Origin of the sequence: Dyella sp. (genome assembly GCF_036384435.1) — a bacterium.
In the GTDB taxonomy this organism is placed as follows: Bacteria; Pseudomonadota; Gammaproteobacteria; order Xanthomonadales; family Rhodanobacteraceae; genus GSA-30.
Genome location: NZ_DASVMI010000161.1, coordinates 1 through 42769, shown reverse-complemented (window position 1 = coordinate 42769; position 42769 = coordinate 1). Strand labels below are relative to the sequence as shown.

The 42769-nt window shown below is 61.4% G+C and carries 49 protein-coding genes; 14 read left to right on the top strand and 35 right to left on the bottom strand.

All coding sequences use genetic code 11. The features are described from left to right. The coding region (locus VF436_RS16755; protein ID WP_330905175.1) for an MFS transporter at positions 1–525 on the top strand (525 nt) is incomplete at its 5' end. Here VF436_RS16755 and VF436_RS16750 read toward each other — a convergent pair. From VF436_RS16750 to cls, 5 genes are all read right to left on the bottom strand, one after another. Beyond that, positions 501–2066, bottom strand: a complete 1566-nt coding sequence (locus VF436_RS16750; protein ID WP_330905174.1) for a PepSY-associated TM helix domain-containing protein — start codon at positions 2064–2066, stop codon at positions 501–503. The genes VF436_RS16755 and VF436_RS16750 overlap by 25 nt on opposite strands. Positions 2067–2070: 4 nt before the next feature. Continuing rightward, positions 2071–2322 carry a hypothetical protein gene (locus VF436_RS16745; protein WP_330905173.1) on the bottom strand — a complete coding sequence of 84 codons (252 nt, stop codon included), beginning with the start codon at positions 2320–2322 and terminating at the stop codon, positions 2071–2073. After that, complete coding sequence (locus VF436_RS16740) at positions 2319–2585, bottom strand: hypothetical protein (protein WP_330905172.1); 267 nt, start codon at positions 2583–2585, stop codon at positions 2319–2321. Before VF436_RS16740 ends, VF436_RS16745 begins: the two co-directional genes overlap by 4 nt. Before the next feature lie 109 nt (positions 2586–2694). Continuing rightward, positions 2695–3489, bottom strand: a complete 795-nt coding sequence (locus tag VF436_RS16735; protein WP_330905171.1) for a prolyl oligopeptidase family serine peptidase — start codon at positions 3487–3489, stop codon at positions 2695–2697. A 13-nt stretch (positions 3490–3502) separates the two neighbouring features. Next, positions 3503–4906, bottom strand: a complete 1404-nt coding sequence (gene cls / locus VF436_RS16730; protein ID WP_330905170.1) for a cardiolipin synthase — start codon at positions 4904–4906, stop codon at positions 3503–3505. 228 nt (positions 4907–5134) lie between these two features. Here cls and VF436_RS16725 point away from each other — a divergent pair, with 228 nt between their 5' ends. Then, a complete protein-coding gene (locus VF436_RS16725) occupies positions 5135–6151 on the top strand; it encodes a zinc-binding alcohol dehydrogenase family protein (RefSeq protein WP_330905169.1) in 1017 nt (338 codons plus the stop codon). Positions 6152–6293: 142 nt separating this feature from the next. On the opposite strand, the gene VF436_RS16720 is transcribed toward VF436_RS16725, so the two are convergent. Together VF436_RS16720 and VF436_RS16715 are read right to left on the bottom strand one after the other, a co-directional pair. Beyond that, positions 6294–7667, bottom strand: coding sequence for an FAD/NAD(P)-binding protein (locus VF436_RS16720; protein ID WP_330905168.1), 1374 nt, complete (start codon positions 7665–7667; stop codon positions 6294–6296). A gap of 36 nt (positions 7668–7703) precedes the next feature. Beyond that, positions 7704–8285, bottom strand: a complete 582-nt coding sequence (locus VF436_RS16715; RefSeq protein ID WP_330905167.1) for a cysteine dioxygenase family protein — start codon at positions 8283–8285, stop codon at positions 7704–7706. Positions 8286–8501: 216 nt separating this feature from the next. Here VF436_RS16715 and VF436_RS16710 point away from each other — a divergent pair, with 216 nt between their 5' ends. Beyond that, positions 8502–8801, top strand: a complete 300-nt coding sequence (locus tag VF436_RS16710) for a hypothetical protein (protein ID WP_330905166.1) — start codon at positions 8502–8504, stop codon at positions 8799–8801. 107 nt (positions 8802–8908) lie between these two features. Here the strand turns inward: VF436_RS16710 and VF436_RS16705 are convergent, their stop codons facing one another. The 3 genes from VF436_RS16705 to VF436_RS16695 form a co-directional block, all read right to left on the bottom strand. Beyond that, positions 8909–9571, bottom strand: a complete 663-nt coding sequence (locus VF436_RS16705) for a TonB family protein (protein ID WP_330905165.1) — start codon at positions 9569–9571, stop codon at positions 8909–8911. A gap of 278 nt (positions 9572–9849) precedes the next feature. Continuing rightward, positions 9850–10680, bottom strand: coding sequence for a universal stress protein (locus tag VF436_RS16700; RefSeq protein ID WP_330905164.1), 831 nt, complete (start codon positions 10678–10680; stop codon positions 9850–9852). A gap of 296 nt (positions 10681–10976) precedes the next feature. After that, positions 10977–11939, bottom strand: a complete 963-nt coding sequence (locus tag VF436_RS16695) for an SDR family NAD(P)-dependent oxidoreductase (RefSeq protein WP_330905163.1) — start codon at positions 11937–11939, stop codon at positions 10977–10979. A gap of 119 nt (positions 11940–12058) precedes the next feature. On the opposite strand from VF436_RS16695, the gene VF436_RS16690 reads away from it, so the two are divergent. The 3 genes from VF436_RS16690 to trhA all read left to right on the top strand — a co-directional run bounded on the left by VF436_RS16690 (position 12059) and on the right by trhA (position 14413). Then, positions 12059–12979 carry an AraC family transcriptional regulator gene (locus VF436_RS16690; protein WP_330905162.1) on the top strand — a complete coding sequence of 307 codons (921 nt, stop codon included), beginning with the start codon at positions 12059–12061 and terminating at the stop codon, positions 12977–12979. Positions 12980–13227: 248 nt separating this feature from the next. Beyond that, positions 13228–13671, top strand: a complete 444-nt coding sequence (locus tag VF436_RS16685) for a hypothetical protein (protein ID WP_330905161.1) — start codon at positions 13228–13230, stop codon at positions 13669–13671. 73 nt (positions 13672–13744) lie between these two features. After that, positions 13745–14413, top strand: coding sequence for a PAQR family membrane homeostasis protein TrhA (trhA, locus tag VF436_RS16680; protein ID WP_330905160.1), 669 nt, complete (start codon positions 13745–13747; stop codon positions 14411–14413). 21 nt (positions 14414–14434) lie between these two features. Here trhA and VF436_RS16675 read toward each other — a convergent pair whose 3' ends face one another. The 3 genes from VF436_RS16675 to VF436_RS16665 form a co-directional block, all read right to left on the bottom strand. Then, the gene (locus VF436_RS16675) at positions 14435–14995 is read right to left on the bottom strand and encodes a hypothetical protein (RefSeq protein ID WP_330905159.1); all 561 of its coding nucleotides are present in this window, start codon (positions 14993–14995) and stop codon (positions 14435–14437) included. A 217-nt stretch (positions 14996–15212) separates the two neighbouring features. After that, entirely contained in the window at positions 15213–16991 is a 1779-nt protein-coding gene (locus tag VF436_RS16670) for a DUF885 domain-containing protein (RefSeq protein ID WP_330905158.1), read from the bottom strand. 69 nt (positions 16992–17060) lie between these two features. Then, entirely contained in the window at positions 17061–17549 is a 489-nt protein-coding gene (locus VF436_RS16665) for a DUF456 domain-containing protein (RefSeq protein ID WP_330905176.1), read from the bottom strand. 114 nt (positions 17550–17663) lie between these two features. Here VF436_RS16665 and VF436_RS16660 point away from each other — a divergent pair, with 114 nt between their 5' ends. Then, entirely contained in the window at positions 17664–18311 is a 648-nt protein-coding gene (locus VF436_RS16660; protein ID WP_330905157.1) for a serine/threonine protein kinase, read from the top strand. Between the two features lie 266 nt (positions 18312–18577). On the opposite strand, the gene VF436_RS16655 is transcribed toward VF436_RS16660, so the two are convergent. Continuing rightward, on the bottom strand, positions 18578–19468 hold the full coding sequence (locus VF436_RS16655; protein WP_330905156.1) for a LysR family transcriptional regulator: 891 nt from the start codon (positions 19466–19468) through the stop codon (positions 18578–18580). Between the two features lie 105 nt (positions 19469–19573). On the opposite strand from VF436_RS16655, the gene VF436_RS16650 reads away from it, so the two are divergent. After that, positions 19574–20173, top strand: coding sequence for a short chain dehydrogenase (locus VF436_RS16650; RefSeq protein WP_330905155.1), 600 nt, complete (start codon positions 19574–19576; stop codon positions 20171–20173). A gap of 61 nt (positions 20174–20234) precedes the next feature. Here the strand turns inward: VF436_RS16650 and VF436_RS16645 are convergent, their stop codons facing one another. After that, positions 20235–21011 carry a ferredoxin--NADP reductase gene (locus VF436_RS16645; protein ID WP_330905154.1) on the bottom strand — a complete coding sequence of 259 codons (777 nt, stop codon included), beginning with the start codon at positions 21009–21011 and terminating at the stop codon, positions 20235–20237. A 339-nt stretch (positions 21012–21350) separates the two neighbouring features. Here VF436_RS16645 and VF436_RS16640 point away from each other — a divergent pair, with 339 nt between their 5' ends. After that, positions 21351–22547, top strand: a complete 1197-nt coding sequence (locus VF436_RS16640) for an MFS transporter (RefSeq protein ID WP_330905153.1) — start codon at positions 21351–21353, stop codon at positions 22545–22547. A 73-nt stretch (positions 22548–22620) separates the two neighbouring features. On the opposite strand, the gene VF436_RS16635 is transcribed toward VF436_RS16640, so the two are convergent. Beyond that, positions 22621–23187 carry a hypothetical protein gene (locus VF436_RS16635; RefSeq protein WP_330905152.1) on the bottom strand — a complete coding sequence of 189 codons (567 nt, stop codon included), beginning with the start codon at positions 23185–23187 and terminating at the stop codon, positions 22621–22623. A 375-nt stretch (positions 23188–23562) separates the two neighbouring features. On the opposite strand from VF436_RS16635, the gene VF436_RS16630 reads away from it, so the two are divergent. Both VF436_RS16630 and VF436_RS16625 read left to right on the top strand, forming a co-directional pair. Beyond that, on the top strand, positions 23563–24891 hold the full coding sequence (locus tag VF436_RS16630; protein ID WP_330905151.1) for a hypothetical protein: 1329 nt from the start codon (positions 23563–23565) through the stop codon (positions 24889–24891). Positions 24892–25057: 166 nt separating this feature from the next. After that, a complete protein-coding gene (locus VF436_RS16625) occupies positions 25058–25705 on the top strand; it encodes a TMEM175 family protein (RefSeq protein WP_330905150.1) in 648 nt (215 codons plus the stop codon). Here the strand turns inward: VF436_RS16625 and VF436_RS16620 are convergent, their stop codons facing one another. From VF436_RS16620 to VF436_RS16550, 15 genes are all read right to left on the bottom strand, one after another. After that, the gene (locus tag VF436_RS16620; RefSeq protein WP_330905149.1) at positions 25706–26275 is read right to left on the bottom strand and encodes a hypothetical protein; all 570 of its coding nucleotides are present in this window, start codon (positions 26273–26275) and stop codon (positions 25706–25708) included. Positions 26276–26289: 14 nt separating this feature from the next. Further along, a complete protein-coding gene (locus VF436_RS16615; RefSeq protein ID WP_330905148.1) occupies positions 26290–26676 on the bottom strand; it encodes a hypothetical protein in 387 nt (128 codons plus the stop codon). Then, the gene (locus VF436_RS16610) at positions 26673–27329 is read right to left on the bottom strand and encodes a sigma-70 family RNA polymerase sigma factor (RefSeq protein ID WP_330905147.1); all 657 of its coding nucleotides are present in this window, start codon (positions 27327–27329) and stop codon (positions 26673–26675) included. The genes VF436_RS16615 and VF436_RS16610 overlap by 4 nt, the downstream gene beginning before the upstream one ends. 53 nt (positions 27330–27382) lie before the next feature. After that, positions 27383–28210, bottom strand: coding sequence for an anti-sigma factor (locus tag VF436_RS16605; RefSeq protein WP_330905146.1), 828 nt, complete (start codon positions 28208–28210; stop codon positions 27383–27385). Continuing rightward, complete coding sequence (locus VF436_RS16600; protein WP_330905145.1) at positions 28207–28767, bottom strand: sigma-70 family RNA polymerase sigma factor; 561 nt, start codon at positions 28765–28767, stop codon at positions 28207–28209. Before VF436_RS16600 ends, VF436_RS16605 begins: the two co-directional genes overlap by 4 nt. A gap of 103 nt (positions 28768–28870) precedes the next feature. Then, positions 28871–29422, bottom strand: a complete 552-nt coding sequence (locus tag VF436_RS16595; RefSeq protein WP_330905144.1) for a lipocalin family protein — start codon at positions 29420–29422, stop codon at positions 28871–28873. A 160-nt stretch (positions 29423–29582) separates the two neighbouring features. After that, entirely contained in the window at positions 29583–30668 is a 1086-nt protein-coding gene (locus VF436_RS16590; protein ID WP_330905143.1) for an SAM-dependent methyltransferase, read from the bottom strand. After that, positions 30665–31462: a DUF1295 domain-containing protein gene (locus VF436_RS16585; protein ID WP_330905142.1), complete on the bottom strand. Its 798-nt coding sequence runs from the start codon at positions 31460–31462 to the stop codon at positions 30665–30667. The genes VF436_RS16590 and VF436_RS16585 overlap by 4 nt, the downstream gene beginning before the upstream one ends. Continuing rightward, positions 31459–32004 carry a DUF2878 domain-containing protein gene (locus tag VF436_RS16580; protein ID WP_330905141.1) on the bottom strand — a complete coding sequence of 182 codons (546 nt, stop codon included), beginning with the start codon at positions 32002–32004 and terminating at the stop codon, positions 31459–31461. Before VF436_RS16580 ends, VF436_RS16585 begins: the two co-directional genes overlap by 4 nt. Further along, the gene (locus VF436_RS16575) at positions 32001–33278 is read right to left on the bottom strand and encodes a cyclopropane-fatty-acyl-phospholipid synthase family protein (protein ID WP_330905140.1); all 1278 of its coding nucleotides are present in this window, start codon (positions 33276–33278) and stop codon (positions 32001–32003) included. Before VF436_RS16575 ends, VF436_RS16580 begins: the two co-directional genes overlap by 4 nt. Further along, positions 33275–34078 carry a DUF1365 domain-containing protein gene (locus VF436_RS16570; protein WP_330905139.1) on the bottom strand — a complete coding sequence of 268 codons (804 nt, stop codon included), beginning with the start codon at positions 34076–34078 and terminating at the stop codon, positions 33275–33277. The genes VF436_RS16575 and VF436_RS16570 overlap by 4 nt, the downstream gene beginning before the upstream one ends. Further along, complete coding sequence (locus tag VF436_RS16565) at positions 34075–35355, bottom strand: NAD(P)/FAD-dependent oxidoreductase (protein WP_330905138.1); 1281 nt, start codon at positions 35353–35355, stop codon at positions 34075–34077. The genes VF436_RS16570 and VF436_RS16565 overlap by 4 nt, the downstream gene beginning before the upstream one ends. Before the next feature lie 2 nt (positions 35356–35357). Continuing rightward, positions 35358–36317, bottom strand: coding sequence for an acyl-CoA desaturase (locus VF436_RS16560; RefSeq protein WP_330905137.1), 960 nt, complete (start codon positions 36315–36317; stop codon positions 35358–35360). A gap of 78 nt (positions 36318–36395) precedes the next feature. Continuing rightward, a complete protein-coding gene (locus VF436_RS16555; RefSeq protein ID WP_330905136.1) occupies positions 36396–37157 on the bottom strand; it encodes a hypothetical protein in 762 nt (253 codons plus the stop codon). Positions 37158–37327: 170 nt separating this feature from the next. Next, positions 37328–37555, bottom strand: a complete 228-nt coding sequence (locus VF436_RS16550; protein ID WP_330905135.1) for a hypothetical protein — start codon at positions 37553–37555, stop codon at positions 37328–37330. 270 nt (positions 37556–37825) lie between these two features. Here VF436_RS16550 and motA point away from each other — a divergent pair, with 270 nt between their 5' ends. Both motA and motB read left to right on the top strand, forming a co-directional pair. Continuing rightward, on the top strand, positions 37826–38680 hold the full coding sequence (motA, locus tag VF436_RS16545) for a flagellar motor stator protein MotA (RefSeq protein WP_330905134.1): 855 nt from the start codon (positions 37826–37828) through the stop codon (positions 38678–38680). Continuing rightward, a complete protein-coding gene (motB, locus tag VF436_RS16540) occupies positions 38680–39657 on the top strand; it encodes a flagellar motor protein MotB (protein ID WP_330905133.1) in 978 nt (325 codons plus the stop codon). Before motA ends, motB begins: the two co-directional genes overlap by 1 nt. Before the next feature lie 331 nt (positions 39658–39988). On the opposite strand, the gene VF436_RS16535 is transcribed toward motB, so the two are convergent. The 4 genes from VF436_RS16535 to VF436_RS16520 all read right to left on the bottom strand — a co-directional run bounded on the left by VF436_RS16535 (position 39989) and on the right by VF436_RS16520 (position 42053). Next, positions 39989–40387 carry a roadblock/LC7 domain-containing protein gene (locus VF436_RS16535; protein ID WP_330905132.1) on the bottom strand — a complete coding sequence of 133 codons (399 nt, stop codon included), beginning with the start codon at positions 40385–40387 and terminating at the stop codon, positions 39989–39991. A 7-nt stretch (positions 40388–40394) separates the two neighbouring features. Then, positions 40395–40955: a hypothetical protein gene (locus VF436_RS16530; protein ID WP_330905131.1), complete on the bottom strand. Its 561-nt coding sequence runs from the start codon at positions 40953–40955 to the stop codon at positions 40395–40397. Continuing rightward, positions 40948–41187, bottom strand: coding sequence for a hypothetical protein (locus tag VF436_RS16525; protein WP_330905130.1), 240 nt, complete (start codon positions 41185–41187; stop codon positions 40948–40950). The genes VF436_RS16530 and VF436_RS16525 overlap by 8 nt, the downstream gene beginning before the upstream one ends. A 461-nt stretch (positions 41188–41648) precedes the next feature. Further along, complete coding sequence (locus tag VF436_RS16520; protein ID WP_330905129.1) at positions 41649–42053, bottom strand: hypothetical protein; 405 nt, start codon at positions 42051–42053, stop codon at positions 41649–41651. Positions 42054–42324: 271 nt separating this feature from the next. On the opposite strand from VF436_RS16520, the gene VF436_RS16515 reads away from it, so the two are divergent. Further along, positions 42325–42702, top strand: coding sequence for a VOC family protein (locus VF436_RS16515; RefSeq protein ID WP_330905128.1), 378 nt, complete (start codon positions 42325–42327; stop codon positions 42700–42702). The last annotated feature ends 67 nt before the right edge of the window (positions 42703–42769 follow it).

Sequence of the window (42769 nt, the reverse complement as noted above, 5' to 3'; positions counted from 1 at the left end):
CTTGCGCTGGGGTCGGTCGGGTTCGGCGCGATCTCCACCTTCATCACGCTGTACTACGCCAGCATGCATTGGGCCAATGCCGCGCTCACGCTGAGTGTGTTTGGTGGTTGCTTCGTCGCCGTACGTCTATTGATGGGTAGCGCGATTTCGCGTTTTGGAGGTTATCGCGTGGCGATGACCTCGCTGTGCATCGAATGCGCGGGATTGATCGTGCTGGCGATCGCCGGAAACGTCGTCACCGCCATGTTGGGCGCAGCGCTCACAGGTATCGGCTTCTCGCTGATCTTTCCTGCCCTGGGCGTGGAGGCGGTCAGCCGGGTGAGCATGAACAATCGTGGAGCGGCGCTGGCGGCCTATTCGGTGTTCATCGATGTGGCGCTGGGCGTCACCGGTCCCCTAGGGGGCTGGGTGGCTTCGGGGGGACGCTATGGCGCGTTGTTCTGCATCGCCTCCGGCCTTTCCCTGGCGGCTGTGCTGCTTACTTGTTGGCTGTATTTCCGTTACGGCAAGCTCGTGCGCGGCTGAGTCGCCCACACGCTGGTTTGCTCGCCCTGGCGTGCGCGACGCCAGGATGCGCGTGCCAGCAGCAGGAACACCGCACCAAGCACCATGCCAGCCCCATCCACGCCAAAGACCGAGGCAGTCTGCGGCGACCAGGGTTGCATCCAGGCCCTGGCATTGCGCAGCAGATCGGTCAGCACCACGATGAGCGTGAGCATTCCGGTGGCGACCAGCAACTCCACCGTGGCTGATGCCACCGGACGCGCGCATGCATAGGCACATGCGGCCAGGAACAGGCCGAAACAGGCCACGTGCTGCGGCCACTGTGCGTCGATGCCCAGCATGGAAGCGAGCGCGGTGGCAGCAAATGCACCGGAAATAGCCAGGCATGAGCCGATGCAGATGCCCACCGTGGCGCGCGCCATGACACGTGTCTTCAGAGGCTGGTCGGCATGGCGTCGCTTGCGGCGTGCCTCGATCCACAGCAGATTGCCCGAATAGAACAGGAAAGCGCCGGCTAACCCAAGAAGGAAATACAGCCACTGCACCATCCGGCCGCCAAAATTGCCGAAGTGCACCGAATACATGGCCGAGAACACCAGGCTGTTGGCATCGCGTTGGGCGCCGGCCTGCGTCATCAGTGGCCGACCCGTGGCGCCATCGAGGGTGATATGGCCGAAGCTGCCCAGCGTTCGATCGGACAGGCCGCGGATCATCACGGTGGCATTGCGATCGCCATAGTTGGAGAAATACGCGTAGTCGGGTTCGAAGCCGGCCGCGCCTGCGGCAAGTGCCTCATGCCTGGCTCGGGCAACCAGTGCATCGAACGAGAGCATCGACGCGGGTTGATGCGCTGCCTCCACGACTGGGGCGGTACGCGTCGCATCGGCGAAGGCCGCCATCAGTTTGCCATCGAACGCTGTGGCGTCGAGCGCAGTGAGCAACAGGCTGGTCAGGCAGAATGCGGCACCGGTGATGGCGAACATCACATGGAATGGCAGGCTGAGCACGCCGATGGTTGTATGTGCATCCTGCCAGAGTCGCTTGAGGTTTTTGCCCACGCGCAGTGCGAACAGGTCCTTGACCAGTTGGGGTAGATGAAAAATGAAGCCCGAGGTGATCGCCAGGCCGTACAGCATGCTGACCACGCCCATGAAATACAGGCCGAACACGGGAATACCCAGGCTGTCGTGCAGGGCGTAGACGAAGTCGGCCAGGTCATCGGCGCGTCCATCGTCCACGGGCGCGGCCAGCTGGCTGGCGGTGGCATAGCGCATATGGCCGTTGGCGTTCCAGAACACGTAGCTGGATTGTCCGGGCGTATGCGGCAGAACGATACCGAAATCCTGTGCCTGCGGATGTTGCCGTATCAATGCATCGACCAGCGCTGAGGGCGATATCGCCGCATCGGCCGCGCTGCGCCAGGGCGGCATCTGCCAGGTGGCGATGTCGTCGTGGAACATGGTCAGCGCGCCAGCGTAGAAGGCGACGAACAGCGCGAAGCCGGCCATGACACCCGTCCAGGTGTGGACGGTCTGGAAGGCGCGCAGCGTGGAAGATTTCATCGCGTCACGCCCCGCCATGGCGCACGAGCCAAAGCGCGCCGATCGCCAGCAGGTTGGCTGCGCCCAGGCCGAGCCAGGCGCGCGAGCCGTTGCGGAAGAAGAAAGCGAGTGTCATGAACCCGATCCACAACGGGAAGAACGCCAGCAGCAGCGCGACCAAGGCGCCTTGTCCACCGGGCAGTGCGTGCAGCAGGGCGACGAGGGCGGCCGACAGCGTAAATCCCAGCAAGGTGCCGGCAAGCGAGCGCGCGATCACGAGGTAACCTTCGAAGCGCGTCGCCACCAGGCAAGGTAGGGCAGGCTGACCCAGGTCAGCATCAACGACGACAGTGCGGCGACCGTACCCACGCCGCCGCCATCGGCAACGATCCACGCAGCCAAGCCGCCCAGGCACAGCAGAGCGCCGACCCAGCGGGCGGTGGCCGGCCAGGATCTGGCCAGCCATGTCTGCTGGCGGCTGGCCAGGTAGATGGCGGTACCCCCGGCAATGCAGAGCAACAAGGCACAGGTTGTCATCACGCAAAGACGGTCCGGGCAGGCCGTGCGACGGGCTGCCGCGACGGTCGTTAGGGGTTACAAATGAGATTTATTATCATTTGTTGTGCCAGCAGGGTCAAACGATACTGGCTCACAGCTGCGGTTGCGTCTGCCGGTGCGAAAACATCCAGGGCCACAACTGCGGCAATGCATAGGCCGGAATCCAGGAGCCGTGATTGACGCCGGGAAACTCGGTGTAGCGGACCTCGTCGCCACGCTTGCTCAGTGCCTCGTGCATGCGCCGCGAGCCCTCAGGGGGCACTACGTTGTCCGCGCTGCCGTGGAAGATCCACACCGGCAGGCGCCCCACGCGATCGGCGGCCCAGCCATACGGGTTGCCATGCCCAGGCAGCCCCTCGACCTGCAATGGTGGCTCGTCGTCGTCCTTGAGCGGCTCGATGCCGCCGCAGATGATGGCTGCCGCCGCGAAGACACCTGGATAGTCGATAGCCAGTTGCCAGGCGCCGAAGCCTCCCATGGACAAGCCGGTGAGATAGAGGCGGTGGCGATCGCCATGGAATTCGCGCACGCTTTCACGCAAGGCCTGCATGGCCATGCGTTCGCTGTCGCCACTCCAGTACGTATGTTCGGGGGCCTGCGGTATCACCACGACGGCCGGAAAATCCGCGCCGTGGTCGCGTAACCACGGCGGCAATCCCTGGGTCAGCTGTTTTTGATTGTCCGAGCCACGTTCGCCGCTGCCATGCAGGAACAGCACCACGGGCCAAGGTTTGCCAGCCGACCAGCCGGCGGGAACGAACACCTGATACTTGTACACGTGGCCGGCGAGGCTGACTTCGCGTTCGACAAAATGCTGTGCCTGGGCATGCGCCGTCAGTGTCGGGGTCATCATGAGTGTGGCAAGCAGCATATAGCGGGAGAACATCGGGAAGGCCTCTTCAAAGCACGGGGTCGAACAGGCGTGCGACGTGCATGACAAGCCGCCGCAGGTAAGGTGCTCGATAGTAATCCTCGGGCACCACTTCGCGCGCCTGGGCAAAGTCGTGTTCGAGCATGGTCTGCACCTCATGGGCAAATGCACGATCGATGTTCAGCGCGCCGATCTCGAAGTTGAGCCGGAATGACCGATTGTCCAGGTTCATGCTGCCCACGGACACCGTGTCGTCGTCGATCAGGATAACTTTCTGGTGCACGAAGCCGGGCGCATGGCGAAACACGCGAACACCGGCGCGCACCGCGTCGTGCGCATACAACCCCGAAGCCTGGAATACCGCGTAATGGTCGGCCACCGAGGGAATCAGGATGCGCACGTCCACGCCCCGGAACACAGCCAGTCTCAGCGCCGCCATGACAGCCTGATCGGGAACAAAATACGGAGTGGTCAGCCAGACGCGCTGTTGTGCGGCGTGGATGGCGCTGACGAAGTAGAGTGAGCAGCTTTCCTGCGCATCCGCTGGCCCGGTTGCGGCGATGAGTGTCATGGCCGGGCCATCTGTAGCGACAGGTGCAGCCATCGGCGGAAGTTCGCCGGTGACCCAGTACCAGTCCTCGGCGAAGCTGCGCTGAAGCTCGGTCACCGCCGTGCCTTCGATTTGCAGGTGCGTATCGCGCCAGGGGGCCAGGGGCGGCTCCAGACCCATGTATTCGTCACCGACGTTCAGCCCGCCGGTAAAACCGATGCGCCCATCGACCACGACGATCTTGCGGTGGTTGCGGAAGTTCAACTGAAAGCGGTTGCTCTTGCGGCGGGTGGCAAAGGCATGGATGGCCACGCCGCCATCACGCAGCGCGTCGATGTAGCGTCCGGGCAGGGCATGACTGCCGATACCGTCGAACAGTACGTGCACCTTGACGCCTTGGGCTGCCTTGGACAGCAGCAATGCCTGCATGCGTCGACCGAGCTGGTCGTCGTGGAAAATGAAGAACTGCACCAATACGTAGTGCCGCGCCGAGTCGATCGCTTCGAAGATGGCGTCGAACGTGGCTTTTCCGTCGATGAGAAGGCGCAGGCGCTGGCCTGGCAGGAAACGCGTGCCAAGCATTCTCGCGATCGCTTCGTAGCGCTGCGTTTCCGGTTCGGCGCGGGTGTCCTGGTGGACAGCCGCGCCGGTGGCTTCGCGCAATTGCAGCCGGCTGGCGCGATGACGGCTGATATAGCCATGGAATTTGCTGCGGCCCAGGTACAGGTAGGGAATCAGGGTGATATAGGGCAGGAAGATCAGGCCCAATGCCCACGCGAATGCGCCTTGCGCGGTGCGGGTATTCATGACCGCGTTGACCGCCGCGATCAGGCCGGCCAGGTGGAAAAGCAACACGATCACGCCGATGATGCTACTAAGCATGTGCGCGCACCTGATGAACAAAGGCGCTGGCATCGGCTGCGAACCGCCACGTGACTGCCGCCGGCCCGGATGGGTTTCGTGCGGTACTCGTGCCTGGTGGTATTAGCATAAGCGGGGATGGGCTCATCGCGACTTCAAGGACAGGAGGCGCGTCTAGTTTGGTCAATTCACAGCCGGTGCGGCAAGCTGCATAGTGTGCCCTTCGCCAGCCCACCTCCAGGAGCCTTCATGAAAGCCGTGGCCTATCGTGCTTCGCTTCCGATCAGCGATGCCAGCAGCCTGATCGACGTTGATGTTCCCGATCCCACACCGGGGGCCCGCGATGTGCTGGTGCGGGTTGAGGCGATCTCGGTCAATCCGGTCGACACCAAGATTCGTCAGAGGGTCGATCCGCAGGGAGCCGACAAGATCCTGGGTTGGGATGCGGCGGGGATCGTCGTGGCGACGGGCGCCCAGGTCAGCCTGTTCAAGCCGGGAGACAGGGTCTATTACGCCGGTGCGATCGATCGTGCCGGCAGCAACGCCCAATTGCAGATCGTGGATGAACGCATCGTCGGGCGCATGCCCGCGACGCTGGATTTCCCACAAGCTGCCGCGATGCCGCTGACGACGGTCACGGCCTGGGAGTTGTTGTTCGATCGCCTTGGCATACCGCGTGACGGTACGCGCCCGGCAGGTACCGTGCTGGTGATCGGTGCGGCTGGTGGCGTGGGTTCGATGGCCGTGCAATTGCTACGCAAGCTGACGGCCGCCACGATCATAGGCACGGCGTCACGCACGCAGACGCGTGACTGGGTGCGTGACATGGGCGCGCATCACGTGGTCGATCATCGCGGCGACTTGGCTGCCCAGGTGAAAGCCATAACCCCGCAGGGCGTGGACTATGTGCTCAGCCTGACTCATTCCGAGCAGCATTACGCCGCCACGGTCGATGTACTCAAGCCGCAGGGAAAACTCGGCCTGATCGACGATCCGGCTACGCCGCTGGACATCGCGCGGCTCAAGCAGAAGAGCATCTCGCTGCACTGGGAGTTCATGTACACGCGCTCCTTGTTCCACACCGACGATATGCAATCCCAGCACCTGCTGCTGAACGAGGTGGCCGACCTCGTAGACGCAGGTGCGCTGCGTAGCACCCTGAGCGAACAAGGGGGCGCCATCAACGCCGCCAACCTGCGTAAGGCGCATGCGCAACTGGAAAGCCATGGCACGATGGGCAAGCTGGTGCTGGCGGGATGGGATTAGGGGGGAAGCTGCGCGTAGCAGCTCGCTGTAAAGAGAAAAGCAGCCGTGGGCTGTTTTTCTCTGCTCCCCTTTACAGGTCGCGCAGCGACCGGCTTTCCGCATGACAGCGAGCGTCAGCGAGCGACTTCAGGCGTATTCGAATTCACTCGGCCAGCAATCGCTCCGCGAGACTGCGCGCTTGCTGGCGGATTTCAGGGATTGCCGTGGTTTCCCAGAGCGTGCCACGCAACATGCTGCCGATGGCGAAAAAATGCGGCCACAGGCCATCCTTGTGATACACGCGACCATCGGGTTCGGCATGCAAGCCCATGCCGAACGGATCAGCGATCACATGGCCGTTGGTTTCCAATTGCCGGATCAGCCCGTGATCGGTGCGGCGGATATCGGTATTGAGGCCGACGGTCTGGATGACCAGGTCAGCCTGTAATGATTCGGCCAGGATCGGATCGTGGTACGGGACGATATCCAGTTGCAATTTGCCCTGCGCTAGGTGCACGGCCTGCATGTGCCCCTTGCAACGACGCAGACGGCCCTCGCGTTCGAACGTGTCGAGTGTCGATGCCACCTGCGGCGGCATGCGATGCCTGACGCGCTCCCATGCCCAGCGGACATGCCGCATGAAGCGCGCGCGTTCGGTGTGGGAAAGGGTTTGCCAAAGGTCGGGCAGATGCGGACGCAGGCCGTCGACAATGGTGCGCCAATCGCTGCTGCCTTCCACCGTTTCGCGTACCAGGCGCATCCACGTACGCATGTCCGGTGCATCGCGCATCGATTCAAACAGTTCGCCGCCGTCATCGAGTGGTGCGCTTGGGCTGGCGGCATGCGCTTCGGGCAGATGGCCATGACGCGACATGGCGATGAAGCGCGCATTCGGCCACTGCGCCCCTAGCTCCAGCATGACGTCGGCGGCAGTCAAACCCATGCCGACCACCACGACCGTACGCGGTGTATCGTCCGGCACGACATCGGCAAGAAACTTCCAGGGATCGACGATGTATTTTCCGCTGGCCAGCACAGCGTCATCAATGCCGCTCAGCGGCTGCGGTGGCAACGAACCGATGGCCAGGATGGCGGCGTCCGCATGGCGGCTTTCATCGCCCTGCATGACGGTGACGCCGGTCGGTTCGGGCACGATGCCGTCGACATCAAAAGGGATGATCTGTATATCGTGCCCGGCGACCTTGGCCTGCTCGAGCACGCGCATGACCTCGGCTTCGAGATAATCGCCGTACATCCGGCGTGGCAGGAAATCCGTACCCTTGATGCTGCTGTCGTTGCGTTGCGCGAAATCAAGGAAGCCGCGCGGCTTGCCGGTGAACAAGCTCATCGAAGCCGCGCGTACGTTGAGCAAGTGACGATCGGAGGCAGTGCCGTAGGCTACGCCACGCGCCAGTTTGCCGCCGGTCCCCGTATACCAGTCCACGCGCAAGGTATGCGCGGAGGGACGATCCAGCAGCTCGCTGATTACTGTGGCGGCAGCAGCACCGCCGCCGATAATGGCGACCCGTCGATACATGCAGTTCCTTGTAGATTCGCTCGAAGGAAGCGTGCGTCAAGCCAGCCGCGGGCCGGCGATCACCGCGCGTTGCGGACGAGCCTCCCAGCGATCGGCCTGTCCGGTACGCTCATAGGTGAAATACTCTGCCAGATTCCCGCCGTAGACGTGAAGCGTCAATGCGGTTTCATGTCGCGACAGATTGCGGCAGCGATGGGCGTGGGACTGGCCGCCTTCGAACCAGGAAGCATCACCTGGCCCCAACCAGTCGCGACCGGTGGCGCTCAGGTTTTCCGTCACTGGATCACGTGCGTAGGATTGCACTTCCAGTGCGCCATGCAGCGCCAGTTCCAGGCCCCACAGGCCCCCATGGTCGTGCACGGGCGTATGGTGGTTCGGCGCCCACGCCATGACCAAAATGCTGATACCGGGCTTGCTGCGTTCGGCCAGCAGCCAGCGCGTCAGTCCGGTCGGCTGCGGTTTGCGCAGGCGTGACAAGGCAGACACGGGCATCGGCCCATTACGATGGATCACCGCACCCAGCTCCCGCGCCATCGCAGGGAGGTCAGGTTGACTTCCGATGCTGTACGTCAAGGCGATTTCACGCAGCGCCTTGAGAGTATGTGAGTGCTTGCCCATGCCTGGAACCCTGCAGGAATGGACGAAGTGGAACATGCCGCCCGTTAAGGACGCGCTAACGCCAGAACCTGCGATCGGACCTATGACTTCTGCGCCATGCGTGGCTAAAACGTGTGGCCTAGGATGAATCCACGGACCGTTAAACCTTCACGCTCGGACCGGCATCAAACGGTGGCAAGGCTCCCTCATGAGCTCATGTTGCGAGGAGACAGACCCATGTTTGCTTTTGGCGTTATCGCGATGGTGGTTATTGCCTGCTGGCTGATGGCGGCGACGATCGGCCTGGTATTCAAATTCGTATTCACCCTGATCGGAGGCATGTTCAGCCTGATCGGCGCGCTTTTTGGCCTGGTGTTTGGATTGGTCGCGCTGGTGATTGCCGCGCCGCTGATGTTGCTGGCGCTGCTACCGGCCCTTGTTCCTACCTTGTGTGTGGTAGGGCTGGTCTGGCTGGTTGTGCGCGCAACGCGTTCGCCGCAACCAGGCCATGCGCCGCAGGCTCCCCCCCAGCACTGACCGGAACAACAGTCGGGGCATCCTTAGCCGTGGAGAGGCCCGGTCCCGCGCAAGCGGGCCGGGCTTTTTCCTTATCGACTGCGCAGTCCGCGCCTGCGCGTCTAAAGCTAGTTGAGGTTGAAGGTAACCGGTACGCGAGCCCACGCCTTGACGTGCTGACCACTGATCGTGGCGGGCTGGAATAACCACTTGGCCAGGACCTGGTCGCGCGCACTACGATCGAGCAGCGGCTGCCCGCTGGGCTTTTCGATCTCGACCTGGATCGGCTTGCCGTTTTCATCCACCAATACCCGTAGCAGCACGGTGCCGGACAACCTGCGTTGCAGGCCTTCGCGCGGATAGCTCAGCGGTGCGGTGCGATAAGCCAACGTGGCTTCGACGGGTTTGTCAGGTACCGAAGGTGTCGCCACTTCAATTTGCGGTTGGGCATTGACGACCTGTGGCGCTATGGTGCCTTCGTCGCTTAGCTGTTGCGGAACAACGGAAGGTGCGACGGGAGGTTTGGGCACTGTATGCGTGATGCGTGGCGTCACGACAGGCGCCTTGGGCATCATCACCAAGGCCGGCGGCGCAGGAGGCAATGGCTCGGTCTGGATCCAGCGGATCGTCGGGACCGGCGTGGGCTTGATGAGCTCGGCGATCTGCGGAGCGATAGGGCGTAGGACGAGAAGCAAACCGGCCAGGTTCAGCGCAATGGCCACGCTCAATGCGGCAATGCGTGTGCTGTCGGGATACGAACGATGTGCAACGGCCAACCCTGCGGACACCATAAAGCCACCTCCAGATGTAGGTAAGAGGAAAGCACGGCGCCGAACGAACGCGACCCGGGTTGATCACATGAGAAACGGGTCGTTGGGGAATTCGCCCGGTCGACGCCAGTCTGTGCTTCCAGGAGGATGGAACGCAAGAGGTTGGTTAGTGGGGTTAGGCTTCGGGGCCGGCTGCTGCGCAGCCAGCCTGTTAGGCCGCTCGCTGCGCGAGCTGTGAGGTGAATCAGCGAGGCGCTGGAGCTCTTCTTGCTCCTAACTCCTAACTCCTAACTCCTCACTCAATGCGCCACCAACATCGGCAGGTCGCTGTGCATGAACAGGTGGCGAGTGGTGCCGCCCAGGACCATTTCGGCCAGACGGGACCGGCTCCAGGCGCCCATCACGATAAGGTCGGCGTGGTGGGCGTGCGCTGCTTTCAGCAGCAGTGGGCCGGCGGCGTGGGCAGGGCCGGCGTCGAAGATGTCGATGCGGGCACGGATATCGCGCCGTTGCAGCCAGTCGGCGAGCCCGGGCGGAGGGAGCACCGCAATGGCGTCATCAGGCAACATGCTGCTGCCATCGAGCACGACGACTTCGGCCGCTTGTCGCAGTAATGGCGCGGCAGCGGCCAGTGCAATGGCCGACTCCCGGCTGCCGTTCCACGCCACCATAATTCGTGCGCCGACTTCGCCGACGGTGATGTTGTCCGGTACAACCAGAACTGGCCGACCGGTGCCGAACACGCTACGCGAAACCTTGCCAAAACCGACGGGGGCGTCGCTGCGCTGTTGGCTGCGCTCCATGACCAGCAGGTCGTAACCGGAGGCTGCCTGACACACCGTCTGCACGCTATCGCCTTGCGACACGCGCCATGTCCCCGTCAGGCTCTGGGCGGCCAGTGCCTGTTGCCATGCGCTGGCGTGTTCCTCGGCTTCGGCGCAACGACGACGCGTTTCTTCCAACTGCACGGGCACCGCTTCTGGGAGGCTGAAGGCGGCGGCTGGGAGATCGGCCACGTACAGGGCGTCCAGGCGTGCGCCAAGGCGGCGCGCCAGGGCCATGGCGGCGCGCGCGCCCACCGTGCCAGTGTCAAGGTGATCCATGTACAACAACAAGTCGATGCTGGGCATGGCATATCTCCGTGATGCTTTGATGCGGCCAGCTTAGCGCGATGCAACGGTTATGCGTTGTGCAGAGCATCCACACGGGCCTGCTCACGCATGGGGGGGCGAACCCGTGACGATCTCCCTGGCCGTCGGGTCGAGGCACCATTCGTCCGGCGCAGGGTGCGAACCCATGCGCGGCAAGCAGATGTCGTGAGGGATGAAACTCCATTTGTGGCAAAGGCTTAGTCGCGTGGATGAGCCAGTTCTTTGTGCCGCATGACGCGGTCGGGCGTGTCCACGCGACGCGCCGGAAGGGTGATTCATGCGGTCGCGAAGGCGTCGATTCCCGTCAGTCGAGCCGAGAGTGCCCAAAGACGTTCGGCCTGCCCGGGGTTCACGGCGTAAGGTTGAACTCCCGCGAACGATGGAAGATCTCCCTTGTTGAGCGCGGCGACGTCGCAATCCTCGCAATACAGGCCACCCATGCCATTCAATTGTGCCGAGGTGGCGGCCCAGAGCTGCGTCGCCGCACCTTGCTGCATGGTCTTGAACGTGGGGTCGACCGGGTTGCCTTCGACGTCGAGCCAGCCTGCGGCAATCATTTCATCGCGTGCCAGATGGCGTTGCAGCGGTGTGAAAATTTTCCCGGGATGCAGAGAAAAGGCACGAACGCCTTCTTGCCTTCCCAGTCGGTCAAGCTGTACGGCGAAAAGCGCATTGGCCGTTTTCGATTGTCCATAGGCTTGCCATTTGTCATAGCCCTGAGCGAAATGCACGTCATCCCAGCGTATGTCCGACAGATGGTGTCCGGCGGAAGACACCACGATGACTCGTGAGCCACCGCTGAGCGCAGGCCAGAGTAGATTGGCCAGCGCGTAGTGTCCGAGGTGGTTCGTCGCCCATTGCATTTCCCAGCCTTCGCGTGTGCGGGTTTCCGGACAGGCCATGACGCCCGCATTGCCGACCAGGATATCGATGTGCCTGCCCGTTGCCAGGAATCGTCGCGCGAAGTCGCGCACGCTGGCGAGGTCAGAAAGATCGAGTGGCTCAACCTCCACGCCAGGCATGTCGTTGACCTGTGCACGCGCTGTTTCCACAGAGCGTGCGGCGACAATCACCCGTGCGCCCGCATGGGCCAATGCTCGCGTTGTCTCCAGGCCCAGGCCGGAATGCCCCCCGGTCACGATGGCGACATGGTCACGTAACCCATGTCCGGCCATGATCTGTGCTGCGGTGGTGGTGGCGCCAAAGCCGGAATCAAGCGGCGACTGCTGGAAGGTCATGGTACATCCTTGGGAGAGACAGCTCGGATTAAAATCGATGGTCGGCATTGTCCGATCTGGTCTTTGCGCTGTGAATGCAGCAAAGTCCAGCCGTTCGTCGAGATCGTCCGAAAGGCCATATGGATCTGCTATCCGAAGTGCTTTCTCTGCTGGAGACGCAAGGCTCGGGGTTTGCCGGACTGAAGGCCGGCAGCGACTGGGCTATTGATTTTCCTGCGCCCGATGGAATCAAGTTCAATGCCATCGTTGAAGGAACATGTTGGCTGATTGTCGAAGGTGTGGAGCAGCCGATTCGGTTGGAGCAAGGCGACTGCTTCCTGTTGTCGCGTAAACGTACCTTCTCGCTTCGAAGCGATTTTTCACTGCCGGCTGTTCGCGCCGAGGAGGTATACCGGCATGCCGCGGGCGGGATAGCTCAATGCGGAACGGCCGACGCGTTTTTTCTGATTGGAGGGCGCTTTGCCTTTGGCGATGAATCGGGCCTTCTATTTGATGGCCTGCCGCCTGTGGCGGTCGTCCGGCACGGCTCGGATCAGGCGTCTGTATTGAGCTGGGCATTGCAACGCCTTGCCCATGAGCTTGCCAATCCCTCTCCCGGTCATACGATCGTGGTCGAACACTTGGGCCATATCATGCTGGTGCAGATGTTGCGTCTTTATCTTGCCCAGGCCGACAACGGTGCCCCAGGTTGGCTACCTGCCGTATTCGACGCGCGGGTTGGTGCGGCGATTCAGGCCATTCACACCAGTCCCTCGCGAGCCTGGACAGTTGAAGATCTAGCCAGAATCGCCGGTGTCTCCCGCTCGACGTTCGCATTGCGATTCAAGCAGAAGGCGGGAATGGCGCCGTTGGAGTATGTCTTGCGCTGGCGCATGCAGTTGGCTGCCCAGGCTCTCACGACAGGCAGCGCTACGATTTCCTCCATTGCACAGCAGTTGGGTTACGACTCCGATAGCGCATTCAGTCACGCGTTCAAGCGCGTGATGAAGTGTTCGCCCCGCGATTATCGAGAACGGCGCGCGACTCCCTTCACCTCGTAGGAGCCACTCAAACGCAGATGGGGGGCTCTTCAAGCAACCCATGCATGCTGGCGAAAGCCAAAAAAAACCCCGCACAGAGAGCGGGGTCGGAATAACCGAGCATCGGGGGGAAAGGGGGATGCCCGGCGCTATTAGTTTCCGCCGCGAGCCAGGTGATCCAACGTGCAAATTCCGTAAAAAACACGTTCACCCTAGCCCTGCGACAATGTGCCGCCGGCAAGGGCCGGACATCGCAAGGAATCACCATCATGAGCAAAACCGCATATAAGTGTGTCGCTGTCGCCGCGCTGGCGTTAGGGGGCCTGTTGGCGCTGCCAGCGCAGGCTGCCGACCTGAAGTGCAAGATGAATTTCAGCATGAAGGGCTGGTCGGCGATCTATCAGACCGCCAGCGGCTACGGCACGATCAGTTGCAGCAATGGCGCTCGCATGCGGGTCAAATTGAGCGTCAAGGGCGGCGGCCTGACCGTAGGCAAAAGCTCGATCGATCACGGCTACGGTGAATTCACCGGCGTGCATAGCATCAACGAAGTGCTTGGTGGCTATGCCAATGCCAATGCGCATGCCGGAGCGACCAAATCCGTGGGCGCGCAAGTGCTCACCAAGGGCTCCGTCTCGCTGGCGCTGAGCGGCAAGGGCCGTGGTTGGGACCTGGGTGTCGCCTTTGCCGGGTTCACCATCGAACGGATTTAACCGATATGATGAAAGACGGCCATGCCATGGAGCGGATGGCCGTCTTTCATGTTCATTTGTTCGGGAATTGCAGATGTCCGCTGTCACAACCGCCGCCGTTCCGCGCTATTCGTTTGGTGATGAGCTTGCCAGCAGCGTCATCCATGGCATCGGTATCGTGCTCAGTATTGCTGGCCTCGCCACGATGGTGGCTTTTGCGGCCATGTATGGCCAAGCCCGTGAGGTCGTGGCCAGTTCGGTCTTTGGAACCACGCTGATCCTGTTGTATACCGCCTCCACGCTGTATCACTCCATTCCCGGTGATGGCGCCAAGCGCGTGCTGCGCACGCTCGATCACATCGCCATTTTCCTGCTGATCGCTGGCACCTATACACCGTTTACGCTGGTTGCCCTGCCTGGCGCCTGGGGGTGGGGTCTGTTCGCCACCATCTGGAGCCTGGCACTGGCCGGTACCATGTTGGAGCTGGGTTTTCTGAAGCGTTATCGCAAGTTCGCGGTGTTGCTGTATGTCGCGATGGGCTGGGTCGGCATGGTGGCTTTCAAGCCTTTATTGGCCTCCTTGCAGACCGGTGGGCTTGCGCTACTGATTGGGGGTGGGCTGGCCTATACACTGGGTGTGCCTTTCTATCTGGCACGCAAGATGCCTTACCACCACACCGTCTGGCATGTGTTTGTATTGGCTGGCAGTGTGTTGCATTACCTGGCTGTGCTGTTGTACGTGCTCCCCAATCGCCCGGCCTGAACCGGGCGACGTGGGCTTCATCTAAAGGCGGGTAATCGTGATGGTCGTGTCATCCCATTGCACGGATGCGCTGTCACCCGTGGCGAAGCGACGTGATCCCTCCTGCTGGCGAGAGCCTGCCAATCGATAATCGGTGACTACTCCCTGGGCGGTGCGGTGCGTGGCCAACGTGAAGCGGATCGAGCCCACCGCGTCGCTGATTTCACCTTGGTCGCCGGTCAACACATCCACATGTTCCTGGGTGCCAGCAGGCATCTGACGCACCGTGATGCGGTAGAGCGCGCGAGCCTGAGGCTGCTGCGGGTCGTCGCGTACCAGCACGTCGGCGTATTGCGCCAAGCAGTCGCTGAAATAGATGCTTTCGAGTGGACAGGCTCTACCGGCCGCAGGTTCCCCGGTGGTGGCTTGGCCGCCACTTGCCTGGCACGGGTCATGTCCGGCCATATCGCGTGCCGATATGCATACAGGCGTCGGTGAGGCAGGAGAGACGGGAACCTGTTCGTCCGCACTGGAACGGCTGGGTAGTGACACGGTCACGGCGAACGCCATGACCAGGATGGGGATGGGGAGGAATTGACGCATGATGGAACTCCTTTGACACGGGCCAGGGAAATGCCAAACCACGCCCAACACTGGACGAAGCACCCCGCTGAACCCGTGTTATCGACCGTTCCCTATGCACTTGATACTCCGCGCCAATGCACGATCACTTTTTGCGAAGCGTGTCACGCCACGACGCTATGGCGAAAATAAAAACGGGGCCGAAGCCCCGTCTCTGTTCGTCGGTATGGATGGCTATCTATTTCTTGCCCTGAACGGATGGAATGAACTGGGTGCGCACCGCTTCTGCCAGTTGCGATGGAGGCAATAAGCCCTGGTTGATGACAAAGTCGTTGAAGTCCTTGCGGTTGAATTTCGGCCCTAGTGTCAGTTCCGTATCCAGGCGCAACTGCTGCAAGCGCATGTAGCCATAGAAATACGCGGTGGCCTGACCTGGACTGTTGAAGGTGTAGCGATCGAGCTCCTGGCGCGTCATGGCTTCGGACAGGCCTACATCATGGGCAAGGATGTCATGGGCACGTTCGCGTGTGATCAATCCCAGGTTGAGCATCGGGTCGAGATAGGCGCGCGCGGCGCGCAGCATGCGGGCCTGCACAGCCGCCAATTGGCCGGCCGGTGGTTCATAGGGAAGCATTTCCGCTTCGGAGTAGAGCGCCCAGCCTTCCACGTTCACGCTGTTGAACGCGAACAGACTGCGTGCCAGCGACACGCCGCGCTCGACCATGGCGGCAAACTGCAGTTCATGGCCAGGTCGCCCTTCATGAGCAGTGAGCGTCCAGGCGGCAGCCTTGAAGGTGAAGTCGTCGTACGCCTGGGTGTTGTCGCCATTTGCCGAGGGGTTGCCCATGGTCAGCACGAAGGTGCCCCGCTCGCCGTGATTGTTGATGAATGGCGGCGGATCCATATGCGGCGCCGGCACGGCGGCGGCCTCGGCCTCCGAGGCCACGCGCATCTGCATGTCACGCTGGGGCAAGGTGACGATGTTCTCGCGACGTATGATGTCCTGGATCTGGCCAATGACCTGGTGGTACCACGGTTCGACGTCATTCTTGCCGAGTTGGTCTTTCTTGAGCTCCTTGATCACGTCTTCGTAGCGATTGGACTTGAATCCTTCGGCTCGCGCGACTTCAGGTGCCAGCGTGCGCGCCCAACTGCGCAATTCGACGAACTCCAGTTGGGCGATGCGGATCAGATCCTGCGGCGGTATGTCGATGCCGACCTGACGCAGGTTGTAGGCATACAGCGGTTCGGGCAAGCGGAAGTCGGTGCGCGCATGAGGGAGCACCGTGCTGCGCACCCAGTTGTCGTAACCCTTGAGCTGTTTGTCCAGGGCATCGAGCGACGCCTTGGCTTCGGGTGTGCCATCGAGCTTGTATTTGGCGAAGAGCTGGCGGATGCCTTGGGCGTAGCGAGCGCTGTTGGCCAGTTTCTGCTCTACATCGCCCTTGTACGGGCCAAGTAGCGACTTGTCTTTCAAAGCATCGGTATATAGCGCCTTGGCCTGCTCGGCGATGGGCGTGCATCCGGTTGCCTTGCCGACGTAGCAGGCCAGGCGATCCACCGCCTTGGCGCGACGATCGGGCGGCACGTCATCTTTCAACAGCACGAACTCGCCGTTGAAAATCAGGCCGCCAATATCCTGGTAAGGCAGCATATATTTGTGATTGAGGTCGATCCCCTCGATCTGGTCGCCGGCGGCCTTGATCATGATCTGCAGATCCTGGCGCACGTTGGCGTCGCTCTCGGTCGACAGCATGCTTTCGAGCTTCGCCTTCGCCTCGACCATCGCCTGGCGGGAGCGGGCATCGATATGGGGGCCAAGATCAGCCACCTTGGCGTCATACCCTGGCATGCCGACCTGCGAGGCGAACTCTGGGCTGAAACGGGCCATGGCATCAAGCAGCACCTGCGCGTCGGCGTTGCTGCGTGCCACCCAGGCCTGAGTCGTGCCTTGTGCGTGTGCGGCGCCGAGGGATAGCAGGGATGCCGCGATCACGGTCGCGAGTCGTCTGGACATGGAGAACTCCTGATTAAGGGTGCCCGGAGCCTAAGCGGGGCTGCGGGACTTTGGCGCGTGCCGTTGGAACTAGTTCAACAGCCACGCGGAGGCGAACAGGCCAATCATGACCAGCGAGACCACCAGTTTCACCAGAGTGCCGAACAGCAGGCCGATCCAGGTACCAATGCCGACATGGGTCGAACCCAGGACGCTGGTCCCTGTCAGGAGCTCCCCCAACAAGGCACCGAGGAACGGTCCCAGCAGCAGCCCCGGAATGCCGAAGAACATGCCTGCGAACGTTCCAAGGGTGGCGCCCCAGATGGCTGTCTTGCTCGCCCCGACCCGCTTGGCGCCCAGTGCGGTAGCGACGAAATCCATAATGAAGCCGATCGAGCCCAATAGCGCGATGAAGCTCAGCCACCAGGCGTTGACGTGGTGATAGTGGTCAGTGCCCGCAGCCAGCCAAAGGCCAGCGAAAATCAAGGGAATGCCTGGGAGTGCAGGCAGGATGGTGCCTGCCAGGCCGATGACGACCAGCGCTGCCGCCAGCAGGTAGAGCGCGATGTCGAGGTAGATCAAGTCGGTATGCTTCCATGTCGATTGGCGCCTTGCGGCGGGTATGGGCGACAATATCCGCTGGCGCCTTAACGATGCGATTGTAGCCGGGCGCGTTGCAACGGGTTGTCCTGCGTGTCCGAAACTATCCTGCTCAAGGCCGACGAACTGGGGCGCATTGAAATCGCCGAGCGCGGTGGCGTGCGTGTGATCCGGCGCGATGTGGCCGCGGCACGCTGGTGGGCACGCGGTTTTGCCCGGCGCGCAGCGGCGCGTGAGGCGCGCGCATTGCGCAAACTCGCCGGTATCGATGGCGTGCCTGCACTGCTTGGCTGGGATGGTCAGGAGTTGCTGCGCGGTTATATCGGCGGCAAGCCGATGCAGCAGGCCCAGCCCAGGGATCGCGATTATTACCGTCGCGCCCTGCGCCTGCTCGCCGTCCTGCATCGTCGCGGCATCGTGCACAACGATCTGGCCAAGGAGCCCAACTGGCTGGTGCGCGAAGATGGGCGCCCCGCGCTGGTGGATTTCCAGATTGCCTGGACACGCGGCAAGCGCGGCGCGCTATTTCGCCTGCTCGCACGCGAAGATCTGCGCCATCTGCTCAAGCACAAACGCACGTATTGCCCGGAAGCATTGACCGCGCGCCAATGGGCCATGCTCAAGACACCCGCGCCACACTCGCGCCTGTGGCGCGCGACCGGCAAACGTCTCTACAAGCTGATTGCACGCAAGGTATTTGGCTATTGGGACAATGAGGGCAAGGGACGGGTGAGAGACTGATGTCGTAGTGAGGCGGCTTGTGGTTCGCAGTGATGGCGGGGCCTTGGCGATGGGTAGTGAGGGCGCGACAGCCGAACGCCCGCGCCAAGATTCCGTGTGACGGCACTTGCTCTGCTTTCCAGCTGTCGTCTTTGGCGTGGGCTTCAATCCGACGAAGCACGGGAGTCGTTCCGCCGAGCCTTGATTCTGATGGTCGATCTTCGCTCTCCGGCCACCCCTCTTCGACGTAATCCACCCTCCAAGAAGCGGCCTCACTATGCAACGCGCTACCCCGCCGGCGGAAAGCGTTGCACCAGGAACTCCACGATGCTGCGTAGTTTTGCTGTCGGCCTGCGATCGGGGGCGTATAGCAGATTCGTCGGCATGGGTCGGGAGCCCCAATCGGGGAGCACATGCACGAGCCGCCCGGCATGCAGGTCGTCGCCCAAGAGAATTTCCGGTTGCAGGATGATGCCGGCGTGGGCGAGTGCGGCGATGCGTAATGCCTCGCCGTGATTGCCGGCCAATCGCCCATGCACCGGCACTTCGATCTCGCCGGCCGGACCGGTCAGGCGCCAGCGGTCACGTGGCGTCCAGTTGCTGAGGCTGATGCATGCGTGCGACGCCAGATCTTGCGGGGTGCGCGGCGTGCCGTGGCGAGCCAGATAGGCTGGCGATGCGGCCAGCAACATGCGAAATGGCTGCATTGGGCGGGCGACCAGGGCGTCATCGGCGATATCGCCGACTCGCAGGGCCAGTTCGAAACCCTCCGACACCATGTCGTAAACCCGGTTGTCCAGTGACAGCTCGATCGCCACCTCCGGATGGCGATCAAGGTAGTCGACCAGGGCGGGTACCAGGGTACGGCTGCCAAAGGTGAGAGGTGCCGTCATGCGCAGGGTGCCACGCGGAGTGGCTTGCAGTTCCTGTGCGCTGGCATCGGCCAGTTCGATATCGGCCAAGACCTGTTTGCAGCGGTCGTAGTAAAGCCGGCCTACCTCGGTCAGTTGCTGGCGGCGCGTGGTGCGATGGAGCACGCGTGCCCCCAGGCGCTGCTCGATGCCGCGAATATGCTTGCCGACCATGGTGGCCGACACGCCGGCTTCTTCGGCCGCGGCAGCGAAACTGCCTGCCTCCACCACCCGCACGAACATGCCCATGGCCGCGAGTTTGTCCATGATTGCTAACCAAGAGGTTTTGAATAAAGCAATCGTAGGTGTATTTATCAACCCTTGGGAAGAGGCCACACTGCACGTCTTCCTTCAAACCGCGAGGTACAAGCCATGCGTATCCTGATTATTGGTGCCACCGGTACGATCGGTCGTGCGGTCACCGCTGTTTTCGCCGAGCGCCACGAGATCCTGCGTGCCGGGCGCCAATCTGGCGAGCTCACCGTGGATGCGAGAAACCCGGACAGCGTCAAGGCGATGTTCGAGCAGGCGGGCAAGGTCGATGCGGTGATCATGACGGCCGGCGGCGTGCACGTTGGCCCGCTGGGTGCGATGACTCCCGAGCAATTCCGGATCGGTCTCGACGACAAGCTGATGGGACAGGTCAATGTGGTGCTGATCGGCCAGCACTACGTCAATGACGGCGGTTCCTTCACCCTGACCAGCGGCATCGTGTCCGAGCAGCCGATTCGCCAGGGCGTGGGCATGATGGCCACCAATCGCGCGATCGAAGGCTTCGTCCAGTCTGCCGCGTCGGAACTCGGCCGTGACTTGCGCATCAACGTGGTCAGCCCCAGCGTGTTGACCGAGTCATGGGAAGGCTACGGCCCTTACTTCCCTGGCTTCGAGCCGGTTCCCGCAAGCCGCGTCGCGCTGGCGTATCAGCGCAGCGTGGAGGGTGGGGATAGCGGGCAGGTGTACAAGGTCTGGTGACACCTGCTGGTAAAGCCGGCCGCCAAGCGGGTCTGCCTGGGCGTCGGCTTTACCCGTGGACTTACTTTTCCACGAATGCCCGCTCGATCACATAGTCTCCCGGTTCGCGGGTGCGCGGAGAGGCCTGGAAGCCGCGGCCATCGAGCAGTGCGCAGATGTCGTCGAGCATGGCCGGGCTACCGCACAACATGACGCGGTCGGTATCCGGATTGAGCGGGGGCAAGCTGATGGTCTGGCTCATCAGGCCATCGGCGATGGCATCGGTAATGCGGCCACGGTTGCGGAACGGCTCGCGCGTGACCGTGGGGTAGTAGATCAGCTTCTCGCGAACCAGTTCGCCCAGGTATTCATGCTGCGGCAATTCGTTTTCCAGGTACTGCGCGTAGGCCAGGTCGTTGATATGGCGCACGCCATGGGCCAGCACGATCTTGTCGAAGCGCTCGTAGGTTTCCGGGTCGCGAATGATGCTCAGGAAGGGTGCCAGACCCGTGCCCGTGCCCAGCAGGTAAAGGTGCTTGCCCGGCTTGAGGTCGTTGAGCACGAGAGTGCCCGTGGGCTTGCGGCTGACGATGACCGGGTCGCCTGGCTGGAGGTGCTGCAGACGGGAGGTCAGCGGGCCGTTCGGCACCTTGATGCTGAAGAACTCCAGGTGTTCCTCGTAGTGCGCGCTGGCAATGGAATAGGCACGCATCAACGGCCGGCCATCCACTTCCAGGCCGATCATGACGAAATGGCCGCTGTCGAAGCGAAAGCCGGGATCGCGTGTCGTGCGGAAGCTGAAAAGAGTGTCGTTCCAGTGGTGCACGTCGATTACGTGCTCCGTCGCCAATGCCACCATGCCGAATACCGTTGGATAAATGCTTGAACGTGGGATGCTGCCAGGCAGGCAACCGGTTCAACCGGTCGCGAATGGCTCGTGTGGGGTTGCAGCAAGTACTGCGCCTGACGAGCGCTGCCTCAAGATCGCAGCGACATGCCGTGATTATGCCATCAACGCCTGTACCGCGCCCGTGCTGTGGCCTGGCTGCGGCAAAAGGCCCGTCGAGACTGTTTTATTGCGATGCAGCAATCGGGCCCTGATCGGAGTATCCTGGCGGCCTGCAAGGCAAGGACGCCGTGCTCGTCTCTCTCAGGTATTTCCAGGCGGCCTTTTGGGCTGCCATATCTTTGCGACCCCATGTCCACGTCCCGATCGTCCTCTTATCTTGCTTTGCTGGCCCTGGCGGTTGCCGCTTTTGGCATCGGCACCACCGAATTCGTCATCATGGGCCTGCTGCCCGAGGTGGCCGGGGACCTCGGTGTCACGCCGCAGGCCGCGGGCAGGCTGGTGTCTGGTTACGCGCTGGGCGTGGCCGGCGGTGCACCGGTGCTGGCGATATTGACAGCACGCTGGCCTCGTCGCCGTTCGCTGCTCAGCCTGATCGCGCTTTTCATCGTCGGCAATGCGCTGTGCGCGTTGGCCCCGGGATATGGGGCGCTCATGGGCGCACGCGTGGTCACGGCCTTTTGCCATGCCGCCTTTTTCGGCATCGGCGCGGTGGTGGCGGCTGATCTGGTGGAGCCGCGCAAGCGCGCCTTCGCAGTGGGCCTGATGTTTACCGGCCTGACCGTCGCCAATGTGCTGGGCGTGCCCCTTGGCACGGCCCTGGGTCAATGGACGGGGTGGCGTTCGACGTTCTGGGCAGTGACCGTGATTGGCGGGATGGCCTTGCTTGCGCTTCAGGTCTGGCTGCCGCGTCACCTGCCCCGACCGGTGCCGGGCAACCTGTGGCGCGAATTCCGCTCGCTGGTCGCGCCCCAGGTGCAACTGGCATTGCTGATCAGCACGCTGGCCTCGGTGGGCATGTTCACGGTGTTCACTTACATCGCCTACATCTTGCGTGAAGTCACCGGCTTTTCTGCCTCGCAGGAGAGCATGGTGCTGTTACTGTTTGGTGCGGGCATCACGGTAGGTGGTCTGGCCGGCGGCAAGTTGGCGGACTGGAAACTGATGCCCGGCATGGCCGGCCTGTTTGCGGCTGTGGCACTGATCATGGTCGCGTTTGCCTATACCAGCCATTACATGGTGCCCACCCTGGTGACGCTCTTCGTCTGGGGTGCGGTGTCGTTCGCTGTGGTGCCTGCCGCGCAGGTGCGTGTGCTAGACCAGGCGCGGGAAGCGAGCAACATCGCCTCCACCCTTAATCAGGGCGCTTTTAACCTCGGCAATGCGACCGGCGCGTGGCTTGGCGGCCTGGTGATCGGCGCAGGCCTGCCGCTCACCAATCTGCCATGGGTAGGAGCGAGCGTGGCGTTTGTGGGCTTTGCTGTGGTGCTGGCAGCCATGATGCTCGAACGCGGTACGGCTACCCCGATCGCCTGCGATACGGTGTAAGAGCGATTTCAATCGCGATGGAGCCTGCGGCTCTAAACCTCCAAGCGGCGACCTGAGTGGCCACTTGTTGCTCTTACCGCGTCAAGCGGGTGTCAGCCAGCATATTGCAGAACAACGCACCCTGTTCGATCGCGTCGTCGAGCGCGACATGGGTATGCGGATGCTTGTCGAACCAGTGCCTGGGCATGTTGCGCTTGGTGGAGTCGCGATAGCCGCTGCCCAACTTGGCCATGGCGTAGGTCTTGATGTCCAGCGCCGAATGCGAGAACGGGCTCTCGCCCGCAAAGCGCATCAGGTACCAGTAGACGAACAGGAAATCGTAGGCGGCCGGGTAACCCACGAAGACGGGGCGTGCCGGCAGGCTCTTGAGCCATGCGACATAGCGGGGCATGACCTCACTGGCCGGTTCGCAATCTGTACGACAGGCAGCCCAGGCCTGCGGTTGCTGCGCCCACCATGTCATGGTGTCGGGATGACCGGACGCGCCGTCGAGCGTGTGCAGGTTGGCCGAGAACGTGCCGATCAGGGTTTTGTCGGGCAGATAAGCGGCCGAGGCAAAACTGAGCATGGAATGCGGGCCGGGAATCGGGCCGTCGGCCTCGATGTCCGTGCTTATGTAGATCTCCCTGGCTTGAGCCATACGAGTGGAATGTTCCTTGATGGGCGTGGTGATGGGAGCGCTTCATGTAACGCAGATGACAGCGGCCTGGGTTGCATGGTCTTCGGTTGGCCTGCATTCCAGGAAGGTATACGGCCAGCTCACGGCCGGCTTGCCGACATAACCTTATGTCACTTCTTCATTATTTATCCCGGCGATGCACAGATTAATCTTTTCCGGGACTGCTGGCGATCACAGTTTTCACGTTGAAACGCTTGCACGGGATAGGCGGATTGTCACTTAAATGTCATGATTCGCCGCCACTATCACGCCAAGCTTTTGGCATGCTTTTCAAAAGCATGGGGCGCAAATTCCTGCGCCCATCAGGGTTATTCATTCTTTCAAGGGAAACAATTCATGCGTAAGTCGGCGATCACGGCAGCCCTGCTGCTGGCTATCGGTGCGGTGGGTAGCGCCCACGCCTACGACGACGGCGGTGTTGACGATATTTTCGTGCGTGGCCATATCGATGGCGAACTGCGCGCATACAACTTCGACCGTCTCTACGATACCAAGGGTACGCCCGATCAGCATGCATTCTCCGGTGCTGCGCTGGTGAACCTGCAGACCGGTTCGTTCTGGGGTGGCTTTGGCTTTGGTACGTCGTTCGTGACCGCCAACTCGTTTGGCACCCACTCCGATGCGGTGTCGCGCATCGATACGACGCTGGCCGGTCCGAACAATTCGATCGGCGCTTTCAGCCAGTTGTACGCGCAGTTCAAGAACCCGTATCTGGCGGTGCGCGGCGGTTACCAGTACCTGGATACGCCGTGGATGGGCAAGAACGATTCGCGCGTGATTCCTTCCTCATACAACGCGATCTCGTTCGACGTGACGCCGGTCAAGGGCTGGGATATCTACGCGATCCGCGCCTTTACCTGGAAGAGCCGCACGTCGACGGACATGTTCCACGACAACCTGTATTACCCATCGACCTATGACGGCGATTCGAGCTACGGCAATAACGGCTCGTTGCCGATCGGTGCACGCAAGTCCAATGGTACTTCTGCTCTTGGCACCTCGTATGTAAATGGCGGGCTGAAGGCCCAGGCGTGGTATTACAACTTCCTCGGCTTCGCGAAGATGACCTACCTCGATGGTGGTTATACGCTCAAGACCGATTCGCCGTTCAATCCGTTCCTGTCGGTGCAGTACCTGCACGAAACCAGCGGCAGCGACAATATTCTGGTCGAAACGCAGACCAAGCTGTTTGGCCTGGCCGGCAATCGCGTGGATGCGCAGTTGTGGGGTGCGGATATCGGCACCAGCATCTATGACGGCAAGATCGATTTCTCGTACAACAAGCTCAATGACGAGAAGGGCGCGGTAGGCGGCGGTGCGTTGATCTCTCCGTACACCACCAACTATGCAACCGATCCGCTGTATACCACCTCGATGATTCGCGGCCTGGTGGAAGAAGGCCCGGGCCATGCCTGGAAGGCGCGTGCCCAGTACAACTTCTTCGACAAGAAGCTTCAGTTGGTGGCCGCTTATGCCAAGTACACCACGGAGCTGCGCGGCACCAGCCACGATGTGTATGTCGACATCATCTACAACCTGGACCAGTGGGTGAAGGGCCTGACCGTCCGCGATCGCTGGGAGCGCTCGGTTGGTGGTGTGGCCAATCTCAATCCAGGTAACGACGGCTTCGTCTACAACCGCGTGATGCTTACCTATAAGTTCTGATCCGCGCGTCGATTCGGTCAAGACGAAAAGCCCCGGTCAAAAGCCGGGGCTTTTTTGCGCTGCACTGCCGCTTTTGCTTCGCCATCCGGATACGGCATGATGCAAGCGGGGAGGCGCGGGCGACCATGGCGCCGAATAAATGAAATCGCATGGGGATGCTCGGCGCATGAAGGCTCGTACGGACCAGCCGGTCGAAGATCGGCACCTGGCGCAACGCCATCTCGATCGCATGGTGATGCTGTCCGATGGTATTTTCGCCATCGCCATCACGTTGTCGGCGATCGAGTTGAAGCCGCAGATGGGCGACGGCAAGACGCTGTGGCAAGCATGGAGCGTCCCGCTGCTGGTCTATTTCATCAGCTTCTTCATCATCGGCCAGCTATGGCTGATGCACCGACGCATGCTGGCGCATCTGCGCGACATCGATAGCGTAGGTGCAGCCATCAACTTGTTGCTGCTAAGCCTGGTATCGCTGATGCCGGTGATCATACGGTTTGCTCTGACCGAGGGACGCGGCAATGAGTCGACCCAGGTTTATGCCCTGGGGCTGGCAGTTACCTACGCCTGGATGGGCGTGCTGTGGGGCTACCTGGCATTCATCGCCAAACTAGCGCCTGATGTAAGCCGTGGTTTGGCCTTGTCCTGGTTGTATCGAACCTTCTTCATCGTGCTCGCGTTCCTGGCGGTGATGTTCTACGCCAGCGGGCTTCGTGCGCTGGGGATGACCTGTCTGGGGGCAGGCTTGGTCCTGCGCATCATGAGCGCGCGGTCCGGGCGTGAGGAAAAGCCGGCCGCACAGGCGGCCGGCGAATGATCATCTGGCAAAATCGAGATTGACAGGCTCGCGGCGCGGCCCGGCTGCGCCGCCAGTGACCTGTACATCCTTGCTGACCGCTTCGAGCTTGAAATCGTCGGCCAGTACTTCGCCCTTGCCGATCAGATTGAAGCCAAAGGCGATCACGATGGCGTCCTGCGGTACATCCAGCACCACGTCGTAGTGCTTCCAGTCCGTCGTGCCGGTCACGGGCCGGTCGTCCATATTGTCGAAACTGAGGACTTTGCGTGAATCGCCGTCGACACGCATCCATAGCGCGGCCTTGTTGGCGCCGGTGGTCTTGAGCCAACCAGAAAGGCGTAACCGCTTGCCCCGGTAATCGGTGGCATCGATGGTCTGCATCAGCGTGGCGAAGCCTTTGCTGTCACTTCTGGCACGTAGGAAGGCATTGCGATCGCCAGGGCGTCGCGTGCCGGCTTGCGCGCCCGCGTCATAGTCGGCCGGCGCTGAGCCGGTCTTGAACCAGCCATCCGGTAAATTGGCCTGGGCGTGTGCGGCAAGGGCGAACAGCAGGCTCGCCACGAAGACGATGGACGTACGGCGTTTCATCAGGGCTCCTGGTATCAGGGGTGCGTCGGGGTATGGGGCAGTTCATCGGCCGCTGTGGCATGACCCAGCGCGGTGGGTGGCACGATCGTCATGCTCATCATCTGGTCGCGAATCGCGCCGTCGCTGAAGCCTGCCCGTTCGCTTGGATGAGCAGGATCGGCGGGCATGGACGATGAATGGTTCAGGCCGAGCCACAGTAAAGCCATGGCCGCTACAGCAGCTCCCAGCCACGTTGCGTTTGCCGCCATGCGGCGCCAGCGGGCGTGAACGCGCGCCGCGTATAGCACGCGCTGATCGGCTGACAGAGAAGGCGCTTCCCGAGCCTGGCGATGGTAGACGTCGAGCAGGTCATGCCAGGTGTCATCCTGGCTGGGTGCGTTGTGTGGGGGCAAGGGATTCATCGCCATGGCTCCATGGCATCGCGCAGCCGCTGTTGCGCGTAACGCAAGCGGCTCTTGACGGTCTCGCGGCTGGTCTCGGTAGCGATGGCAATTTCCTCCAGGCTGAGATTGCCTTCGGCCTTGAGCAGAAACGCCTCGCGTTGGAGCAGGGGCAGGCGATCGATGGCGTCGAGCAGGGCCTGTCCCATGTTCCGGCTATACCATTGGCGTTCTGGCGAGGGCGTGGGATCGCTCACCGATAGCGCGCCATCTTCCGCGTCATCGCCAAGCAGGCCGTCGGGCGCATGACGACGCAGTGCCCGCCAGCGATCGGCAGCGCGTCGGTGCGCGATGGAGAACAACCATGCGGCGAACGATGCGGTGGCATCGAAGCGATCATGGCTGCGAATGGCGGCGATCCAGGTCTCCTGGCAGACCTCTTCTGCTTCGGCGGCGTTGCCGGCCAGGCGCAGGGCATACCGATGCAGTCTTTCGCGATAGCGCTGATAAAGCGTGCCGAAGGCCTGGATGTCGCCCCGCCGATAACGGAGCAGGCATGCGTTGTCGCTGTCGGCACCGGGCATGCCGTCGTTTGCCGCGTGTTGGCCCTGGTTGAGCCAGGCCAATGGCCCGGCATTCCAGTCGACGAGGTCCATTCCCGCTGCGGCGATCATGAGGTATTCCGTGAAGGCGATACCTCATATTCGCTGCAAACGGGTCAATGGGGTTAACCGATGTCGCGTTTCCCTGCGAGGGCGCCCATATCAAGGTTGCCTGTTGGTTCGACGGCATGGGCGACAGGTTGCCCGTCCTTGCCTTCGGGCGCGCCAGCGATGTTGCCCTTGCCGATCACGGGGCCGGTGGGCTGTCCCGTGGGCGAGCCGCCGGAAGGCTCAACCGATACCGCGAGTACGGCCGTGGGCCCTAATTGACTGAGCAGGGCAGGGCTTAGCGGCAAGGTCGTGGTCGCATCGAACTGGAACACGCCGACGGCGATCGGCTTGCCGCCCTGGGGTATTAACCACAACTCGGTGCTGCGGTTGGCAGCCACGGGCGAAGGTGTCGCAGGGACCACGACAATCTGCTTGCGTTGCAGATCCATCGTGGCCGTCCAGCCGGCGACGCCGTTTTCCTGGTGAATGCTCGACACCATCAGGCTGATGCCATGCACCTGCTCTTGTGGCGGCGTTGTCGGGCGTTGCAGTACCACCACCAGGCAGGCAGCGGCGACGCCTATTGCGCCGGCACCGATCCACTGCCATAACCGCAGGTTATCCCACCACCGGGTTGTCGATAGTACGGGCGGCCTGCTGCGCGCCTGCTCCAGGCGCAGTGACTGGCTGATACGTTGCCAGATTTCGGCCGGCGGCTCCTGCGCAGGTGCCTCGTAGGCCAATGAAGCCAGGTGGCGCTGCCAGCGCGCTACAGCGACGGCAGCCTCGTCGAGCGTGGCTACTTCATGGGCCACGGCTGCGCGCGCGTCGGCATCGAGCACGCCAAGGACATACTCGGCATAGCGCAGGTGGTTGCGGTCATTGTCGTCTATGGTATTCATGAGCCAAGGCACGCGCGTAATTGCAGCAGTCCACGGCGAATCCAGCTCTTGAGCGTACCCAGGGGTACTTTGGTACGCTCGGCCAGTTCGTGGTAGGTGCAGCCAGTAAAGAACGCCTCGCGAACGGAGCGACGTTGTTGCGGTTCCAGTTCTTCCAGGCACCGCTGGAGCCGGGCGTATTGCTCGCTCTGCTCGGCCTGGCTGGACGGTCCGGGCGTATCGTCGATGATGCCATCGAGTGCTGCGTCGCCGTCGAAATGCGCGGTGCCATGCTGGCGCAGGCGATCGATGGCCTTATTGCGAGTCAGCGTGACCAACCAGGTCATGGCGCTGGATCGTTGCGGGTCAAAGCTCGAAGCTCGCTGCCAGGCGGTGACATAGGCTTCCTGCAAGACCTCCTCCGCTTCGCGTCGATCGACCAGCATGCGTACGCACAGGCCGAAAAGCCGCGACGAACTGCGTTCATACAGCTGCGCGAATGCTTTTTCATCGCCGGCCGCGGTCTGTTGCAAAAGCCGGTTCAACAGATCCGGTGTGGCATCGGAACTCACACTCATGGGTAAGCTGGTCCTGGACTTGATGGCGGTACGTCGGGTGCCTGGCGGTTCCCGCGGGCCGCCTGGGCGGTTCTATAGCATGAAGCAGGTGCAGGCATGTGCATCATGGTTGGCCGATCTCGGGCCATTGCTGGGGTACCTTGCGTAACCGGGTTACGTCATAGCCAAGCGAAGCTACGCGTTGAACCATGGCGGTATAGCTTGCCTCCGGCAGCGAAGGCGTGCGCGCCATGATCCATACGTAGTCACGCTTGCTGCGCGCCACGATGACGGTGCTGTAGCTGTCGTCGAGATAAGCAATCACGTACTCGGCCTGGATGGGCCAGATGAACTGCATGCCCCAGATCGCGTTACCGCTTCCGGGTCGCACTTTGCCAACCGGGTGCATGGTTTTCACGGGCGCATCGAAACTGCCGCTGCGATAGCGGAACGTCGTCTCGATGCGGCCATCGCTGTCTTGACGATAGGATTCGATCGCGTTGAACGCGTGTCGTTCGGGAAAAGATGGAATGCTCGCGATCACGTACCAGTCGCCCATGTAACGGGCAACGTCCACGTGAGGCACGTGCGTCACAGGCTTGTCCGCGGCACAGCCGCCCAGCAAGGCTGCAGCCAGCATCAAGCCGTGTGCGTTTCGGATGAAAGGTGGTCGCATGGTCAGATGCCTTTATGTGTTTCAAGGAGAGAGGATGCGCGGTGACGACACATGTTTGCACTGCTCAAGCCGGCATGGCGCGGCTGCACTTCGGGATGCGCCGGGTCAAGGACATTGCGCGCAATCGCACCCTGGCTAGGCACCGCTTATCCTTCGGCTATCAATCAGCACGAGAAAAAAGATAATGAGCCACAAGCCACTGCTGGCCCTGGTCGTAGCCGAATAATTCCGCGCAGGCCATCCAGAACATCCGCCAGCGCTGGAACCATAGCGGTGCTTGCATCGCGCCATAGGCCTGTTCCAATATCGCCATGATCGGTTGACGATGATGATCCTGGTTGGCGAGCCAATGATTGGCCGTGCGCTGGTAATGCGTGCCGTCGACTTTCCAGCGATCCTCGAGTGCCAGGTCACGCTGGAACCAAAGCAGGGTATCGACCGAAGGCATCAGGCCGCCGGTGAAGAAATGACGGCCCATCCAGTCGTCCTCGCCATCGGTCTGAAAGGGATACATCAAGGTCTGGTGCGCGAAGATGTGTACGAAGAGCTTGCCTTGCGGCCTTAGCCAGGTGGCGATGCGGGCGAGCAGGGTTTCGTAGTTGCGCATGTGCTCGAACATCTCGATCGATACGCAGCGATCGAAGCTTTCGGCATCGAGTGCCAGGGTATTCACATCGCGCGTCAAGACGCGCACGTTGCGCAGGCCAGCCTCGGTGCAGGCGTGTTCGATATGCGCTCGCTGCGAATGCGAGTTGGAGACGGCGGTGATGCGGGAATGGGGGAAATGCCGGGCCATCCACAGCGTCAGCGAGCCCCAGCCACAACCAAGCTCCAGGATGTCCTGCCCATCGCTCAATTGCGCACGCTCGGCGTACAGCATAAGCATCGCTTCTTCGGCCTCATCCAGGGTTTCGTGGCCGGTTGGATACAGGCAGCCGGAGTATTTCAAATGCCGTCCCAGGCATAACTTGAAGAATGACGCGGGCAGCTCGTAATGTTGCGCGTTGGCGGCGTCGGTATGAATGGCCACGGGGCTATGTCGCAAGCTTGCGATCAGTGTGCGATAGCGTTCGGCCTGCATCGCCAGGCCACCGCGGGTTTCTTCTTCCAGTCGTCTGGCGCACAAGCGACGAATGCCGGCGCGCAGCAGTGGATCCGGCAATACACCGCGTTCGGCCAGGCCAAGCAAGCCTGGGGCAGGGTGGGTATGGTTGGTCGGGTTGGGCGCGGCAACTGCTCGATTCATGAAGGGATCCTCGTGCGCGGTGTCTTTGGAAACCACGGGATGAGCATCGACGTGGTCTGCTGGTATTGCCGGTAGTCGTCGCCGCGATGACGCAGCGCCTGGGCCTCGGTAAAAGGAATGCCGCTGATCCAGCGCAGGAATACGAACATCAGCACCGGGCCAGTCCAGGCCAGCCAGCCCAAGGGCGCTCCCCAGGCCAGGGCGACGTAGGTAAACCAATGCAGCCATTCGAAGAAATAGTTGGGATGACGCGAGTAGCGCCACAGGCCGTCACGGCAGGTCCTGCCTCGATTGACCGATTGCTGGCGGAAGCGCGCGAGTTGTCGGTCGGCCAGACTTTCGCCGACGACGCTTGCGATCCACGTCGCTATGGCCAGAACCCAGGCCAGGGATATATCCGGCCCAGGCTGGCTGGCTGCCGCCGCAAAGGGCAAGGCGAAGAACGGCACGAGCAGCGCCTGCCCCTGGAAGAACGCGAAGAACCAGCCCTGGTGGCCACCCCAGTGTTCGCGCAGGTAACGGTAGCGGCCATCCTCCGATTCGTTACGAACACGACGCCACAGATGCCATGCCAGTCGCGTGGACCACAAGCTGCCTGCGATGGCCACCGTGGTGCGAGCCAACGTCGAGCCGTGTCCTTGCCAGCCCAATACGATGGCGGCCAAGCCGATGCCAGCCGACCAAAGCACGTCCACGATGCCGGCGTTATGGCGCTTGCGCTGCCATGCCCACCCGGCGCACATCACCAGGATCATCACCAGCCAGACCAAGCCCAGGCAAATAAGCATGTTCATGACGCGGACTGGGCGATGGACGAAACGCGCTGCCAGCGTGCCGCCGCGAGCACGAGGCATGGCATCGCGATCGACCATCCCAGGGCCAGCCAAGCCAAGCCATGCCATGCGGGTGAGGGAAATTCGACCGCGTGCCACCCGCGTGATGCGCTCAAATAAGCCAGAGGTGCGCCTACAGCGCCGAGCAGCATGGCGATGACAGGCTTGCCACGGAGATATCGCAGGGTTTGCCCAAGTGTCATCGCCAAGGCCGACCACAGACCCAGTATCCACATAGGCGCCCCGCCGGGCGGTAGCGCGGGAGAGGGTGCGCCATAGCCGAGCCATCGATAGGCTGACCCCAAGCCATCGATGACCATGCCCGATATCATGGCCAACACGACCAGCTTCAGGTCGGCCGCGCGATATGGCGAAACAGCCAGTTGCCAAAGCACAAACAGCGCCGTCGCCGCAATGCCGGGCCACGCCAGACCGCGACCGGCCGCCGCGACGGCCACGAACCAACTGAGCTGATAGCCGACGAAGTTACCCCAGGTCTTCATACGGATGACCAGTGTCCTTCGACCGGGCGCGCCTGCGGGCGCGCCAGCAACAGATGGCACACGCCGATCGATCGCTCGCGGAATCCGCCTTCGCAGTAGGCCAGGTAAAACTCCCACAAGCGGATGAAACGTTCGTCGAATCCCTGGGACCTGACCTGGGTCAACTGCGCCAGGAAGCGTTCCCGCCATGCCTGCAACGTGCGCGCATAGGACAGGCCGAAGTCTTCCATGTGTACCAGTGCCAGGTCGCTGGCGCGTGTCTTGGCCGACAGCATGGCCTGGACAGAGGGAATGAAGCTGCCGGGGAAAATATGCCGCTTGATGAAGTCGACTGAACGCAGCGCCTGCTGATAGCGGTGGTCTTCGATCGTGATCGCCTGCACGAGGGCTAAGCCATCAGGTGTCAACAGATTGGTGAGCTTGGCGAAATATGTCTCCATGTAAGCGGCGCCAATGGCCTCGATCATCTCGATCGACACGAGGCGGTCATAGCGACCCTCCAAGTCGCGATAGTCCTTGAGCAACACGGTCACGCGGTGCTCAAGTCCTGCCTCGCGCACACGCTGCACAGCCAAGGCATGCTGCTCCACGGAAAGGGTCGTCGTGGTGACATCACAGCCAAACCGCGATGCCGCGTGTATGGCCAAACCGCCCCAGCCTGTGCCGATTTCCACCAAGCGAATGCCGGGGCGCAGGTCGAGCTTGTGGCAGATGGCATCAAGCTTGCGCTGCGACGCTTGTTCGAGCGTATCGCCGTTATGCCATAGCGCGGACGAATACATCAGGTCATCGGACAGGAAAAGCCGGAAGAAATCGTTGCCCAGGTCATAGTGCGCGGCGATGTTGCGGCGACTGCCCTGGCGCGTATTGCGACGCCATACATGCCACGCGCGCATGGCCCAGCCGCCGAGTCGGGCCAGGCCGGTTTCCATGCTATCGAGCAAATCCCGGTTACGTACCAGTAGCCGGATGAGCTCAACCAGGTTGTCGCATGACCAATACCCGTCTCCGTAAGCCTCGCCAGCACCCACGCTGCCGTTGGCTGCCACTGCACGATAGAACCGCATGTCCCGGATGTGCAGGGTTACCAGTGGATCGCCCAATGCCTGCGAAGGCGTGCCGGTCTCCACAGTGCCCAGCGCGTCATGCAGAATCAGCTTGCCATGGCGTAGCGCCGACATCTGAGCAACGAGCTGACGACGCAGGAAACCATCAAGCTTGCTGATGTGGGGATGTGCCGACGGCAGCGAGGCGTGCTTGGCCAGTTCGTTCATGAGTGATCTCGCAACGAAGAAGAATGGGGTGCCCGCGCGGCCAGGTCAGGATGGTCATGCACGGGGTTGCGCTTGAGCCACAGGCGCAGCGCCTGCCAATGGATGGCGCCGATAACCTGGGCGGTCATCAACGGATAACGCCAGAGCACACGAGCCAGCGATGCCGAGCTCAGTTCATGGCGTTCCAGCGCCAGGGTGGCGTCAAATGCGACCTGTTCGCCGCTGCGCACTTTCATGTGCACGCGCAGATCATCGCCGGGCGGCGTGAAGCGCCAGTCATAGTCATGCTCCATGCCCATGAAGGGCGAGACATGAAAACGCTTGGCCATGTGCCAGTGCAAGGCGCGGCCGTGCTGTTGTGCGGTGCTTGCGGGCAACACATAGGCATGTCGCTCACGCCAGGGCGTATTGGTGATTTCGGCCACGATGGCGTCCAGGGTGCGGCCATCCTCGCGATAGCAGTAGTAGAACGTCACCGGATTGAACACGAATCCTGCATAGCGCAAATGCGTGAGCATGCGAATTGGGCCGCTTGGGCGGTGCCCCAGCGCGGTTTCGGCGCGGTCCCTTACGACGGTGGCGAGGGGACGTTCGGTGGGTGCCATATAGTCGGCTCGCCGCCATTGCGCGAGATTGCGGCGATTGACCGACCAGAGCCAACGATCGGTGAATACGTCATCGAGTTCGTCCAGGTCCAGGTAGAGCTGCGCGATGCGATAGGAGAAAGCATGTGCATGCGGAACATGCCGGCGATGTATCACCATGCCTTCATAGATCGCGCTGGCTCGGTTGGAATTCATGCCATGGTCTCCGACTGCGGATGCCGGGTGGTCATTTCCATGGGGGCATTGAGCCGACGGACTATTTCGTCAGCGCTGCGCATGCCGTCTTCATGGAAACCCCAACCCCAATACGCACCTGCAAACCAGGTGTGGCGTTGCCCCTGGATATCGGCCTTGCGTGCCTGGGCGGCGACGGAGGCAGCGGTATAGACGGGATGGTGGTAACGCATGCGCCGCAGAATACGTGCCGGATCAATGGCGCAAGTCCGGTTAAGCGTTACCACGAATGGTTCGGGAGACGAGAAGCCTTGAAGTAGATTCATGCAGTAACTGACCGTGCACGGCGCGCCGGCATCGGACGGCAGATAGGCGTTCCAGGCAGCCCACGCCTTGCGCTGGCGCGGTAGAAGCGAGGCGTCGGTATGCAGCACAGTGTCGTTGGCCTGGTAGCCGATGGCGCCCAGGATCGCGTGCTCGCGTTCGTCCGCGTCGGCAAGCAATGACAGAGCCTGGTCGCTATGGCAGGCCATGACCACATGGTCATAGTGTTCGGTCGCGAAGGCGGTAGTGACCAGCGCACCGTTATGAGTACGTCGTACCGACCGTACCGCTGTGGAAAGTCGCTCGCGCACATTCCAGCGTTCGCGCATCGCGGTGACGTAGCTGGATGACCCGCCGGCAACGACGCGCCATGCGGGGCGGCCGGACACCTGTAACATCTGGTGATTGGCCATGAACTGCACCAGATAACGCGCGGGAAACGCGAGAATCTGGCCCGGTGGCGATGACCATAGCGCCGAGGCCATCGGCACCAGGTGTTCGTCGCGAAACGCTTCCCCGTAGCGGTGCTCGCCCAAGTAGTCGCCCAGGCTGGGGCCGGGGCCATCGTGGTCGAGCAATGCTGGCGCCTGACGATAAAAACGCAGCAAATCGCGCACCATGCCCAGGAATCGTGGCGACAACAGCCGGCGTCGCTGGCAGAACAAGGTGTCGAGCGAGGTGGCGTTGTATTCCAGCCCACTGCGCGCGCTCTGCACGGAAAAACTCATCGTGGTCGGCTGCGAGGCTACGCCAAGCTGGTCGAGCATGCGGGTAAACAGCGGATAGTGTGCCGGGTTATGCACAATGAAGCCCGTGTCGACACGGAATGACCTGCCATCCTGCTGGACTTCATGCGTGTGGGTATGGCCGCCAAGGTAATCATTGGCTTCGTAGAGCGTGACGTCGTGGTGGCTGCTCAAGCCCCGCGCGCTGGCCAGGCCGGCAATGCCCGAACCGATGACCGCAATGCGCATGCTCAGTACCTCGCCTTGGCATGTACCCAGGCGGGTACGGGTTTGAGGTCCCATACCAGTCCGAGGCAAGCGAGCCATCTCAGCCCGTACCAGGTCAGGTCGATTTCCCACCAGCGGAATCCCTGGCGCACCGAGCCGGGATAGAAATGGTGGTTGTTGTGCCAGCCTTCGCCGAACGTAATCAGTGCCAACCATGCGTTGTTGCGACTGTCATCGCGCGTATCAAAACGACGGCGGCCGAACCGATGCGCGAGCGAGTTGATGGTGACTGTGGCATGGAACAGCGCGACGGTAGATACGAAAAAGCCCCAGACCAGCATCTGGCCGCCAGATGTACCAAGGCCGGGGGCGAGGTGGTGCAAGAGCGCTCCTAATCCGAACAATGAGGCCGCGAACAGCACCGGTACCGCGATGTCGAAACGATCCAGCCAGCACAGTTCGGGATAGTCCTTGAGATCCGGCACTCGCTCCAGGTCGGTGCGGAAGGCGGCTGGCGTGAGAAACCAGCCAAGATGGCTGTGCCAGAAACCCTTTATCGAAGGGGAGTGCGGGTCGAGTTCGGTATCGGCATGGCGATGATGATGGCGATGATGAGCGGCCCACCACAGCGGTCCGCGCTGTACACATGCCGCACCGATCACCGCGAAAATGAATTGCATGGCACGCGATGTGCGAAATGTACGGTGCGAAAAATAGCGATGATAAAAGCCGGTGATCGCAAACATGCGCAACGCATACATGAATACGGCCACGACCATGGCGGCGGCTGAGATGCCAACCCAAGGCACGGCCAGGCAAGCCAAGTGCATCAGCGCGAAAGGCAGCGCCCGCAGCCAGTCGATATGCTCGTCGCAGTCAGTCGCGGTGGTGTGCGCGCTCGTATCGAACCAGCGACGTAGGGCGGTCGATGCCCGGCGCGATCCGGTCGCAGCGGGTGGGGTGGGGCCGGCAGTCGGGTACATGATGGGTTCCAGGTTGTCCTCTCTTGGCTCTATACGAGCTTGGACGAGCTTTGGATGCAGCCGCCCGTTGAGTCCGTCTCAGGGAGAACAATGCGAGGCCAGGGGTGCTCGCAGGGCCGCCTCGATATCCCCCGGACCGGCCGGGCCGAGTGCGTCGTCCGCAGGAAATTCGATGCGCACGGTCTGCGTTCGGCCGTGGGCGTCGTGGACGTTGCTGATGCCTTCGAATCGGCGGAGTCGCCTGCCGTTGTCCAGGTATGTCAGCGTGATGGACGGCGCCGCGAAGCCATACCAGGCATCCAAGCTGAGCCGCAAGCGCGTTGCTGGAGCCCCATCTACCTGGACAGGGGTGGCGTGATCGATCCGCAGGTTCATGAAGCGGCCCCGGCTGGGCACGAGAAACGCCACGCTCGTGCCAGCGCCTTGGTTGAGGGAGTTCCAATGCTGGCGAACGTAGCTGTCGAAGCCGGCGTCGATGACCGCGGGGGCCGCTGGCAGGGTCAGTGGTCGGAGTGTTTGTGGGTCATCGCCACTCTTGCGCACGAAAACCTGACGTCGCCCTGATTCCTGCCTGACGCCCTCCTGATAGCCGTCGCGGCCGTCGAGATAGTCGAAATCCGGGTCGTTCGAGAGGGCATCGTCGATCCGTTTGCGGGCGAAGGGCTGGCCGGAAGGGCATCTATAAAGTACCAGGCGTCGCCACGCCCCCCGCTCAAGATAGACCCAGTGCTCCTCGCGGTAGACCATGGCCCCCGTGTCGGAGGCGTAGGCGGTGCCAAGGTAGTGAAGAGCCTGGTCCTGCGCCTGGGCTGGCGACGCGGATAGTCCGCCCAGACTCATGCCAAGTATGAATCGTGATAAATGTTTGAAACGAAGCATCCGATACCTCAGGGCAGCCCAGCGCTGGCACTGAAGAGGTATACGGATGCACGGCGTTTACGGATGCAGGACCAAGGCCAGGTCGGCAGATGGAGCGCATGTTCCCGATGTCACAGGCAGCCCTGGCTATTTCAGACCACGCTTTCCAGGGTGTTGCGGAACGCGCGCCAGACGCCGTCTGCGCCCTCAATATTGATGACTACATTGGTCCGTTCAGTGCGCTTGAGGCGTTCAGCCTCCGCGGCTGCAAATTCCACCGCGCTCTGTCGCGTGGCGAAATCGAGGTTGCGACGACGACCTACGGCAACAGACCAGGCGCCGGGGCGTGTCGGGGCAAAAGGGACGTCGATAATGAGCATGGCAAATCCTGTTGCGCAAGAGATTGCGCGAGCGACCGCGCAGGAATCGTCGTGGCGATATCAGCATCGTGTTCACATCCTGGCCGAACCGAAGCCGGTCACTTCCTTAAGTCATGTAGGGGAATGCTGGAAGACAGCCTCAGGAAAGCTTGGCGAGCAGGGCTCGCATCTGGCCATCGTGGGGCCGAGATGTTCAGGAAAGTGCGCAAGTTCTCCTAAATTTCACGCGACGCAGGCCGATACCTCAGGTGACCGGAGTCGGGGTAGGCCATGTTTGTCATTATCGGATCCATTGTTGTGCTGGTGAGCGTGATCGGCGGCTATGTGCTGTCGCACGGCAATTTGCTTGCGCTTTGGCAACCCTTCGAGGTGTTGATCATTGCTGGCGGTGCACTCGGTGCGTTCGTGGTGGCCAATCCGCCGGCCGTGTTGAAGGCATCGTTCAGCGGGATGCTGGGTTTGTTCAAAGGCCCCAAATATGGCAAGCAGGATTATGTCGACCTGCTTTCGCTGCTCTATGACCTTTTCAGCGCCATGCGCAAGGAAGGCTTGCTGGCGCTGGAAGAGCACATCGAAGATCCGTCCAAGAGCGCGATCTTCTCGGCGTATCCGCGCTTGATCCGCGAACATCACCTGATTGATTTCGTGACTGATTGCCTGCGCCTCATCGTAGGTGGCAATATGAACGCGCATGAGCTGGAGTCTCTGCTCGACGTAGAAATCGAGACACATCATGCCGAGGCCGAAGCGCCTGCACTGGCTGTTGCCAAGGTAGCCGATGCCATGCCGGGCTTCGGCATCGTCGCGGCGGTGCTCGGCATCGTGACCACCATGTCGCAACTTGGCGGCGATACATCGCGAATCGGCGAGCACATCGCCGGGGCACTGGTCGGTACGTTCCTGGGTATCTTGCTGAGCTACGGTTTCATCGGGCCTTTGGCGGCGGCAATGGAGTCGCGCGTGCAAGAAGATGGGCGCGCATTCGAGTGCGTCAAGGTAGCGCTGATGGCTTCGTTGCGCGGCTATAACCCGATGGTGGCGGTCGAATTCGGCCGCAAGTCGTTGTCTTCGCGGACACGCCCGACGTTCCAGAGCCTGGAAGGCCACTTGAAGGCCGCTCGCTGATGAGTGACGACCAGATCATCATCGTCAAGCGCCGAAAACGTGCCAAGCACGGCCATCATGGTGGCGCGTGGAAAGTGGCGTACGCGGACTTCGTCACGGCGATGATGGCGTTCTTCCTGGTGATGTGGATTCTTGGCGTCGGTACGCGGGAGCAGAAGGCTGCCATTGCAGATTACTTCAAGAATCCTTCCATGACACCTGGTGCATCCATGCGTGCCGTGCCCGGTGTGATGGGCCCAGGCGGCCCGAGCACCAGCATGATCAAGCTAGGCGGCTCAATGGATCTACCCAAGGGTGAAGGTAAGGACGTGCGCCAGGCAACGCCCGGCAAGTCGCCGCAGTCGGACGATTCCAAGATCGCTCAGGAACACGACAAGGCGCGCCTGGAAGACTTGCGCAAGCAGCTCAATGCGGCGCTGGACAAAAGCCAGGCGCTGGCGCCATTCAAGGATCAGCTGCTGCTCGACCTGACCTCCGAAGGCCTGCGTATCCAGATTGTCGACAAACAGAACCGGCCCATGTTCGATACCGGTAGCGCGACGCTGAAGCCATATACGGTGCAGATTCTCAGCGAATTGGCCAGTTTCATCGACCAGGTTCCCAATCGCATCAGTATCTCCGGTCACACCGATTCGACCCCATACGCTTTGTCGGGTGGCCCCGCGCACTACAGCAACTGGGAGCTATCGGCCGACCGTGCCAATGCGGCCCGGCGCGCTTTGCTCGATGGTGGCATGCCGGAAGAAAAAGTCACGCGTGTCGTCGGCTTGGCCGAGGCCGTGCCCTTTGATCGGGCGCATCCGGATGATCCTTCCAATCGCCGCATCAGTATCGTGGTCATGACCGAAGAAGCTGTCAAAGCCGCGGTGCAGCCTGAAATGGAGCCGACCAAACCCTTGCCTGCCATTCCTTCCATCTCGGTCGCAGTAGCCGCAGCCGGGAGCGATGCACGACAACCGGTGCGCTCGGTACAGTGACCAGCGCGAGGCGGCAGTCTTGCGCATCAGGTACGCTACATGATGGAGCTTTTTCACACATCGCTCATGATTTGCTCGGTGCATGTTCGCTATCTCGTGCAAGAGATACGGTCGCGTCTTGCTAATTCCAGGGTCTGACGATGCAACCACACTGAGGGTGTGTTCGCGGCTGAAGGAAGCTAATAAAAAGCCCGTACTATCCGTCGCTTCCACGTAGGTTGAGACAACTGACCTGGCTTTGATGCAGCGAGGGGCACGAGGTTCCGGCCCCGAGCCCCTCGGGGAATCCACTGAAATAACGACTTCGATGAAAGGTTCCCTGAAATCGTTCTTAAGATACGGTGATCGACTGAAGATCGATGACAGTGCGCCGGGTGTAGTTGACCAGGCGGCCCAAGGACACGCCGTCGCCAGCGTGTACGCCAAGCAGGAGGGTCGCTGCTCGAAGGACCACCGGCATGGCCAGAAAAATGCCAGCTTTGCCTTCGATCAGCGTCATGGCCATGCGGTCCTGCGCAACTTCTCGTAGTAGTGTTTGCGAAAGCGCGGCGGTGGCGCTGGTCATGGCCGCGAGCTTGGTAGGTAATACCGTGGAGCCCGAGGCGCTAGCCGTTTCAATGGCACGGCCGTCACGCTGAGCCAGTAGCGCGATCGTTACGGGTTCGCTGCTGTCGACCAATCGCTGCAATATGGCGCTGTATCGATTGCGATAGCTCCGATTCGTGTTCAAGTCCGTGTCATCCATGGCGATGTTCCGCGATAGTCACGATCAGTTGGAATACCGTGGCGACGGATGAGCGATCGCGAAGGTCGGCCGTGACGACGGGGGCTACCATGCCGGCACGTTCCACGGCGTCGAGGACACCAGGAACAAGCGACCCTCTCCCGGGATACACCTTGTTGATGACTACGACCAGAGGCGTACGGGAAAGTATCTCCTTATGCAGGCATAACGTAGCCAACAAATCCTGGATGGGCGTTCTTGCCTCAGCATCCACGACGGCGATGACGCCCATCAAGCCGTTCTGGACGATGTCGAACATGAAGGCAAAATCTTGTTGGCCGGGCAGGCCATAGAGAAGAAGGCGCCCTTCCTGGCCGACCGCCATTTCGCCATAATCGAATGCCGCCGTCATGGTGACCTTGCCGGCTGGCTGTTGGTCACTGAATGGTGCCGCTGTGGAATCGAGGGGTACCTCGGTGGAGATGACAGGGATGTCGCTGACACTGGCTATGCAAGTACTTTTTCCTGCACCACAGGCGCCAATGAGGGCCAACTTGTAGGTTCTGTCAAGCACCGGCCTGGCTCTGCTGCAACAGTTGGCCGATGCGCTGCTTGAGCCGGCCGAGCCACCGGTGATCGATGGACTTGCTCTGCTCAGGCATGGGTACCGAGGCGCGCCCACTCTGGGTGATCAGTGCATTTCGGCGCGACAGTGCCTCGAAGCAGCGCAGGATGTCGCTCTCTGTTTGACCGGTAGCATGGGTGACCTCGTCGATCGTACGTGCGTGATACTGGATACTGGCCATAATGCTCCACCAACCACGAGGCCAGGTGAGGAAATCCACAGGCCAAAGACCGAGTTGGTAGGTCAATGACGGGGTAGTGGATTTCCACGTGTGTTCTTCCTGAGGCCCACTTTTTTCTTCGGTTGTATTGAGCAGATCGAGCACTTCATGAGCCTGGAACGGATAATGCAAGGTGCTAAGAGGGTGGCGGGATGGATGTGTCGAACAACACACGAACCTTAGATGTCTATCGATACGATGGACGGCCTGCCGGTAATCGACATGGTCCATGTTGATCAGCACAAAGGCTGTTCTCGATGAGGGCGACTCCATGGCGTGCCAACACGCTTTCACGTATGGAGTCAGCAACCTGAGCAGCGACGTGAGGGCAAGCCGGGCCTGGGAATCAAACAGGATGCAGGCAATGTGCTTGCACTGGGGGCCGTGGCCATCGCATCCGGCATGTTTCACGGCCACCCCTTTCAGACACTCGCTTCAATCAGCGGCTTGGCTAGTCGTGCCTTGGCCAGGACCATGCCGATATTTGCGGATATACGACAAACAAAGACGGCTACATGGTCACGGTTGCGTTCGCAACGCATGAATACATGGATAAGATTGGTGCTGGTCACGATGATTTCTTTGAAATAGTGGCCGCTTCTTTCAGATATGCCACGTGATTGATCGAACAATCGTTCGACCTCCATCACCGTTCGACCTTGAAAGAGATCGCCGGTCGCCGCGGCAACCAGTTCGAGAACCTGGCTAGGATGGTTATCGACGGTTTTTACGCCAAGCAGCAAGCCTGTCGACATATCAACGTATCCACTCGCTACGCATTCGGGAATGGACGATTGAGCTTCAGTCAAAGCTTTGTTGAGCGACATGGTGTTCCCTTCAGTTGGCAATCTGTGAGCGATGCGGACGTGCGCGTGCATCGCAGTACGGTCAGTCCCGGTATGTAAGAGTGTGACTATTCGTCGTGATGACGAAACTTGGGCGGGCATCTCTTGAGAGGCCAGGAGATCAGGCCCATTTTGTGTAGGTGTTATCTCACTCGTATGGGCTTATCCGCTTGTGCATGACGGATAGCTGGCCATTTGCACGCTCTTGAAAGTGAAGTAGCCTTGTCGTCTTCGTGACCACAGGACGATCCGCATGAATCTCCGGCCCGTCGAAATCAAGGCGTTCGTTCCTGCGTATGATTTCGCTCTGTCGAAGGCGTTTTACGAGGCCCTGGGTTTTGAGGTGCCCTGGTCATCGGAAGACCTTGCCTATCTTCGACTCGGCTCTACCAGTTTTCTCTTGCAGGCCAACACGTCGCCTGAGTTCGCACAAAACTTTGTTATGCATATGTTGGTAGAGAATGTCGATGACTGGTATCGGCTTGTCATGTCATCGAACATCCCGGAGCGTTTCAAGGTGAGTGTGCAGGTTCCGCAGGATCAGCCCTGGCATATCAGGGATTTCCCCCTGCTCGATCCTAGTGGCGTGCTGTGGCGAATCGGGCAAAACATCCCTGTCCAAGCACAGTAGCTTGGCTTGTTCCAGCGCTGGTTTTTGCTGATTTGGTCAGGCCAGCATGCATGCTTGCTTGCTGGCC

Excerpts from the sequence above, each read along its gene's own strand:
- motA (WP_330905134.1), top strand. The coding sequence starts at position 37,826 with ATGTTTGTCATTATCGGATCCATTGTTGTGCTGGTGAGCGTGATCGGC.
- VF436_RS16710 (WP_330905166.1), top strand. The coding sequence starts at position 8,502 with ATGTTTGCTTTTGGCGTTATCGCGATGGTGGTTATTGCCTGCTGGCTG.
- VF436_RS16515 (WP_330905128.1), top strand. The coding sequence starts at position 42,325 with ATGAATCTCCGGCCCGTCGAAATCAAGGCGTTCGTTCCTGCGTATGAT.
- VF436_RS16555 (WP_330905136.1), bottom strand. The coding sequence starts at position 37,157 with ATGAGTCTGGGCGGACTATCCGCGTCGCCAGCCCAGGCGCAGGACCAG.
- cls (WP_330905170.1), bottom strand. The coding sequence starts at position 4,906 with ATGCTTAGTAGCATCATCGGCGTGATCGTGTTGCTTTTCCACCTGGCC.
- VF436_RS16625 (WP_330905150.1), top strand. The coding sequence starts at position 25,058 with ATGAAGGCTCGTACGGACCAGCCGGTCGAAGATCGGCACCTGGCGCAA.
- VF436_RS16550 (WP_330905135.1), bottom strand. The coding sequence starts at position 37,555 with ATGCTCATTATCGACGTCCCTTTTGCCCCGACACGCCCCGGCGCCTGG.
- VF436_RS16630 (WP_330905151.1), top strand. The coding sequence starts at position 23,563 with ATGCGTAAGTCGGCGATCACGGCAGCCCTGCTGCTGGCTATCGGTGCG.
- VF436_RS16575 (WP_330905140.1), bottom strand. The coding sequence starts at position 33,278 with ATGAACGAACTGGCCAAGCACGCCTCGCTGCCGTCGGCACATCCCCAC.
- VF436_RS16620 (WP_330905149.1), bottom strand. The coding sequence starts at position 26,275 with ATGAAACGCCGTACGTCCATCGTCTTCGTGGCGAGCCTGCTGTTCGCC.
- VF436_RS16690 (WP_330905162.1), top strand. The coding sequence starts at position 12,059 with ATGGATCTGCTATCCGAAGTGCTTTCTCTGCTGGAGACGCAAGGCTCG.
- VF436_RS16725 (WP_330905169.1), top strand. The coding sequence starts at position 5,135 with ATGAAAGCCGTGGCCTATCGTGCTTCGCTTCCGATCAGCGATGCCAGC.
- VF436_RS16695 (WP_330905163.1), bottom strand. The coding sequence starts at position 11,939 with ATGACCTTCCAGCAGTCGCCGCTTGATTCCGGCTTTGGCGCCACCACC.
- VF436_RS16715 (WP_330905167.1), bottom strand. The coding sequence starts at position 8,285 with ATGGGCAAGCACTCACATACTCTCAAGGCGCTGCGTGAAATCGCCTTG.
- VF436_RS16650 (WP_330905155.1), top strand. The coding sequence starts at position 19,574 with ATGCGTATCCTGATTATTGGTGCCACCGGTACGATCGGTCGTGCGGTC.
- trhA (WP_330905160.1), top strand. The coding sequence starts at position 13,745 with ATGTCCGCTGTCACAACCGCCGCCGTTCCGCGCTATTCGTTTGGTGAT.
- VF436_RS16720 (WP_330905168.1), bottom strand. The coding sequence starts at position 7,667 with ATGTATCGACGGGTCGCCATTATCGGCGGCGGTGCTGCTGCCGCCACA.
- VF436_RS16585 (WP_330905142.1), bottom strand. The coding sequence starts at position 31,462 with ATGAACATGCTTATTTGCCTGGGCTTGGTCTGGCTGGTGATGATCCTG.
- VF436_RS16645 (WP_330905154.1), bottom strand. The coding sequence starts at position 21,011 with ATGGTGGCATTGGCGACGGAGCACGTAATCGACGTGCACCACTGGAAC.
- VF436_RS16670 (WP_330905158.1), bottom strand. The coding sequence starts at position 16,991 with ATGTCCAGACGACTCGCGACCGTGATCGCGGCATCCCTGCTATCCCTC.
- VF436_RS16705 (WP_330905165.1), bottom strand. The coding sequence starts at position 9,571 with ATGGTGTCCGCAGGGTTGGCCGTTGCACATCGTTCGTATCCCGACAGC.
- VF436_RS16520 (WP_330905129.1), bottom strand. The coding sequence starts at position 42,053 with ATGTCGCTCAACAAAGCTTTGACTGAAGCTCAATCGTCCATTCCCGAA.
- VF436_RS16595 (WP_330905144.1), bottom strand. The coding sequence starts at position 29,422 with ATGCGACCACCTTTCATCCGAAACGCACACGGCTTGATGCTGGCTGCA.
- VF436_RS16640 (WP_330905153.1), top strand. The coding sequence starts at position 21,351 with ATGTCCACGTCCCGATCGTCCTCTTATCTTGCTTTGCTGGCCCTGGCG.
- VF436_RS16655 (WP_330905156.1), bottom strand. The coding sequence starts at position 19,468 with ATGGACAAACTCGCGGCCATGGGCATGTTCGTGCGGGTGGTGGAGGCA.
- VF436_RS16570 (WP_330905139.1), bottom strand. The coding sequence starts at position 34,078 with ATGAATTCCAACCGAGCCAGCGCGATCTATGAAGGCATGGTGATACAT.
- VF436_RS16605 (WP_330905146.1), bottom strand. The coding sequence starts at position 28,210 with ATGAATACCATAGACGACAATGACCGCAACCACCTGCGCTATGCCGAG.
- motB (WP_330905133.1), top strand. The coding sequence starts at position 38,680 with ATGAGTGACGACCAGATCATCATCGTCAAGCGCCGAAAACGTGCCAAG.
- VF436_RS16750 (WP_330905174.1), bottom strand. The coding sequence starts at position 2,066 with ATGAAATCTTCCACGCTGCGCGCCTTCCAGACCGTCCACACCTGGACG.
- VF436_RS16560 (WP_330905137.1), bottom strand. The coding sequence starts at position 36,317 with ATGTACCCGACTGCCGGCCCCACCCCACCCGCTGCGACCGGATCGCGC.
- VF436_RS16735 (WP_330905171.1), bottom strand. The coding sequence starts at position 3,489 with ATGTTCTCCCGCTATATGCTGCTTGCCACACTCATGATGACCCCGACA.
- VF436_RS16685 (WP_330905161.1), top strand. The coding sequence starts at position 13,228 with ATGAGCAAAACCGCATATAAGTGTGTCGCTGTCGCCGCGCTGGCGTTA.
- VF436_RS16580 (WP_330905141.1), bottom strand. The coding sequence starts at position 32,004 with ATGAAGACCTGGGGTAACTTCGTCGGCTATCAGCTCAGTTGGTTCGTG.
- VF436_RS16675 (WP_330905159.1), bottom strand. The coding sequence starts at position 14,995 with ATGCGTCAATTCCTCCCCATCCCCATCCTGGTCATGGCGTTCGCCGTG.
- VF436_RS16590 (WP_330905143.1), bottom strand. The coding sequence starts at position 30,668 with ATGAATCGAGCAGTTGCCGCGCCCAACCCGACCAACCATACCCACCCT.
- VF436_RS16615 (WP_330905148.1), bottom strand. The coding sequence starts at position 26,676 with ATGAATCCCTTGCCCCCACACAACGCACCCAGCCAGGATGACACCTGG.
- VF436_RS16565 (WP_330905138.1), bottom strand. The coding sequence starts at position 35,355 with ATGCGCATTGCGGTCATCGGTTCGGGCATTGCCGGCCTGGCCAGCGCG.
- VF436_RS16600 (WP_330905145.1), bottom strand. The coding sequence starts at position 28,767 with ATGAGTGTGAGTTCCGATGCCACACCGGATCTGTTGAACCGGCTTTTG.
- VF436_RS16610 (WP_330905147.1), bottom strand. The coding sequence starts at position 27,329 with ATGATCGCCGCAGCGGGAATGGACCTCGTCGACTGGAATGCCGGGCCA.
- VF436_RS16635 (WP_330905152.1), bottom strand. The coding sequence starts at position 23,187 with ATGGCTCAAGCCAGGGAGATCTACATAAGCACGGACATCGAGGCCGAC.
- VF436_RS16700 (WP_330905164.1), bottom strand. The coding sequence starts at position 10,680 with ATGCCCAGCATCGACTTGTTGTTGTACATGGATCACCTTGACACTGGC.
- VF436_RS16525 (WP_330905130.1), bottom strand. The coding sequence starts at position 41,187 with ATGGCCAGTATCCAGTATCACGCACGTACGATCGACGAGGTCACCCAT.